This is a genomic window from Pseudomonas sp. MWU13-2517, from assembly GCF_023242545.1.
Taxonomy (GTDB): Bacteria; Pseudomonadota; Gammaproteobacteria; order Pseudomonadales; family Pseudomonadaceae; genus Aquipseudomonas.
Genome location: NZ_JALMFA010000005.1, coordinates 114,000 through 169,864 on the forward strand (window position 1 = coordinate 114,000; position 55,865 = coordinate 169,864).

52 protein-coding genes and 1 pseudogene (2 of these 53 cut by a window edge) are annotated in these 55,865 nt (G+C 60.5%); 32 read left to right on the forward strand and 21 right to left on the reverse strand.

All coding sequences use genetic code 11. The features are described 5' to 3' along the window. Positions 1-225 (reverse strand): annotated as a pseudogene (locus tag M5B97_RS09095) (LysR substrate-binding domain-containing protein); it reaches 669 nt to the left of the window's first position. A 104-nt stretch (positions 226-329) separates the two neighbouring features. Here M5B97_RS09095 and M5B97_RS09100 point away from each other — a divergent pair. After that, positions 330-1,529 carry an MFS transporter gene (locus M5B97_RS09100; protein WP_248731307.1) on the forward strand — a complete coding sequence of 400 codons (1,200 nt, stop codon included), beginning with the start codon at positions 330-332 and terminating at the stop codon, positions 1,527-1,529. Here the strand turns inward: M5B97_RS09100 and M5B97_RS09105 are convergent. The 3 genes from M5B97_RS09105 to M5B97_RS09115 all read right to left on the reverse strand — a co-directional run bounded on the left by M5B97_RS09105 (position 1,441) and on the right by M5B97_RS09115 (position 4,369). Further along, positions 1,441-2,883, reverse strand: a complete 1,443-nt coding sequence (locus M5B97_RS09105; RefSeq protein ID WP_248731308.1) for an NCS1 family nucleobase:cation symporter-1 — start codon at positions 2,881-2,883, stop codon at positions 1,441-1,443. The two genes, M5B97_RS09100 and M5B97_RS09105, sit on opposite strands and share 89 nt — an antisense overlap. 198 nt (positions 2,884-3,081) lie before the next feature. After that, the gene (locus M5B97_RS09110) at positions 3,082-3,480 is read right to left on the reverse strand and encodes a DUF2177 family protein (protein ID WP_123715514.1); all 399 of its coding nucleotides are present in this window, start codon (positions 3,478-3,480) and stop codon (positions 3,082-3,084) included. Positions 3,481-3,532: 52 nt separating this feature from the next. After that, the gene (locus tag M5B97_RS09115) at positions 3,533-4,369 is read right to left on the reverse strand and encodes a S1-like domain-containing RNA-binding protein (protein WP_123715513.1); all 837 of its coding nucleotides are present in this window, start codon (positions 4,367-4,369) and stop codon (positions 3,533-3,535) included. A 321-nt stretch (positions 4,370-4,690) separates the two neighbouring features. On the opposite strand from M5B97_RS09115, the gene M5B97_RS09120 reads away from it, so the two are divergent. The 3 genes from M5B97_RS09120 (at position 4,691) to M5B97_RS09130 (ending at position 6,723) form a co-directional block, all read left to right on the forward strand. Further along, positions 4,691-4,870 (forward strand): hypothetical protein, encoded by a 180-nt coding sequence (locus M5B97_RS09120; RefSeq protein ID WP_003193095.1) that lies wholly within the window; start codon positions 4,691-4,693, stop codon positions 4,868-4,870. Between the two features lie 198 nt (positions 4,871-5,068). Then, on the forward strand, positions 5,069-5,791 hold the full coding sequence (locus tag M5B97_RS09125; protein WP_123715512.1) for a TorF family putative porin: 723 nt from the start codon (positions 5,069-5,071) through the stop codon (positions 5,789-5,791). Between the two features lie 65 nt (positions 5,792-5,856). Next, positions 5,857-6,723, forward strand: coding sequence for a DUF6279 family lipoprotein (locus M5B97_RS09130; RefSeq protein ID WP_248731309.1), 867 nt, complete (start codon positions 5,857-5,859; stop codon positions 6,721-6,723). A gap of 18 nt (positions 6,724-6,741) precedes the next feature. Here the strand turns inward: M5B97_RS09130 and M5B97_RS09135 are convergent, their stop codons facing one another. After that, positions 6,742-7,143: a transcriptional regulator gene (locus M5B97_RS09135; protein ID WP_134656939.1), complete on the reverse strand. Its 402-nt coding sequence runs from the start codon at positions 7,141-7,143 to the stop codon at positions 6,742-6,744. 153 nt (positions 7,144-7,296) lie between these two features. On the opposite strand from M5B97_RS09135, the gene M5B97_RS09140 reads away from it, so the two are divergent. Then, a complete protein-coding gene (locus tag M5B97_RS09140) occupies positions 7,297-7,572 on the forward strand; it encodes a hypothetical protein (protein WP_123715510.1) in 276 nt (91 codons plus the stop codon). 49 nt (positions 7,573-7,621) lie between these two features. On the opposite strand, the gene M5B97_RS09145 is transcribed toward M5B97_RS09140, so the two are convergent. Beyond that, positions 7,622-8,968, reverse strand: a complete 1,347-nt coding sequence (locus M5B97_RS09145) for a DEAD/DEAH box helicase (RefSeq protein ID WP_248731310.1) — start codon at positions 8,966-8,968, stop codon at positions 7,622-7,624. Between the two features lie 193 nt (positions 8,969-9,161). Here M5B97_RS09145 and M5B97_RS09150 point away from each other — a divergent pair, with 193 nt between their 5' ends. After that, positions 9,162-10,460: a mechanosensitive ion channel family protein gene (locus M5B97_RS09150; protein ID WP_134656941.1), complete on the forward strand. Its 1,299-nt coding sequence runs from the start codon at positions 9,162-9,164 to the stop codon at positions 10,458-10,460. Between the two features lie 83 nt (positions 10,461-10,543). Beyond that, on the forward strand, positions 10,544-11,824 hold the full coding sequence (locus M5B97_RS09155; protein WP_248731311.1) for an OprD family porin: 1,281 nt from the start codon (positions 10,544-10,546) through the stop codon (positions 11,822-11,824). Here the strand turns inward: M5B97_RS09155 and M5B97_RS09160 are convergent. Beyond that, positions 11,821-13,401: an MFS transporter gene (locus tag M5B97_RS09160; protein WP_248731312.1), complete on the reverse strand. Its 1,581-nt coding sequence runs from the start codon at positions 13,399-13,401 to the stop codon at positions 11,821-11,823. The two genes, M5B97_RS09155 and M5B97_RS09160, sit on opposite strands and share 4 nt — an antisense overlap. 65 nt (positions 13,402-13,466) lie before the next feature. Then, positions 13,467-14,111, reverse strand: a complete 645-nt coding sequence (locus M5B97_RS09165) for a hydrolase (RefSeq protein ID WP_123715488.1) — start codon at positions 14,109-14,111, stop codon at positions 13,467-13,469. A 141-nt stretch (positions 14,112-14,252) separates the two neighbouring features. Here M5B97_RS09165 and M5B97_RS09170 point away from each other — a divergent pair, with 141 nt between their 5' ends. Then, the gene (locus tag M5B97_RS09170) at positions 14,253-15,158 is read left to right on the forward strand and encodes a LysR family transcriptional regulator (RefSeq protein ID WP_134656944.1); all 906 of its coding nucleotides are present in this window, start codon (positions 14,253-14,255) and stop codon (positions 15,156-15,158) included. Here the strand turns inward: M5B97_RS09170 and M5B97_RS09175 are convergent. The 3 genes from M5B97_RS09175 to M5B97_RS09185 form a co-directional block, all read right to left on the reverse strand. Beyond that, a complete protein-coding gene (locus M5B97_RS09175; protein WP_248731313.1) occupies positions 15,103-15,984 on the reverse strand; it encodes a carboxylate/amino acid/amine transporter in 882 nt (293 codons plus the stop codon). The two genes, M5B97_RS09170 and M5B97_RS09175, sit on opposite strands and share 56 nt — an antisense overlap. A 202-nt stretch (positions 15,985-16,186) precedes the next feature. After that, positions 16,187-16,786 (reverse strand): FMN-dependent NADH-azoreductase, encoded by a 600-nt coding sequence (locus tag M5B97_RS09180; protein ID WP_123715485.1) that lies wholly within the window; start codon positions 16,784-16,786, stop codon positions 16,187-16,189. A 151-nt stretch (positions 16,787-16,937) separates the two neighbouring features. After that, positions 16,938-17,252 carry a 3-phosphoglycerate kinase gene (locus M5B97_RS09185; protein ID WP_123715484.1) on the reverse strand — a complete coding sequence of 105 codons (315 nt, stop codon included), beginning with the start codon at positions 17,250-17,252 and terminating at the stop codon, positions 16,938-16,940. Between the two features lie 49 nt (positions 17,253-17,301). Between M5B97_RS09185 and M5B97_RS09190 the strand changes: the two genes are divergently transcribed. The 5 genes from M5B97_RS09190 to aqpZ all read left to right on the forward strand — a co-directional run bounded on the left by M5B97_RS09190 (position 17,302) and on the right by aqpZ (position 22,412). After that, positions 17,302-18,225, forward strand: coding sequence for a LysR family transcriptional regulator (locus M5B97_RS09190; protein WP_123715483.1), 924 nt, complete (start codon positions 17,302-17,304; stop codon positions 18,223-18,225). Positions 18,226-18,238: 13 nt separating this feature from the next. Continuing rightward, positions 18,239-19,042: an alpha/beta hydrolase gene (locus M5B97_RS09195; protein WP_248731314.1), complete on the forward strand. Its 804-nt coding sequence runs from the start codon at positions 18,239-18,241 to the stop codon at positions 19,040-19,042. Positions 19,043-19,045: 3 nt separating this feature from the next. Next, on the forward strand, positions 19,046-19,609 hold the full coding sequence (locus M5B97_RS09200; protein WP_060756131.1) for a peptidylprolyl isomerase: 564 nt from the start codon (positions 19,046-19,048) through the stop codon (positions 19,607-19,609). Between the two features lie 82 nt (positions 19,610-19,691). Next, a complete protein-coding gene (locus M5B97_RS09205; protein ID WP_248731315.1) occupies positions 19,692-21,524 on the forward strand; it encodes an ABC transporter ATP-binding protein in 1,833 nt (610 codons plus the stop codon). Positions 21,525-21,707: 183 nt separating this feature from the next. Next, positions 21,708-22,412 carry an aquaporin Z gene (aqpZ, locus tag M5B97_RS09210; protein WP_248731316.1) on the forward strand — a complete coding sequence of 235 codons (705 nt, stop codon included), beginning with the start codon at positions 21,708-21,710 and terminating at the stop codon, positions 22,410-22,412. 11 nt (positions 22,413-22,423) lie between these two features. Here aqpZ and M5B97_RS09215 read toward each other — a convergent pair whose 3' ends face one another. After that, on the reverse strand, positions 22,424-23,548 hold the full coding sequence (locus M5B97_RS09215; RefSeq protein ID WP_248731317.1) for a GNAT family N-acetyltransferase: 1,125 nt from the start codon (positions 23,546-23,548) through the stop codon (positions 22,424-22,426). A gap of 283 nt (positions 23,549-23,831) precedes the next feature. Between M5B97_RS09215 and M5B97_RS09220 the strand changes: the two genes are divergently transcribed. Beyond that, positions 23,832-25,154: a putative porin gene (locus tag M5B97_RS09220; protein ID WP_123715479.1), complete on the forward strand. Its 1,323-nt coding sequence runs from the start codon at positions 23,832-23,834 to the stop codon at positions 25,152-25,154. Between the two features lie 83 nt (positions 25,155-25,237). Here M5B97_RS09220 and M5B97_RS09225 read toward each other — a convergent pair whose 3' ends face one another. The 5 genes from M5B97_RS09225 to aceK all read right to left on the reverse strand — a co-directional run bounded on the left by M5B97_RS09225 (position 25,238) and on the right by aceK (position 33,385). After that, complete coding sequence (locus tag M5B97_RS09225) at positions 25,238-25,471, reverse strand: zf-HC2 domain-containing protein (RefSeq protein ID WP_123715478.1); 234 nt, start codon at positions 25,469-25,471, stop codon at positions 25,238-25,240. Beyond that, positions 25,465-26,079, reverse strand: coding sequence for an RNA polymerase sigma factor (locus tag M5B97_RS09230; protein WP_123715477.1), 615 nt, complete (start codon positions 26,077-26,079; stop codon positions 25,465-25,467). Before M5B97_RS09230 ends, M5B97_RS09225 begins: the two co-directional genes overlap by 7 nt. Before the next feature lie 15 nt (positions 26,080-26,094). Further along, positions 26,095-27,216 (reverse strand): beta-ketoacyl-ACP synthase III, encoded by a 1,122-nt coding sequence (locus M5B97_RS09235; protein WP_248731318.1) that lies wholly within the window; start codon positions 27,214-27,216, stop codon positions 26,095-26,097. A 331-nt stretch (positions 27,217-27,547) separates the two neighbouring features. Further along, positions 27,548-31,459 (reverse strand): ATP-dependent RNA helicase HrpA, encoded by a 3,912-nt coding sequence (gene hrpA, locus M5B97_RS09240; RefSeq protein WP_248731319.1) that lies wholly within the window; start codon positions 31,457-31,459, stop codon positions 27,548-27,550. Between the two features lie 216 nt (positions 31,460-31,675). Beyond that, positions 31,676-33,385 carry a bifunctional isocitrate dehydrogenase kinase/phosphatase gene (aceK, locus tag M5B97_RS09245; RefSeq protein WP_248731320.1) on the reverse strand — a complete coding sequence of 570 codons (1,710 nt, stop codon included), beginning with the start codon at positions 33,383-33,385 and terminating at the stop codon, positions 31,676-31,678. Between the two features lie 388 nt (positions 33,386-33,773). Between aceK and M5B97_RS09250 the strand changes: the two genes are divergently transcribed. After that, positions 33,774-35,399 carry a methyl-accepting chemotaxis protein gene (locus tag M5B97_RS09250; protein ID WP_248731321.1) on the forward strand — a complete coding sequence of 542 codons (1,626 nt, stop codon included), beginning with the start codon at positions 33,774-33,776 and terminating at the stop codon, positions 35,397-35,399. A 51-nt stretch (positions 35,400-35,450) separates the two neighbouring features. Then, positions 35,451-36,335, forward strand: a complete 885-nt coding sequence (locus M5B97_RS09255; protein WP_248731322.1) for a DMT family transporter — start codon at positions 35,451-35,453, stop codon at positions 36,333-36,335. A 46-nt stretch (positions 36,336-36,381) separates the two neighbouring features. Here the strand turns inward: M5B97_RS09255 and M5B97_RS09260 are convergent, their stop codons facing one another. Continuing rightward, a complete protein-coding gene (locus M5B97_RS09260; protein ID WP_248731323.1) occupies positions 36,382-37,242 on the reverse strand; it encodes a DMT family transporter in 861 nt (286 codons plus the stop codon). Between the two features lie 416 nt (positions 37,243-37,658). On the opposite strand from M5B97_RS09260, the gene M5B97_RS09265 reads away from it, so the two are divergent. Beyond that, the gene (locus tag M5B97_RS09265; RefSeq protein ID WP_248731324.1) at positions 37,659-38,450 is read left to right on the forward strand and encodes a CPBP family intramembrane glutamic endopeptidase; all 792 of its coding nucleotides are present in this window, start codon (positions 37,659-37,661) and stop codon (positions 38,448-38,450) included. A 73-nt stretch (positions 38,451-38,523) separates the two neighbouring features. Next, entirely contained in the window at positions 38,524-40,089 is a 1,566-nt protein-coding gene (locus M5B97_RS09270; RefSeq protein WP_123715471.1) for a PAS domain-containing methyl-accepting chemotaxis protein, read from the forward strand. A gap of 106 nt (positions 40,090-40,195) precedes the next feature. On the opposite strand, the gene M5B97_RS09275 is transcribed toward M5B97_RS09270, so the two are convergent. Then, positions 40,196-40,888: an alpha/beta family hydrolase gene (locus M5B97_RS09275; RefSeq protein ID WP_123715470.1), complete on the reverse strand. Its 693-nt coding sequence runs from the start codon at positions 40,886-40,888 to the stop codon at positions 40,196-40,198. A gap of 79 nt (positions 40,889-40,967) precedes the next feature. Here M5B97_RS09275 and ccoN (M5B97_RS09280) point away from each other — a divergent pair, with 79 nt between their 5' ends. From ccoN (M5B97_RS09280) to ccoP (M5B97_RS09315), 8 genes are all read left to right on the forward strand, one after another. Further along, entirely contained in the window at positions 40,968-42,401 is a 1,434-nt protein-coding gene (ccoN, locus tag M5B97_RS09280) for a cytochrome-c oxidase, cbb3-type subunit I (RefSeq protein ID WP_248731325.1), read from the forward strand. Between the two features lie 10 nt (positions 42,402-42,411). Further along, positions 42,412-43,020, forward strand: coding sequence for a cytochrome-c oxidase, cbb3-type subunit II (ccoO, locus tag M5B97_RS09285; protein WP_123715468.1), 609 nt, complete (start codon positions 42,412-42,414; stop codon positions 43,018-43,020). Positions 43,021-43,023: 3 nt separating this feature from the next. Continuing rightward, on the forward strand, positions 43,024-43,224 hold the full coding sequence (locus M5B97_RS09290; protein ID WP_071483007.1) for a cbb3-type cytochrome c oxidase subunit 3: 201 nt from the start codon (positions 43,024-43,026) through the stop codon (positions 43,222-43,224). Continuing rightward, positions 43,221-44,168, forward strand: a complete 948-nt coding sequence (gene ccoP, locus M5B97_RS09295; protein ID WP_123715467.1) for a cytochrome-c oxidase, cbb3-type subunit III — start codon at positions 43,221-43,223, stop codon at positions 44,166-44,168. Before M5B97_RS09290 ends, ccoP (M5B97_RS09295) begins: the two co-directional genes overlap by 4 nt. A 491-nt stretch (positions 44,169-44,659) precedes the next feature. Beyond that, a complete protein-coding gene (ccoN, locus tag M5B97_RS09300) occupies positions 44,660-46,102 on the forward strand; it encodes a cytochrome-c oxidase, cbb3-type subunit I (RefSeq protein WP_134656964.1) in 1,443 nt (480 codons plus the stop codon). Next, positions 46,102-46,710 carry a cytochrome-c oxidase, cbb3-type subunit II gene (gene ccoO / locus M5B97_RS09305; protein WP_003193167.1) on the forward strand — a complete coding sequence of 203 codons (609 nt, stop codon included), beginning with the start codon at positions 46,102-46,104 and terminating at the stop codon, positions 46,708-46,710. Before ccoN (M5B97_RS09300) ends, ccoO (M5B97_RS09305) begins: the two co-directional genes overlap by 1 nt. Positions 46,711-46,715: 5 nt before the next feature. Then, on the forward strand, positions 46,716-46,901 hold the full coding sequence (locus M5B97_RS09310) for a CcoQ/FixQ family Cbb3-type cytochrome c oxidase assembly chaperone (RefSeq protein ID WP_032831505.1): 186 nt from the start codon (positions 46,716-46,718) through the stop codon (positions 46,899-46,901). Next, positions 46,898-47,875: a cytochrome-c oxidase, cbb3-type subunit III gene (ccoP, locus tag M5B97_RS09315; RefSeq protein ID WP_248731326.1), complete on the forward strand. Its 978-nt coding sequence runs from the start codon at positions 46,898-46,900 to the stop codon at positions 47,873-47,875. Before M5B97_RS09310 ends, ccoP (M5B97_RS09315) begins: the two co-directional genes overlap by 4 nt. A 62-nt stretch (positions 47,876-47,937) precedes the next feature. Here the strand turns inward: ccoP (M5B97_RS09315) and M5B97_RS09320 are convergent, their stop codons facing one another. Both M5B97_RS09320 and M5B97_RS09325 read right to left on the reverse strand, forming a co-directional pair. Beyond that, positions 47,938-48,375 (reverse strand): hypothetical protein, encoded by a 438-nt coding sequence (locus M5B97_RS09320; RefSeq protein WP_248731327.1) that lies wholly within the window; start codon positions 48,373-48,375, stop codon positions 47,938-47,940. 159 nt (positions 48,376-48,534) lie between these two features. Further along, the gene (locus tag M5B97_RS09325; RefSeq protein WP_148046859.1) at positions 48,535-48,927 is read right to left on the reverse strand and encodes a hypothetical protein; all 393 of its coding nucleotides are present in this window, start codon (positions 48,925-48,927) and stop codon (positions 48,535-48,537) included. A 326-nt stretch (positions 48,928-49,253) separates the two neighbouring features. Here M5B97_RS09325 and ccoG point away from each other — a divergent pair, with 326 nt between their 5' ends. The 6 genes from ccoG to hemN form a co-directional block, all read left to right on the forward strand. Beyond that, positions 49,254-50,669: a cytochrome c oxidase accessory protein CcoG gene (ccoG, locus tag M5B97_RS09330; protein WP_248731328.1), complete on the forward strand. Its 1,416-nt coding sequence runs from the start codon at positions 49,254-49,256 to the stop codon at positions 50,667-50,669. A 31-nt stretch (positions 50,670-50,700) separates the two neighbouring features. Further along, positions 50,701-51,234, forward strand: coding sequence for a FixH family protein (locus M5B97_RS09335; protein WP_248731329.1), 534 nt, complete (start codon positions 50,701-50,703; stop codon positions 51,232-51,234). 25 nt (positions 51,235-51,259) lie between these two features. Beyond that, complete coding sequence (locus tag M5B97_RS09340; RefSeq protein WP_248731330.1) at positions 51,260-53,710, forward strand: heavy metal translocating P-type ATPase; 2,451 nt, start codon at positions 51,260-51,262, stop codon at positions 53,708-53,710. A 22-nt stretch (positions 53,711-53,732) separates the two neighbouring features. Beyond that, entirely contained in the window at positions 53,733-53,948 is a 216-nt protein-coding gene (ccoS, locus tag M5B97_RS09345) for a cbb3-type cytochrome oxidase assembly protein CcoS (protein ID WP_123715461.1), read from the forward strand. Continuing rightward, entirely contained in the window at positions 53,941-54,624 is a 684-nt protein-coding gene (locus M5B97_RS09350; RefSeq protein WP_248731392.1) for a sulfite exporter TauE/SafE family protein, read from the forward strand. Before ccoS ends, M5B97_RS09350 begins: the two co-directional genes overlap by 8 nt. 103 nt (positions 54,625-54,727) lie before the next feature. Beyond that, positions 54,728-55,865, forward strand: partial view of an oxygen-independent coproporphyrinogen III oxidase gene (gene hemN, locus M5B97_RS09355; RefSeq protein WP_134656970.1) — the 5' portion only. 245 nt of this gene lie beyond the right edge of the window; 1,138 of the gene's 1,383 nt are visible here — the first part of the coding sequence; it begins with the start codon at positions 54,728-54,730; its stop codon lies off the right edge, out of view.

Sequence of the window (55,865 nt, forward strand, 5' to 3'; positions counted from 1 at the left end):
GTGCAGCGCCAGCAGACGGGTGCTGTAGTCCAACAACACTTTGCCAGCAGGAGAAAGCTGCAGACGCTGGCGTTCGCGCACAAACAACTCAACCCCGAGCTGTTCTTCCATCTACTTGAGCCGTGTCGACAGGTTCGACGGCACACGGTGCAAGCGCTCGGCCGCACGGGTGATGGAGCCCTCCTCCGCCACAGCCTGGAAGATGCGCAATTGACTGAACTCCATACCTTTCTCCAAAACTGAACAAGTTGCTCAGTATTATTCATTTTTAATGAAAATAAACTCGCTTTAGCCTGAAGGTCAACCACTGCCTTGCAGGAAACCTGAACATGTCCCCCCTGATCCGCTTAGTTGCCAGCTTTATCGCGTTGATGATGGCCATGGGCATTGGCCGCTTCGCCCTTACCCCGCAGATGCCCCACCTGCTCAGTGAAGGGCAGATCGACCTGACCGGTGCGGGCCTGATCGCGGCTGCCAATTACCTGGGTTACTTCGTCGGTGCAGTGGATTCGATCTTCGCCCGTAGCCACCACCATGTGCGGGGGCGGATGTACGGCGGGCTGTGGCTTTGCGTGCTGCTGACCCTGGGATCGTATTGGGCCCAGGGTTTCTGGCCACATCTTTTGCTGCGCTTTGGCACCGGCGTTGCCAGCGCCTGGGCGCTGGTGATGATCACCAGCTTGAGCCAGCCACTGGCGATTGCCGCCGGGCGGGCACGCCTGGGTGCCTTGGTATTTGCCGGGCCGGGTTTGGGCATTCTGCTGACCGGGTTACTGGCCCTGGGCTCGAACTGGCTGGGACAAAGCTCCGCAACGCTGTGGCTGGTGTACGGCGTGGTGGCGCTGGTGATGCTGCTGGCGATCCTGCCGTTCCTGCCACAACCGACCGCTCCGGTTGCCCAGGTCCATCACGCGGGCAGCAACGGCAGCATCGCGCATCTGTGCTGGATTTATTTCCTGTATGGCCTGGGCTACATCATCCCGGCGACCTTTCTGTCGCAAATGGCCAGCGCGCAATTCAAGGGTGCCTGGCAAGCCGATCTGTTCTGGCCATGCTTCGGCCTGGCTGCCGCGCTGGGCGTGGTGATGGCAAGCCTGCGCCGCAAAGACCCGCACACCACCCGCCGCTGGCTGATGACCACTTTATGGCTACAAGCGGCCGGGGTGTTCGCTTGCCTGTTGGGCAATAGCTGGGGCCTGGCCCTGGGTGTGCTGTTGTGTGGCGCACCGTTCCTGGCCTGCATGCAGTTGGTGATGGCACGCCTGCGGGAAGTCGCCCCCCACGGCTACCAGCGCAGCACCGGGCTGTTGACCGCCAGCTTCGCCGTCGGGCAATTGAGCGGGCCACTGCTGGCGTCAGTGAGCAGCCACCTGAGCGGCGGCCTGCAACCGGCCTTGGTGATTGCCGGCGGCGGCCTGGTGTTGGCGGGCGCAATATTGGTCAACCGACAGCCAGCGGTGTCGGCGAGCGAACCTGCTCGCGGCGGGCCAGCACCAGGAAAAACAGCCCTCCCAGGAAACAGCCGGTAAACCAGGCAAAGTTGGCCATGCCCTGCAGCGCTGGCGTGAAGGTGATCGCGACACCCACCAGCGTCGCGGGCACCAGGGCCTTGACCGCCGTCCAATTCACGCCACCGTCGAAATAGTAGCGCCCGCTCGGGCTGTCATCGAACAGTGCATCCACGTCGATCTGCTGCTTTTTGACCAGGTAGAAGTCCACCAGCAGAATCCCGAACAACGGGCCAATGAACGCGGCAAGGATGTCCAGGGTGTAGTGGATCATCAGCGGGTTATTGAACAGGTTCCATGGAGTGATAAAGATCGAAGCCACGGCAGCGATCATCCCACCGGCCCGCCAGCTGATTTTGCTTGGCGCGACATTGGCGAAATCAAACGCAGGCGACACGAAGTTGGCCACGATATTGATGCCGATGGTCGCGGTGACGAAAGCAAAGGCCCCCAGCAACACAGCCATGCTGTTGTCGATGCGCGAGACGGTGGCGATCGGGTCGTGAAGCATCTCGCCAAATACCGGCAAAGTGCCCGAAACAATCACCACGGTGACCAGAGAAAATGCCAGGAAATTCACCGGCAACCCCCAGAAATTACCGCGGCGTACGTCGTGCATGCTGCGGCAATAGCGGCTGAAATCACCAAAATTCAGCGTAGGGCCGGAAAAGTACGACACCACCAGTGCCGTCGCCACGATCACCTGACCGAAGGCCTGCCAACCCGACAGGGATTTTTCTGCCAGGGTGAAACTGATATTCGCCCAGCCGGCTTTCCATACGATCCAACCGGCAAGCGCAAACATCACCGCATACACCACCGGCCCCGCCCAATCGATGAAACGGCGAATGGATTCCATGCCGGCCCAGAACACCGCCGCTTGCAACACCCACAAACTCAGGAAGCCCAACCACCCCAGGTAAGACAACCCGGCGAAATGCGGCTCGGCATAGACCGCCATCTGCGGGAAGAAACGCAGTACCACGATAATCAGCGCACTGGATGCCAGATACGTCTGAATCCCGTACCACGCAACGGCAATCAACCCACGAATCACCGCCGGAATATTCGCACCGAATACGCCAAACGCCAGTCGGCAGATCACTGGGTACGGCACGGCGGCTTGCTGGCTCGGCTTGGCGACCAGATTGGCGATCAACTGCACAATGCAGATACCGGCAAGCAGGGCGATCAACACCTGCCAACTCGCCAGGCCGAGGGCGAACAGGCTGGCGGCGAATACATAACCACCGACGCTGTGCACGTCGCTCATCCAAAAGGCGAAGATGTTGTACCAGGTCCACTTTTGCGGCAGTGGGCCCAGGTCCTGGTTGTACAGGCGCGGGCTGTAGCCTTTGGGTAATTGCTCGGTCATCGCTGGGCTCCTCGAGATACCGGCCTGCGCTGTCGTCGCAGTGTGCATACGCCAAGCGGCACGGTTTGTATACGAGGCATTCAGCAGAATGCGTGCCAATGGCACACAATCCCTCCGAACCGGCATTCCAAATGGACTACGGAGGCTTTACAAACAGGGAGGACGCTCAGCAACGGTGCATAAAAATCCTGTACACAATCAACGTTGCACCCGATGTGCACACAGATGGCCGGCGACGCAACAAACACCCGTGAGAAAGGCGCCCCACGCCATATCCATCACCGCCAAGCCGGCAGACCAGCCCTGCAGCGTGGCCCAATTGCTCAAGTCATACGTCCCGTAAGCCACCAGACCGAGCAACGCCCCCAGGCGTGCCGCGCGTTGCCAGTTGCCACTTGGCAGAACCACGAACACCACGCAACCAACGGCATACAGCAGATAGAACAACACGGCCGGCAACACGCGAGGTTGATCGAGCATCAACGAGCCGAGAAGGGATTTGTAGGTCGGGCCCATGAGGACGCCGAGCCAGAGACCGTCAAGCACCAAAAAGGCGAGCAAGGTGCCGAGGTAAGCGAAGAGTATTTTGCGGGTCATTTATGCAACCTCTGTGGGCGCCGGCAGGCGCCTACAGAAGAGCAGGCCGGGCTTAGCTTAGTTCAATGCGATCCGCGTGAATCACGATCTGCCCTTGTTTGTAGAGCGCACCGATAGCCTTCTTGAAGTTGCCTTTGCTGACGCCGAACAAGTTGCTGATCACCGCCGGGTCGCTTTTGTCGCTGACCGGCAAGGTGCCGTTGTTTTCGCGCAACTTGGCAAGGATCTTCGAGTTGAGGCTGGAGGCCGCTTCCTGGCCGACCGGCTGCAAGCTCAGGCTGATGTTGCCATCGGCACGGATCTCTTTGATAAAGCCTTTTTCCTGCTTGCCCGGGCGCAGAAACTTGAACACTTCGTTCTTATGGATCAGGCCCCAGTGCTTGTTGTTGATGATTGCCTTGAAGCCCATGTCGGTGGCTTCGGCCACCAGCAGATCGACTTCCTGGCCTACCTGGTAATTGACCGGGGTTTTGTCCAGGTAACGGTCCAGACGCGCGGTGGCGGTGATGCGCTTGGTATGTTTGTCGAGGTAGACATGCACCACGCAGTAATCACCGGCGCTCAACTGGCGCTTTTCTTCCGAATACGGCAGTAACAGATCCTTGGGTAAACCCCAGTCGAGGAATACACCAATGCTGTTGACTTCCACCACTTTCAAACTGGCAAATTCGCCCACTTGAACTTTCGGCTTTTCAGTAGTGGCGATAAGTTTGTCATCACTGTCCAGATAAATAAAAACGTTAAGCCAGTCTTCATCTTCGCTGGGAATATCTTTAGGGATATACCGGTTGGGCAAGAGGATTTCACCGTCCTGCGCACCATCCAGGTACAAACCGAAGTTAGTATGTTTAACCACTTGCAAACTGTTGTAGCGCCCGACTAAAGCCATGTCCAATACCCTCGTTACGTGGGCGGCATTCTACCCGAGTTGCGCTCACCACGCGCGTGCGCCTGAAAAATCCAGGGCTGGCGAGGGTTTGCGTCGGCAGCGCCCCGCTCGTCTGATCAATCGTGTCAAATTTTCCTGGGCATGAACCGTCGCATGCACCGTGGTTGCGAGTTAAAACAGTAAGTTAGGGGATTATTTCAAAGATAGACTTCGATTATTTACGGCGGCCTCAACTATTCTTTGGGAATATTTGCCAAGCAATTGTCAAGTATTTCCTGTACGATACCTGGCCATTTGATTTTCCAAAGGTTAGTGGCCGCCATGCGTGTAAAAGCATCCAACAGCAAAGCAAAGCCAGCTCCCGCCGTTGAAACCAGCGAATCTATCAACAGCCAGATTGCTGCGTTCCTCAAGTCCGGTGGCGAAATTCAGCAAATTGCCAAGGGCGTAAGCGGCCAGACTTTTGGCCCGTCCAAGCAAATCAGCCTGGGCAAAAAATAACACCCGCGTAACGCACCTGGTTCCTGAGCGTCTTGCCTTCAAGGCGCTAGGACTAGAGCCCGAAACACCCTCTCTTAATTCGTACCAATCGACGAACGGGGCTCACCGCCAGGCATTCGTCGGTATGCTTGCACACGTCTAGCGCGGGCATCTGCCCGACTTCCCCGTTACTGCTCCTCGCTTTTTATGAAGTGAAGCATGCTCAAACCCTGCATGTTACTGATCAGCGCCTTGGTCGCGAGCCCGCTGGCCGAAGCGCAGGTTTTCCAGCGCGAACTGGGCGACTTCGATCTGAAATTAGGCACGACACCCAGCCGCAGCATGGCTCAAGGGCTGGTAAAACCCACCTCGCCGGGCAGCGGCTCGTTCCACGGCGGCCTGGACCTGAGCCATGACAGCGGCCTGTATTTCGGCCAGTTCTCTCCCAATATGGGCTTGTCTTCGGCCAATAATCTCGAAATCGATTCCTACATGGGCTTCAAACGCCCCTTCGACCAGACCCTGGGCTACGAAGTCGGATTGATCCACTACAGCTACCCCAAACTCAGCCCACTTGATAGCCAGGAGTTCTACGGTGGCCTCAACCTGCTGGGCAACCGCTTCGGCGTCTCCTTCAGCAACGACCCGGATCGCCAGGACAGCACCTTGTTCGCCGACCTGGGTGGCACACAACCTTTTGGCGTCGGTGTGAGCATGAAGTACACCACGCACCAGCTTGGCAGCCCGGCCTCGGTGGACGGCGGCTCCATCAGCAGTTTCAGCGATTGGTCGGTGCAATTCTCGCGCGAATGGAAAGGCATCGATCTGGACCTGATCTACAGCAACTCCAGCCTCAGCGGCACCGACTGCTCGGCCTACTCAGGACACAATTCGCAATGCGACGGCCTGTTGACCTTGAAGGCGGCGCGGTCGTTTTATTGATGGGCTGAACTGTCGCACCCGGCATGGGTTCACATGCATGAACCCCTCTGCGCAAGGATCTGCCCATGCTGCATCGGCTCAAACTTCTGGTGATACTGCTGAGCCTGAGCCTGATACTGGCCGGCTGCAATCGCGTGGGCCTGGCCTACCGTAATCTCGACGTGATCATCCCGTGGACCCTCAGCGACTATCTGGATATGAATGCCGGGCAGAAGAGCTGGTTCAACGACACACTCAAGCAGCACCTGGCCTGGCACTGCACCACGCAATTGCCCGGTTACCTGGATTGGCTCGACCGCCTGCAACAAATGGTCGACGACAACCAGGTCACCGATGCCGCCTTGCAGACGCGCACCGCCGAAGCCAAGCAAGCCATTGCACAAGTCGCCCGCGAAATCACCCCGTCGGCCATTGAATTGCTGCAAGGGTTGGACGACCAACAGGTCAAGGAAATGAACGATGCGCTGGGCAAGGACCTGCGCAAGCGCCAGGAGGAATACCTCAAGCCATCGCTGGCCAAGCAGATTCAGGAACGCGCCGAGCGCATGAATAAACGCCTGGATGCATGGATGGGACCGTTGAGCGACAGCCAGAAAAACCGGGTCACGGCCTGGTCGATCAGCCTGGGTGAGCAAAACCAGGCATGGATAGGCAACCGTGCCCGTTGGCAGGCGCAATTTATCGACGCCGTGAAGCAGCGCCACAGCGCCGATTTCCCGCAGAAAATTCAGCAATTGCTGGTGGATCGAGAGAGCCTGTGGACGCCGGAGTACCGCGCTGCCTACGCCCAGACGGAAGCCGAGGCGCGCAGCCTGATCATCGATCTGATGGCGCAAAGCACGGTGCAACAGCGCCTGAAACTGACGCAGAAAATCGACGGTGTACGCAGCGACTTCAAGGCACTCAAGTGCCTCAAGGCCACTGCGAACTAGGGATGGAAGAGCCTTTCCCTATATTGCGCCACCGGCAATCGCGGCTTCGGCAGCCACGCGATCAAAGGTCGCCTCATCCAGCGCATCTTCCTGCTGGTCCATGACGTGACGCGGATGGTCATTGCCCGGAATGGAGCTGTCGATCAGCGAAAGCAAGCTCGCACCTCGTGGGGTCAAAATGAAATTCTCGCCATTTCCACCCTCTTCCTCGGGGCGCGACTCAATAAAGCCACGCTTGAACAGCAGCGCTTCATAATCTGCCGCAGTCTTTTTCAACGCATCCAGATTGCCGGTTGGCTCACCCGCCGTGGCCTTCTCGGCCGCTTCTTGTTCAGCGTATTTGCGCGGGGCAAAGCTGCCTTCGCCGTTCTGCACTTCATGCAGCAGACGTTCGATCAGATCCCAATTGTAAGTCGTCATCCTGATTCCTCCTGCAGGCTGGTGGAAAGTAGCCCGTCAAGGTTGGGACAGGCTGCGTCACTGGCCGTTCAGCCGGATAGACAGACGTCATTTCTCTGAACTTTCCAGACGTTCGCCGCCTCAACAGCACATACCCGCCAAGGAGGTCCGCCCATGAAAACCCTGATGAACCTGGCCATTGCGGCCACGTTGTTGAGCGCCCTGCCCGCCTGGGCCTGCACGCCCGACGAAGCCACGGCCAAGCGCGAGCAACTGGCCCAGGAAGTGACCAAACTGACTGAGCAGAACCCGACCAAGGCCAAGAAAATGAACGAAGAACTGCAGAAGATGGACTTGGACACCGAAAGCGCAGAGTTCCCCGACAAATGCCAGCTGATCGACGCGCGCCTCAAGGAACTCAAGGAAGCAGCGGCCAAAACCAAAAACTGATGCCGTAAAAAAACCGGACAATCGTCCGGTTTTTCATACCACTCAAGCCTTATTCGGCAGCCGGGGCTTCCGGCTTACGACGCTTGAGCGGCGCCATGCCGTCCTTGCTGACGAGCGATGGGGTATCGGTCTTCGGTCGGTTGGTGATCCTGCGCTTGGTCGGCGACTTGGCGCCGGTTTTCTTCTTGTCGCCCTTGGCATCGGTTTTTTTCTTCTTCACGCCAACAGCCTTGCCCGACGCCTTGACCTTCTTCGGACCGGTGTAGGTGCCTTTGACTTCCTTGATGGTGCGGCGCTCGAACGACTGCTTCAGGTAGCGTTCAATGCTCGACATCAGGTTCCAGTCGCCGTGGCAGATCAGCGAGATCGCCAGGCCATCGTTACCGGCACGTCCGGTGCGGCCGATACGGTGCACGTATTCGTCACCGCTGCGGGGCATGTCGAAGTTGATCACCAGGTCCAGGCCGTCCACGTCGAGGCCGCGGGCGGCAACGTCGGTGGCTACCAGGATCTTCACGCCGCCGGCCTTGAGGCGGTCGATGGCCAGCTTGCGGTCCTTCTGGTCTTTCTCGCCGTGCAGCACGAACGCCTTGTATTCCTGGGCCACCAGGCGGCCATAGATACGGTCGGCGGCAGCACGGGTGTTGGTGAACACGATGGCCTTCTGATAGGTCTCGTTGGCCAACAGCCAGTTGAGGATCTGTTCCTTGTGCACATTGTGGTCGGCGGTGACGATCTGCTGACGCGTGGTCGCGTTCAGGTCGCTGACGTTGTTGACCTGCAGGTGCTCAGGGTTGTTCAGCACCTTGGCGACCATGTCGCGCAGGGTCGAGCCACCGGTGGTGGCGGAGAACAGCATGGTCTGCTGGCGATTGACGCATTCGCCCACCAGGCGCTGTACGTCATCGGCAAAGCCCATGTCGAGCATACGGTCGGCTTCGTCGAGCACCAGCACTTCGACTTCCTTGAGATCGAGGTTGCCGGCGTTGAGTTGCTCGATCATGCGGCCTGGGGTGCCTATCAGAATGTCCGGCACCTTGCGCAACATGGCGGCCTGGACCTTGAAATCTTCGCCGCCGGTAATAATGCCGGCCTTGATGAAGGTGAATTGCGAGAAGCGCTCCACTTCTTTCAAGGTCTGCTGGGCCAACTCACGCGTCGGCAGCAGGATCAGGGTCTTGATACTGACGCGAACTTTGGCCGGGCCGATCAGGCGATTCAGAACCGGCAGGACGAAAGCGGCGGTCTTGCCACTACCGGTTTGAGCTGTCACCCGCAGGTCACGCCCTTCGAGCGCGAGCGGGATGGCCGCTGCTTGCACAGGCGTAGGCTCGACAAATTTAAGCTCGGCCACGGCTTTGAGCAGGCGTTCGTGCAGGGCGAATTGGGAAAACACGGGTGCTACCTCGAAGAAATACAAAATATCAGCTGCATAGGGTAACGGTTTCGGGCGTCCAAACCGAGTGTCTTTACGCGAATGGGGCTAATCAGCGGCTTTTTTGTTAGAGCTTTTGTCCGTAAAGCCAACTTTGTCGTACTTAAATGCTCTAATCGGCCCCGTCTTGCATATAGAGGAATCGGTTTCACCCATGGATATCAAACAGCTCTGGCTCAACGTCCAAGACCTCTGGGGCACCCTCGACGAACATCCGATGCTGCATGCCGGCCTCGGCCTGCTGGTGCTGCTGGTGGCGGCCTTGCTGGTCGGGCGGGTGGCGCGCTATCTCATCCTGCATGCGGTCAAACTGCTCGGCCGACAGCCGGCACTGCATTGGCTCAACGACTTTCGCCATAACAAAGTCTTCCACCGCCTGGCACAAATGACGCCGTCACTGGTGGTCCAGTTCGGCCTGTATTTGGTGCCGGACCTGAGCAAGACCGCCACCCTGTTTATCGGCAACGTGGCGCTGGCGTTCACCATCCTGTTCATGACGCTGGCCGTGAGCGCCCTGCTCAACGCCCTGCTGGACATCTACGCCCGCACCGAACATGCGCGCACCCGCTCGATCAAGGGTTATGTACAACTGGCGAAGATGGTGCTGTTCGTGTTTTCCGCGATCATCATCGTCGCCACGCTGATCGACCGTTCGCCGCTGTTGCTGCTGTCAGGCCTTGGCGCCATGTCGGCGGTGATTCTGTTGGTGTACAAGGACACCCTGCTGTCGTTCGTCGCCAGCGTACAGCTCACCAGCAACGACATGCTGCGGGTCGGCGACTGGATCGAAATGCCTCAGGTGGGCGCTGACGGTGATGTGGTGGATATCACCCTGCACACGGTCAAGGTACAGAACTTCGACAAGACCATCGTCTCCATCCCCACCTGGCGCTTGATGTCCGAGTCGTTCAAGAACTGGCGCGGCATGCAGGCCTCCGGTGGGCGCCGCATCAAGCGCAGCCTGTACATCGACGCCAGCGGCGTGCGCTTCCTGCGTGACGATGAAGAAGTACGCATGACCCAGGTGCATCTGCTCACCGACTACATCAGCCGCAAGCAGGCCGAACTCAAAGCCTGGAACGAAGCCCAGGGGCATAGCGCGCAACTGTCGGCCAACCGCCGCCGCATGACCAACCTCGGCACCTTCCGTGCCTACGCCCTGGCGTATCTGAAAAGCCACCCGGACATCCAGCCGAACATGACCTGCATGGTGCGCCAGATGCAAACCACCGCCCAGGGCGTGCCGCTGGAGATCTATTGCTTCACCCGCACCACGGCGTGGGCGGATTACGAGCGCATTCAGGGCGATATCTTCGATTACTTGCTGGCGGTATTGCCGGAGTTCGGCCTGAGCCTGTATCAGCAGCCGAGCGGTAATGACCTGCGCGCCGGGGTTTTACCTGCCGTGCTCGGCGCCAGCCATCTGCCGGCCGCGGAAAAAGCCGCGGTCTAGAGCGATTGAGCACACCCATCCAATCGCTGTGCTGAACATTTCGCGACGCTGTGCCTCATTGAAAATCCTTTGAGGCAACGCCGATGCGCGCTCCAACCCTGCTCTCGCTTTGGCTGGTCAGCACCTGTAATAGCGTGCTGGCGGCCGGTTTTCTCGACGACTCAAGCCTCGATGTGCTTAGCCGTAACTTCTACCTCGACAACAGACAACGCACCTCTGCAAGCAAGCCGCACAAGGAGGAATGGGCGCAAGGCTTTATCGCCAACTTCGCCTCGGATTTTACCCCAGGCACGATCGGCCTTGGTGTTGATGCCCATGCCTTTGTCGGTTTGAAACTCGACGGTGGCAAAGGTCATTCCGGCACCGGCCTGCTGCCGGTGGACAGCGACGGCCGCAGTGAACGAAACGACTCAAGCGCTGGCGGTGCCCTCAAGCTGCGCACCTCGAAAACGACCCTGTCGGTGGGTGAGATGACCGTCGAGACCCCGGTATTCGACACCTCCGACAAACGCCTGCAACCCGAATACGCCACCGGACTGCTGCTGGACAGCCACGAAATCGACGACCTGCACTGGCAAGCGGGCCACTTCACTGCGTTCAAGAATCAGGATGCGTCGACCAGCCACGGTGATTTCAATGGCTACGGCGCCAGCACCCGCAGCGGCGCCATCGACTTTCTCGGCGGGCAATTCTTCGAAGGCAAGCCGCTGGGTGGCGCGCTGTACGCGTCGCAATTGAGCGACACGTGGCGCCAGTACTACGCCAACCTGCATGGGGGCCCCGCTGACTGGTTGCTGGACGGCAATATCTACCGCACCGAGGACCAAGGCCGCGCCGTCGCGGGCGCCATCGCCAACACCGCCTACAGCCTCGCCGGCAAATACAGCTTTGCTGCGCAATCGGTGACTCTGGCGTATCAGAAGATCAACGGCAACACCCCCTTCGACTTTGTCGGCGGTGACTCCATCTACCTGGCCAACTCCATCAAATACGCCGACTTCAACGGCCCCGGCGAAAGGTCCTGGCAAGTGCGCTATGACCTGAATCTCGCCACCTTCGGCGTCCCCGGCTTGAAGTTCATGACCCGCTACGTCACCGGTCGAGGTATCGACGGCACCCATGCGCCCCAAGGCGGCGCCTACAACCCATTCGACGCCGGCAGCGGTGAATACCAACCCCAGCAAGGGCGTGGCGGCAAACACTGGGAGCGCGATATCGACCTGCATTACGTGGTGCAATCCGGCCCGGCCAAAGACTTGTCGGTGCAGCTGTCCCATGTCAGCCATCGCGCCAACGCCGCCCAGGCGGGGGATGATATCGACCGGGTATACGTCGTGATCGAATACCCGCTGAAACTGCGCTAACCCTGGAGGAAGTGACGAATACCAATCGCCACACCCGCGGTCTGATAACGCCGCGCCGTCGCTTCGATCTTCAACTCGGCGCGTGTCACGCGCTGGTGATGGCGCAAGTGGCCGACCCAGGATTCGTCGTAGAACACCTCACACCAGCGGCGCGGGTTTTCAGTGTCTTGCACCAGCCCCCAGGAAAACGAGCCATTGCGTTGGCGCATGCGGCGAACAGCATGCATGGCCTGGGTAAAGTCCTGGGAGTGCTGCGGGTCGATGTCGTACTCCAGCATGACCATCACCGGGCCGCGGTCAACGTCCTGCCCTTGTGCCAGCAACGGCTGCGGCCAATGCAAGGACGGTGCGAGGTCTTCGGCCTTGCGTTGCGGCAAGGCCACACGCCAGGTCAGCCATACACCCGCTACCAGCATCGAACCGGCAACGCTCAAGGCCAGGCTCATGGAGCTGTGGCTGGCCACCCACCCCCAAAGCAAGCCGCCAACGGCCATGGAGCCGAAGAACATCAAGATATACACCGCCAGCGCACGGGCCCGCACCCAAGCCGGTACCGAGGTCTGCGCCGCCACCTGGAAGCTGGACAGTACCGCGATCCACGCCGCGCCACTGATCAGCATCACCGGGATCAACACGTAGAACTCGCGCACCCAGGCCAGGGCAAACAGCACCAGCGCATAGACCACACTGGCAATCGCCACCAACTTGTCCACCGCCAGCATCTGGCGCAACCGTGGCAGCCCCATTGCCCCCAACACCGCGCCCACGCCGACACTGCCCAACAACACCCCAAACTGCGCCGCACTGCCGTGCAGTTCTGCGCGCACAATCAACGGCAGCAGCGACATCCCGGCACTGGCACCAAAAAAGAACGCCAGCGTACGCGTCAACACCCGTTGTAGCGGGCGCGAGCTACGTGCATAGCGCCAGCCCACCCGTATCGCACCGAACATCCGCTCCGCCGGCAGCACGGCTACCTGCACTTCGCGCCGCCACATCAGCAATGCCGAAATCACCGCCAGAAAAGACAACGCATTCACGGCAAACGTCGCCCACGGCCCCACCAGGCTCACCAGCACCCCGGCAATCGCCGGGCCCACCGCACGGGCCAGGTTGGTGCCGACGCTGCTCAGGGCGATGGCCGACGGCACCTCGTCAGCCGGCACCAGTTCAGGCGTCAGCGCCGACCACGCGGGCATCATCAACGCCGTGCCGACGCCCATGCCCAAGGTCAACAGCAATAACAGCGGCACAGTCATCAGGCCGACCAGGGTCAGCACCGCCAGTAGCAACGCCACCGCGGCCATCCAGGCTTGCACCATCAACAGGTATCGACGTTTGTCGACGATATCCGCCAGGGCACCGGCAGGCAGCGCCAACAGGAACATCGGCGCGGCGCTGGCCACTTGCACCAGGGCAACGGTCATCGGATTGGCCGACAACGAGGTCATCAACCAACCGGCGCCGACCTCGTGCATCCAAGTGCCGATGTTCGAAGCGATGCTGGCGAGCCATAGCCCGCGGAAGATCGAGTATTTCAACGGGCTCCACGGGGAGAGGACAGTGGTGGTTGTCATGGTGCTGGCCTGTTCGAAAAAATGGCAAAAAAGCCACAGCCCAAGGGCTGTGGCCTCCAACAGGGTTACTTGACCTGACGCTGTGGTGCGCCATGCACCATGGTGTAGGCGTAATCCACGCCCATGCCGTAGGCGCCGCTGTGGTCGCGAACCAGGTCCATCACTGCGTCGTAGGTTTCTTTGTGAGCCCAGTCACGCTGGTACTCAAGCAACACCTGTTGCCAGGTCACCGGCACCGCACCCGCCTGGATCATGCGCTGGATCGACATGTCGTGGGCTTCTTTGGTGGTACCACCCGAAGCATCCGTGACGATGTACACCTCGTAGCCTTCGGCCAGCGCTTCCAAGGCCGGGAAGTTCAGGCAGACCTCGGTCCACAGCGCGGCCATGATCAGTTTCTTGCGGCCGGTGGCTTTGACCGCGGCGACCAGCGCCTTGTCTTCCCAGGAGTTCATCGAAGTGCGCTCGATCGGCTGCTGGTCGGGGAACACGCTGAGCAGTTCCGGCCAGATGTAGCCGCTGAAGCTTTTGGTTTCCACGGAGGTAAAGATGGTCGGCACGTTGAAAATCTTGGCTGCCTTGGCCAGCGCAACGGTGTTGTTCTTCAGGGTCTGACGGTCGATGGACTGCACGCCGAAGGACATTTGTGGCTGATGGTCGATCAGGATCAGGGTGGAGTTGCTTGGGTTGAGCAGTTCGCGAATAGACATGGTGTTTTCCCTTTAGTGGCTTGACGTTGGTTTTCCGGTGCTTCCAGCGTTGCTGGCGGCTTGGAAGTAACTTTACGGGCTGGCCAATATCGGAACAATTACCTAAAATACGGATTCATTGATTCTAAAAAAGGGACAATCATGGATCGTATCGAATGCATGCGTGCGTTCGTCGTCACCGTCGGCGAAAACGGCTTCGCCGCGGCTGCCCGCGCCATGGACGTGCCCCGTTCAAAAGTGAGTAAACAGATCCAGGCGTTGGAAGACGCCATCGGTGTGCAGTTGCTGCAACGCACCACCCGTAGCCTGCATTTGACCGAAGCCGGCGCCGAGTACTTTGAGGCGGCTCGGGAAGTGATAGCCGCGCTGGACGAAGCCGAGCAGCGCGCCCGCGACGGGATTGGGGAGTTGCGCGGCGTATTGCGGGTGAATGCGCCGATGTCGTTCGGCCTGCATCGGCTGGGGCGGCTGATTCCGCTGTTCCATGAACAGCATCCGCACATCGAGTTGCAACTGGTACTCAGCGACCAACAGGTGGACCCGGTGCGCGGCGGCTTCGACGTGACCATCCGCATTGCCAGCCTGCCGGACTCCACCATGATCGCCCGCCAGTTGGCGCCCGCGCCACGCATCATGGTGGCTTCGCCGGCTTATCTCGAGCGTGCGGGCATCCCACAGGTCCCCCACGACCTGCGTCAGCATCAATGCCTGAACTATGGCTACCTGCAAAGCGGCGTGAGCCTGCAAATGAGCAACGGCAAAGACACCCAGCGCGTCAACGTCACCGGGCCGCTGCACGCCAACAACGGTGACCTGCTGGCCCAGGCGGCCGAAGCCGGAATGGGCATCGCGCTGCTGCCGGACTTCATCGTCGAAGACGCCCTGGCAAGCGGACGCCTGGTGCCGGTGCTCTGCGAATGGCACGCACCGGCGATCAGCGTGAATGCGGTTTACTCCTCGGCGCGCCGGGTACCGCAGAAGACGCGGGCCTTCATTGAGTTTTTGGTGAAGCAACTGGCGCAGCCGATCGCGCGCCCAGGCGACTGATCCACACCGCCCCCAGAATCACCAGGCCGCCCAGGGCCAAACGGCCTAGCGGTTCGTGCTGGTTCCAGATAAGCAGGTTCAGCAGCAGGCCCACCGGCACATGCAGGTTATTCACCACGGCAAGGGTGCCGCCATTGACCAGGCAAGCGCCCTTGTTCCACCAGTACATGCCCAGCGCGGTGCTGACCAACCCGAGGAACAACAGCACACCCCACTGCAGCGGAGCTTCCGGCAGGAAATTGGCCTTGCCGAACAGCAAGAACGCCGGCAACACCACCAGCAACGCGCCCAGGTAGAAATAACCGAAGCGCCGATAATGCGGTTGGTCGCTCGGGTAGCGCGCTATCAGATGCTTGTACATCACCTGCCCGGCGGCATAGGTGAAGTTGGCCAATTGGAGCAGCAAAAAGCCCATGAAGAAGTTCGGTGTGATCTGATCGAAACGGATCACCGCTGCGCCGCACACCGCCACCAATGCGGCAATCAGCGCCCAGGGGTTGAAGCGCCGGTTGAGGGCATCTTCGATCAGAGTCACGTGCAACGGCGTGAGAATGGTGAACAGCAACACTTCCGGCACCGTGAGCACACGAAAGCTCAGGTAGAGGCACACGTACGTCACGCCGAACTGCAATGCGCCGATCACCAGCATGCGGCGCATGAACGCAGGCTCCACCGAGCGCCAGCGCGTCAGCGGGATGAATACCAGCCCGGCCAACACCACGCGCACCAGCACGGCGAAGTAGCTGTCGACATGGCCGGCGAGGTATTCGCCGATCAAGCTGAAGGAAAAAGCCTGAATCAAAGTGACAACCAGTAGATAACCCATGCGCGCCTCGTTTCGAATGGGCGGGACATTAAAGGTTTTCGGCGCTTCATGAAACTCGGGGCAAAAAAAACCCGACCTCGCTATAGCGGCAGTCGGGCAGGAGCACTCAGGAGCACAAGTGCAAAGGGAGGTTCGATACGCGTACTTGAAGGGTTGGCGTGGGGTTATATAAACACCGCGCGATTATCTGACGATTAAAGGATCACGCGACCTGAGCCAATAACGCCTTGGCATGGTTGATGCCCTTTTCCTGGAAATCACCGCTCAGGTTCACCCCTTCAGCGTGAATGAACGTCACGTCGTGAATTCCGATGAAGGCCATGACCTGGCGCAAATACGGTTCCTGGTGATCAGACGTCGCGCCTGTATGAATGCCGCCCCGCGCCGTGAGCACGATGGCACGCTTGCCGGTCAACAAGCCCTGGGGCCCGGTGGCGGTGTATTTGAAGGTCACGCCGGCGCGCAACACATGATCCAGCCAGGCTTTGAGGGTGCTGGGGATGGCGAAGTTGTACATCGGCGCTGCCATCACCAGCACGTCGGCGGCGAGCAATTCGTCGGTCAATTCGTTGGAGCGATCCAGGGACGCCTGTTCGATGTCGCTGCGCTGTTCCACCGGTTTCATCCAGCCGCCGAGCAGGTTGGCGTCCAGGTGCGGAACAGGGTTGAGCGCTACGTCTCGCACGGTGATCTGATCCGCCGGGTGCGCGGCCCGCCATTGGCTGATGAACTGTTGAGTCAGCTGACGGGAAATCGAATCCTGCTGGCGAGCGCTGCTTTCGATGATCAGAACATTGGACATGGCTATGTAGGCTCCATCTGTACTTGCTGTAAGTCGATGGAGAGAAGATTAAACAACGCCTATTCGATAAAAAAGCGCAAAAAACTGCTATAACCCATCTATAAATTTGCTAATAAGCGGAGCATTGCGAAACGCCTGCTCCGCTGCCGCTTCATTTGGGAGCACAGGCCAGGGCGATGCGCATTTTGATAATGGCGCGGTTGAACTTGACCGTCGTGTTGGTGCTTTTACCCGCCGGCACCGTAACCGTGCGACGACGCGGGGACTCCGGGCCGTTGGTGAAGGTCACCGAACAGACAGCGTCATTCGTGCCGTAGTTATTCAACTGGATCGAACTGATGTCGCCGTCGACGTCGGATGCGGTGTAGTCAACGCTCACGCCGTCGATCTTTTTAGTCACGTCGATCGGGTAGGCAAACGCGCTCATCGGCAGCAGCGCCAGCAACACACAACAGAATTTTTTCATTCGGCAGTCTCCAATCAGGACCGCCAGCTTAGGACAAGAGGAGCTCATCTTGAAAGCGCCCCGCGTTACCCTCGATCAATGGCGCACGCTGCAAGCCGTGGTCGACCATGGTGGCTTCGCCCAGGCGGCCGAAGCGCTGCACCGCTCGCAATCCTCGGTGAGCTACACCGTGGCGCGCATGCAAGACCAGCTCGGGGTGCCCTTGTTGCGCATCGACGGACGCAAGGCAGTGCTCACCGATGCCGGTGAAGTGCTGCTGCGCCGCTCCCGGCAACTGGTCAAAAACGCCAGCCAGCTGGAGGACCTCGCCCACCATATGGAACAGGGTTGGGAAGCCGAAGTGCGGCTGGTGGTGGATGCCGCATACCCCAACGCGCGCCTGGTGCGCGCACTCACCGCGTTTATGCCGCAAAGCCGGGGCTGCCGCGTACGCCTGCGCGAAGAAGTGTTGTCGGGCGTGGAAGAGTTGTTGATCGATGGCATGGCTGACCTGGCCATCTGCGGGTTCATCATTCCAGGTTACCTGGGCACGGAAATGAGCGACGTGGAATTCGTCGCCGTGGCCCACCCGGACCACTCGCTGCATCGCTTGAACCGCGAGCTGAGCTTCCACGACCTGGAGAGCCAGATGCAGGTGGTGATTCGCGACTCCGGGCGTCAGCAGCCGCGGGACGTCGGCTGGCTCGGCGCCGAACAGCGCTGGACCGTCGGCAGCCTGTCCACCGCCGCCACGTTCGTCAGCAGCGGCCTGGGCTTCGCGTGGCTGCCCCGGCACCTGATCGAACGCGAACTCAGGGAGGGCCTGCTCAAGCAGCTACCCTTGGAAAAAGGCGGCAGCCGCAACCCGACGTTCTACCTGTATTCAAACAAGGACAAACCTCTGGGTCCAGCCACGCAGATCCTCGTCGAACTGCTGCGCACCTTTGATACAGCCCCACTGGACGCCCCTTTCGCTGCCCCGCGGCAAGCCTGAAACGGAGTTTTGCATGGCCTGGTTCGACCACGAAGGATGCAGCCTGCACTACGAGGAATATGGTCACGGTACGCCCCTGATCCTGATCCACGGCCTGGGCTCCAGCAGCCAGGATTGGGAATTGCAGATTCCGGTGCTGGCCAGGCACTACCGGTTGATCGTGGTGGATGTACGGGGTCATGGGCGCTCGGACAAACCCAGTGAACGCTACAGCATCTCAGGCTTCACCTTCGACCTGATCGCCCTGATCGAACACCTGGACCTGCCGCCCGCCCATGTGGTGGGCTTGTCCATGGGCGGCATGATCGCCTTCCAGCTGGCGGTGGACGAACCCGGCCTGGTCAAGAGCCTGTGCATCGTCAACAGCGCGCCCGAGGTCAAGGTGCGCAGTGCCGATGATTATTGGCAGTGGGCCAAGCGCTGGAGCCTGGCGCGCCTGCTCAGCCTCGCGACCATCGGCAAGGCCCTCGGCGACCGGCTGTTCCCCAAACCGCACCAGGCCGACTTGCGCCGCAAGATGGCCGAGCGCTGGGCAAAAAACGACAAACGTGCTTATCTCGCCAGTTTCGACGCGATTGTGGGCTGGGGCGTGCAGGAACAACTTTCCAGGATTACCTGTCCAACCCTGGTCATCAGCGCCGACCACGACTACACCTCCGTGGCGCAAAAAGAAAACTATGTAAAACTGCTGCCCGATGCGCGTCTGGTGGTGATCGAGGATTCCCGCCATGCCACGCCCTTGGATCAACCCGAAGTCTTTAACGCGACCTTGCTCGATTTTCTAAAGACAGTCGAAACCACTACCCAGGATCACTGACCCATGTTGAAAAAAATCGCCTTCTTTACCGGCTCCGTTCTGTTCGCTGCCAACCTGATGGCCGCTGAACCCGCCAAGGCGCCCCACGTGCTGATCGATACCACCAACGGCCAGATCGAGATCGAACTGGACCCGGTCAAGGCGCCGATCAGTACCAAGAACTTCCTGGCCTACGTCGATAAGGGGTTCTACACCAACACGATTTTCCACCGTGTGATCCCGGGCTTCATGGTGCAGGGCGGCGGGTTCACCGCGCAGATGTCGCAGAAGCCCACCGACGCGCCGATCAAGAACGAAGCCAGCAATGGCCTGCATAACGTACGCGGCACCTTGTCCATGGCACGTACCAACGACCCGAACTCGGCCACCAGCCAATTCTTCATCAACGTGGCCGACAATGCCTTCCTCGACCCGGGTCGTGACGCCGGCTACGCCGTGTTCGCCAAAGTCGTCAAAGGCATGGACGTGGTCGACATCATCGTCAACTCCCAGACCACCACCAAGCAAGGCATGCAGAACGTGCCAATCGACCCTGTTGTGATCAAGTCGGCCAAGCGTATCGACTAAGCTCAGCAGGCAGCTTCGCGCGTGGCCCACAAGGCCGCGCGCACATTTGAAAGGAGAGCCCGCACGGCGGGCGTCAAACTCAATGCTCTATCGTCGCTTTGAACAACTGATCGACATCTTCCGCGACGCACCCACCGCGGCCCCTCCCGATAAAGTCCTGCCCTTCTACCTCTACTACCTGCGCCAGGTGTGGCCGCACTTCGCGGCCTTGCTGGTGGTGGGCCTGATCGGTGCGCTGATCGAAGTGGCGCTGTTCAGCTACCTGAGTCGCATCATTGACCTGGCCCAAGGTACACCGCCCGCCGACTTCTTCCAGATTCACAGCACCGAGCTGATCTGGATGGCCGTGGTTGCCCTGCTGCTACGTCCGATCTTCGGCGCCCTGCATGATCTGCTGGTGCACCAGACCATCAGCCCGGGCATGACCAGCCTGATCCGCTGGCAGAACCATAGCTACGTGCTCAAGCAGAGCCTGAACTTCTTCCAGAACGATTTTGCGGGGCGCATCGCCCAGCGCATCATGCAAACCGGCAACTCCCTGCGCGACTCCGCCGTTGCGGCGGTGGATGCGATCTGGCACGTGGCGATCTATGCCATCAGTTCCCTGGTGTTGTTTGCCGAGGCCGACTGGCGCCTGATGATCCCGCTGGTGACCTGGATCGTCTGCTACAGCCTGGCACTGCGCTATTTCGTGCCACGGGTGAAGGAACGCTCGGTGATTTCCTCCGAGGCACGCTCCAAGCTGATGGGCCGTATCGTCGACGGCTACACCAACATCACCACCTTGAAGCTGTTTGCCCACACCCATTTCGAACAGGAATACGCCAAGGAAGCGATCATCGAGCAGACCGAGAAGACCCAGCTGGCCAGCCGCGTGGTGACCAGCATGGACGTGGTGATCACCACGATGAACGGCCTGCTGATCGTCACCACCACCGGCCTGGCCCTGTGGCTGTGGACCCAGTCACTGATTTCCGTGGGCGCAATTGCCTTGGCTACCGGCCTGGTAATTCGCATCGTCAACATGTCCGGCTGGATCATGTGGGTGGTCAATGGCATTTTCGAGAACATCGGCATGGTGCAGGACGGCCTGAAAACCATCGCCCAGCCGCTGGCGGTGACCGACCGCGACAACGCTGCGCGTCTGAATGTGCCCCACGGTGAAGTGCGCTTTGAGCAGGTGGATTTTCACTACGGCAAAAAGAGCGGGATCATTGGCGGCCTGGACCTGAATATCCAGGCCGGGGAAAAGATCGGCCTGATCGGCCCGTCGGGCGCCGGCAAGTCGACCCTGGTCAACTTGCTGCTGCGCCTTTACGACCTGCAAGGCGGGCGCATCCTGATCGACGGCCAGAACATCGCGGACGTGGCCCAGGAAACCCTGCGCGAACAGATCGGCATGATCACCCAGGACACCTCGCTGCTGCACCGCTCAATCCGCGATAACCTGCTGTACGGCAAGCCGGACGCCACCGATGAAGAGCTTTGGGCCGCCGTGCACAAAGCGCGCGCCGATGAGTTCATCCCCCTGCTGTCGGATGCCGAAGGCCGTACCGGGCTGGACGCCCATGTGGGTGAACGCGGTGTGAAACTCTCTGGCGGGCAGCGTCAACGCATTGCGATTGCTCGCGTGCTGCTTAAAGACGCGCCGATCCTGATCATGGATGAGGCGACCTCGGCACTCGACTCGGAAGTCGAAGCGGCGATCCAGGAAAGCCTGGAAACCCTGATGCAGGGCAAGACGGTGATTGCGATTGCACACCGACTGTCGACCATTGCTCGAATGGACAGGTTAGTGGTGCTGGAGAAAGGCCGGATTGCCGAAAGTGGCAGCCATGCCCAATTGCTGGCCCATGGTGGCTTGTATGCACGGTTGTGGCAGCACCAGACAGGAGGCTTTGTAGGCATCGACTGAACGCGGCAGGCCATTATTGCGCCGCGCAAATCCGAACAATTCTGACAGTTTTCTCTATCGCGCCGGTGACGGGCCACACTCCTGCTGTACTGCAAGCAGGAACCAGGAAGGCCCTGACGTAAGACTGCAAGGACGCATCACCGACCAGTTGACTAGATAGAGCAATCTACTAAGGAAGTGTTCATGTCTACTTTGTTCAAACGTTCCGTTACGGAAGGATTAGGTACGTTTTGGCTGGTGCTGGGTGGCTGCGGGAGTGCGGTGTTGGCCGCAGCGTTCCCCAACGTCGGGATCGGTCTGCTCGGTGTAGCCCTGGCATTCGGGTTGACCGTGCTGACCATGGCCTTTGCTATCGGTCATATCAGCGGTTGTCACCTCAACCCGGCGGTGTCGGTGGGGCTGGTCGTGGGCGGAAGGTTTCCGGCCAAGGAATTACCGGCATACATCGTGGCTCAGGTCATTGGCGGCATTGTCGCCGCGGCACTGTTGTACTTCATTGCCAGCGGCAAACCGGGCTTTGAACTGGCCGGCGGCCTGGCCTCCAATGGCTATGGCGAGCATTCACCGGGTGGTTACTCGATGGCGGCGGGTTTTGTCACCGAACTGGTGATGACGGCGATGTTCGTGCTGATCATCCTCGGCGCCACCGACCGCCGTGCCCCTGCGGGTCTGGCGCCGATTGCCATTGGCCTGGCCTTGACCCTGATCCACCTGATCTCGATTCCCATCACCAACACCTCGGTCAATCCGGCCCGCAGCACCGGCCCGGCATTGATCGTCGGTGGCTGGGCGGTCCAGCAGTTGTGGATGTTCTGGCTGGCGCCGATCCTCGGCGCAGTAGTCGGCGGTGTGGTTTATCGCTGGCTGGGTAAAGAAGAGACGGCCTGACGTAAAGAGGTTCAGCCCTGCCGATAAGGCAGGGCTGCCCTCGCCTCTTCGGCGTACGCCAGAATGCCCACGCGCTCACGCGCCAGAAAATCCTCCACGGCGTTCTTCAAACCCGGATGGCGCAGGTAGTGCCACGAATGGGTAATCACCGGCTCGAACCCGCGAATCAACTTGTGCTCGCCCTGGGCACCGGCGTCGAAACGCTGCAAGCCGTGAGCGATGGCGTAGTCCATGCCCTGATAGAAACACGTCTCGAAATGCAGGCGATCGAACTCCGCCAGGCAACCCCAATAGCGACCGTAGAAGCTGTCGCCGCCGACCAGGCTGAAAGCCATGGCCACCGGGCGTGTACCTTGCTTGGCCAGCACCACACGGATCGCCTCGGGCATGCGTTCGGCCAGCAAGCTGAAAAATGCACGGGTCAAATAGGGTGATTGGCGACGTACTGCGTAGGTATTGGCGTAGCAGGCGTAGACAAAATCCCACTGGGCCTCGCTCAGTTCATGGCCTTGCAGCCATTCGAAATCGATACCCTGCCCCGCCACTTGCTCACGCTCTTTGCGCATCTGTTTACGCTTGCGTGAACTCAGGGCATCGAGGAAGTCCTGAAAGTCGCGATAGCCACGATTCTGCCAATGGAATTGACAGCCCAGGCGCTGCAACCAACCCGCTTGCCGGGCCAATGCGTTGTCAGCCAACGGGTCGGTGAAATTGATATGCGCACTGGAAAGCCCCTCAACCTCCAGGTAGCCCGGCAAGCTTTTGAGCAATTCCAAACCGTCCTCGGCATTCGCTGCCAACAACCTTGGCCCGCTCACCGGGCTGAACGGTACCGCCGTCAACAGTTTGGGGTAGTAGTCGATACCGGCGCGCTCACAGGCATCCGCCCAACCATGATCGAACACGTACTCGCCGTAGGAGTGCCACTTGCGGTAACTGGGCAATGCCGCCACCAGGCGATCACCCTCCCAATGCAGCAAATGCTCAGGCTGCCAGCCCGACCGCGAGCCCAGGCTGGCGCTGTCCTCCAAGGCACTCAGGAATGCGTGCCGTACAAAGGGTTGAGCCTGCGGAACCAGGGCATCCCAAGCAGTCGGGGCAATTTCGGACAAAGTCTCCAGGCGTTGCAGCGGCATCGGCGTCCTCACGGGTGCTTGGCATAACAGCCTGGCGAGTATCGCCTATCACGGCCCAGGGCACACCTCAAAACTGGCCGGACAAAGCTCGAAACAATTAGTTCCATTCTTAAATAATTTGTCATTTAGATGAAATCACTTCGCCACTACCGCGTCATAAACGATCGCAATACTGACGCCTGTTTTTAGAGCGCCCGGTTCTATAGGGCGGCTATTTTCCGTCCGTCATCGGTCGGTTGTGTCCTGGATGGTTTGCCATCCCTCCTCACTTTCGGAGATTGATATGCGTCTTGCTTCCACTAAAACTGCGGCGGTCCTGTGCGGCGGCCTGCTGATGGCCCTGAGCATTCCAGCCAGCGCTGCAGTCGACGCTAAACTGCTCGACATGCTCAAGGCCAACGGCCAGATCACTGCTGCGCAGTACACCGAACTGCAAGCGGAATTGGCCAAAGACCAGAAAGAAAAGCAGATCGCACAGCAAGCTCAACAAGAGACCAACGAGCAGATCGCGGCCACCGCGAAAAAAACCAACGATCTGAGCGTCTTCGACCAGAAGCTGGCCTGGGCTGCGCGCACCCAACTCAAGGGTGACGTGCGCTTCCGTCAGGAAACCGTGAAGATCCAGGGTGAATCCAACAACGGCGGCCGTGACAAAGACCGCCAGCGCATCCGCGCGCGCCTGGGTGCCTACACCGAAATCAACTCCCAAGTGGACACCGGCATCCGCATCGCCACCGGCAGCAACGACGATGCCCGCTCCACCAACCAGGACCAGGACAACTACTTCGACAAGAAGTCGATCTGGCTGGACCTCGGCTACATCGACTACCACCCGGACCAGATCAAGAACCTGCACGTGATCGGCGGCAAGATGCTCCAGCCATGGGTAAACATGGGCGATGTGATCTGGGATAGCGACATCAACCCGGAAGGTCTGGCACTGACCTACAAATACCCGCTGGGGAGCAGCGCCGAACTGTTTGGCAGCATCGGTAACTACAACCTCAAGGACAACGTAGATGGCGACGGCGTGCAGTTCCGCCATGACCTGCGCCTGACGTCAGGTCAGTTGGGTACGCGTTTCTCGGTCACCGACAACCTGAAAATGACCCTGGGCGGCAGCGTCTACGCCTACCAGAACGATAAGGACAGCCGCTGCACCACAACCACCACGCCTTGCGCACTGGCGGTCAACGGCAACTCGGCCGACAACCAATTCCGCCTGTATGAAGGCTTTGCCCAGGCCGATATCGGCGGCCTGGCCGTGCCGCTGGCGTTTTATGGCCAGTACGTGAAAAACAACGATGCCGTGACCGACCAGGACACCGCATGGTTGCTGGGCGCCAAGTCCAAGGTGTTCGGTTTCAACCTGGACTACAACTACCGCGATACCCAACGTGATGCTGTCGTTGGCGCCTTCACCGACTCGGACTTTGCCAACGGCACCACCGGCTCGCGTGGGCACAAGTTCAAGGTCAGCTACGATATCGACAAGAACTTCGCCCTCGGCGCCACGTACTTCCTGACCAAGGCCGACTACGCCAGCCGCACCCAGCGTGATGCCAACACCAACACCTTGCAGCTGGATGCTGAAGCGAAGTTCTAGGGGGGCAGCGGCAAGCTTCGAGCGGCAAGCTTCAAGCAAGAGCACGTGACTTGCAGCTTCAAGCTTGCCGCTTGAAGCTGCTTCTATCCACCTTTCAGCCGTTCGGCAGCCAGCCGTTCAGCCAACGCATCAGCATCTTTTACCGGTTCTTCGGGCATGATCTTCAACGTCGCCTGCATCAAGCGCATCTGACGGATAAAGCGTCGGCAGTTGGGGCAGAACATCAAGTGATGACGCACCATCAGGCGCTCGCGAAAGGTCAGTTGCCCGTCGAGGTAGTCACTGGACCGCGCCACTTGTTCTTTACAGGTCAACATTCGCCGGTTTCCTCAAAATGCTCCACCGTGGCGAAGACTTTAAGCCGTGCCCGATGCAACAGCACACGGACATTGGAGAGCGTGAGGGACAGAAGATTACAAATCTCCTCCAGCTCCAGGCCCTGGCGTTCGCGCAGCATCAGCACGCTGTTTTGCAACTCCGACAAACTCAGAATCGTATGCTCCAGGCATTTGCGCAGTTCATCCTCGGTCAGCAAGGCTTCCGGGGTGTCTTGATGCCAGGCGTAAGGAGCGACGGCCCAATGGCCGTCGTCGGGTACGAAACGATCATCACCGATGGTGCCGTGGGGTGAAGGCAGATCGTCGAGCAAGACTTCACGGCGGTTCTGTTTGTAGCGGCCTTTGGCCGCGTTGGCAGTGATGGTCAGCAGCCAGGTCTTGAGGCTGGAACGCCCTTCGAACTTGGCCAGGTTGCGCACCACCGACAACCAGGCGTCCTGTACCACTTCATCGGCGTGGCGCTGGCCGACGATGGCGTAGGCCACCGCCCGCATTGCGCTCTGGTAGGTGGTGACCAATTCCTTGTAGGCCCGCTGCTCACCCTTGAGCAGTCGTTCAAGCAGGTGCGCGTCGTCCGCTGCGGCCATGCAAAACCTCGATGTTTATCGCTTGCGCAGGATCACGCTGCCGATGGAGTACCCAGCGCCAAACGAGCTGAGCACCGCCACGGAACCCTTGGCCAGGTCGTCTTGGTAAGTATGAAACGCGATCACCGAACCCGCCGAACTGGTGTTGGCGTAGGTGTCGAGAATGACCGGGGCTTCTTCCACCGTGGCTTCGCGGCCCAACAGTTTCTTCACGATCAGGTGGTTCATGCTCAGGTTGGCCTGATGCAACCAGAAGCGCTTCACGTCTGTGACGTTCAGCTGGTTTTCCGCCAAGTGTGCACTGATCAATTCGGCAACCATCGGGCAGACATCGCGGAACACCTTGCGACCTTCCTGCACGAATAGCTTATCGGGTGCGCCGATGCCCTCTTCCGCCGTGCGGTTGAGAAAGCCGAAGTTGTTGCGGATGTTGTTGGAAAATTTGGTCAGCAGCTTGGTGCTCACCACATCGAACTGATGCTTGGAGGTCGCCAGGTCAGCGCGCTCAAGGACCACCGCAGTGGCCGCATCACCAAAAATGAAATGGCTGTCACGGTCGCGGAAGTTCAGGTGGCCGGTGCAGACTTCCGGGTTGACCATCAGGATCGCCCGCGCCTGGCCCAATTGGATGCTGTTGGCGGCGTTCTGGATACCGAAGGTGGCCGAGGAACACGCCACGTTCATGTCGAAACCGAACCCCTCGATGCCCAGTGCGGCCTGGACCTCAATGGCAATGGCGGGGTACGCGCGTTGCAGATTGGAGCAGGCAACGATCACCCCGTCGATGTCCGCGGCAGTCTTGCCTGCGCGCTGGAGGGCCTGTTCGGCGGCACCCACGGCCATCTGGCACAGCACCGACCACTCGTCATTGCTGCGCTCAGGCAGGCGTGGGGCCATGCGCTGTGGATCAAGGATACCGTCCTTGTCCATCACGAAGCGGCTCTTGATGCCCGACGCCTTTTCAATGAAAGCCGCGCTCGACTCGGTCAGCGCCTGCACATCGCCGCGCTCGATAGCAGCGGCATTGTCGCTGTTGAACTGTTGCACGTAAGCATTGAAAGACTGCACCAGCTCTTCGTTGGAGATGCTGTTGGCCGGGGTGTACAGGCCAGTGCCGCTGATGACGACGTTATGCACGGTCGTTCCTCTAAATCTGTCAGGCAGAAGATATTGGTACCGTCGTACCAAACTATAAGTAGTCCGATTCCGCGCGGCGGACATCAAACTGGCAACGCTTTATTCCATCGTGCCGTGGCTGTACATCAGCTCATCACGACGACTCCGGCATTTATAACGACGAAGTTTGCCACAAACCCCAGGATTTGGCGCCACATCCCGGACCAACACCTTGTTAATGCGGGAGATGGCCCGCTGCCGATAGCGGTATTCCGGGTGCAGATCCATTGGCCGGCACGTCGCTATCGGGAACCCGCCACCTCCCCTATTTGAACCGACCCGGTTTTCGAGATCAGGGCTCTACCAGGCTCCACTGTTTGCTCAGGCGCTTGTCGGAAATGGGCACCTTGGTACCCAACTGCTGGGCAAACAACGACACCCTGTATTCCTCCAACCACCAGCGATAGAGCTCCAGCTGCGGGTCGCGCTTACCTTCCTGGGCATGTTTGTTCAGGCGGTTCTGGTACTGCAGCCAAAGGCCGCTCAGCTCGGCGCTCCACACACGGTCTTTTTGCACCTGGCTCGGCAATTTCTCCAGGCGCAGCTCGATGGCCTTGAGAAAACGCGGCAACTCCTTGAACCACTGCGCCGGGGTTTCCCGGACAAAACCGGGATACACCAGATGGCTCAGTTGCTGCTTGATATCGTTCAGGGCCACGGCCTGGGCCAGGTCGATCTTGCCTTTGAAGCGCTTCTGCAACCCATGCCAGAGCTTCAGCACCTCCAGGGTCAGGCGCGCCAGGCGCTCGGCATGTTCGGTCCAATGACCGCGCTTGCGCTCGGCCAGGGCGGCCAGGCCCGCGCCATCACGAGGCAGGCTGGCTTCGCCTTCCAGCACGCAGGTATCGAGGCTGGCCAGCAGAATGTCTTCCACCAATCCGTCAACGCGCCCCAGTTCGCGGTACATCAAGCCCAGCTCGGTCAACCCGGGCAGCTTACCGCGCAGGAATTTCGCCGGCTCCGCCAATTGCTGCATCAGCAGGCGCTGCAAAGCACGACGGTGCTGGAACTCGGCCTCGGCGACGGTGGAGAAACGTCCTTCCTTGACCGTGCCATTTTCCTCCACCAACGCCGGGTAAACCGTCATCGACAAGCCGGCGATGTTTTGCTGGGTTTTCTCGGCCACCGCCGCAAACGCCTTGGCTTGCACCGGTTGCTGGCTTTTCGCTGTTTGCGGCACCGCCAATGCGGCCTGGCTGGCTTGCGCAAAGCGTGCGGTCAGCTCTGCGAGGTCGCGGCCTTCACCCAGGAACTTGCCCTCGCCATCGACCACTTCGAGGTTCATCTTCAAGTGGTTTTCCACTTGCTGCGACGCTTCCGCCCAGGCTTCATCGCTGACCCGTGCGCCGGTCATGCGCAGTAATTCGCGCCCCAGCGCCTGGGGCAGCGAACCCTGGCCAAATTCGATGCGCTGCAGCGCGGCCTTGACGAAATCCGGCACCGGAACAAAGTTCTTGCGCAGTGCCTTGCGCAAATTACGCACCAGCGCAATGCTTTTGGCTTCGATCACCCCCGGCACCAGCCACTCCAGGCGCTCCGGGGGCAAGGCCGGCAGCAGCGGTGCCGGCACACGCAGGGTCACACCGTCACGCGGGTGGTTGGGTTCGAAGTGGTAACTCAGGGTCAGGGCCAGGTCGCCCAGGTGCAGGGTGTCCGGGTAATGCGCGGCGGTGACTTCACTGGCCTCGCGCGCCAGCACGTCTTCTTCGCGCATGATCAGCAGCTGCGGGTTTTTCTGGCTGTTGACCTTGTACCAGCTGTCGAAGGTCGCAGTCTGGTGGATCTCCGCCGGCAGGCGCGCGTCGTAGAAGGCGTAGAGGGTTTCCTCGTCGGCCAGGATGTCGCGACGGCGGGCCTTGGCTTCCAGTTCGTCGAGCTGCTCCAGCAACTGTTGGTTGGCCGTCAGGCACCTGGCGCGCGACTGAATCTCGCCACGCACCAGACCTTCGCGGATAAACAGCTCGCGCGACACCACGGGATCGATCGGGCCGTAATGCACCGGCCGGCGCCCGACCACAATCAGCCCGAACAGGGTGATCTGCTCAAATGCCACCACCTGGCCACGCTTCTTCTCCCAATGGGGTTCGAAGTGGTTTTTCTTGATCAAATGCCCGGCCAGCGGTTCGATCCAATCGGCATCGATCTTCGCCACCATGCGCGCATACAACTTGGTGGTTTCCACCAGTTCGGCCGTCATCAGCCATTGCGGGCGCTTTTTGCCGATGCCCGAGGACGGGTGAATCCAGAAACGCCGCTGACGCGCGCCCAGGTAGTCGCCGTCCTCGGTCTTCTGGCCAATCTGGCTGAGCAGGCCGGACAGCACCGCTTTGTGCAGCTTCGGGTAGTCCGCCGGATCCTGGTTGATGGCCAACTGCATGTCGCGGCAGATCAGGCTCAACTGGCGATGGGAGTCACGCCACTCCCGCAAGCGCAGGTAATTGAGGAAGTTCTTGCGACACCAGTTGCGCAACGGGCCGGCGGTCAGCGCCTGGCGTTGTTCTTCAAAGCCGCGCCACAGATTGACCAACCCGGCGAAGTCCGAATCGGCATCCTTCCACTGTGCGTGGGCCTGGTCGGCGGCCTGTTGACGCTCCGGCGGGCGCTCGCGCGGGTCCTGGATCGACATCGCGCTGGCAACGATCAGCACTTCCTGCAAGCTGCCGAGCTTGGCGGCTTCCAGCAGCATGCGTCCCATACGCGGGTCTACCGGCAGGCGCGCCAACTGGCGACCCAGCGGTGTGAGCTGGCTGTTGCGGTCAACCGCCGAAAGCTCTTGCAGCAGATTGAAACCGTCGCTGATGGCCTTGCCATCCGGCGGTTCGATAAACGGAAAGTCGGTGATTTCACCCAGGCGCAGGTGCAGCATCTGCAGGATCACGGCAGCCAGGTTGGTGCGCAGGATTTCCGGGTCGGTAAATTCCGGACGACCGATAAAGTCTTCTTCACTGTACAAGCGTACGCAAATGCCCGGCTCGACCCGGCCGCAGCGGCCTTTACGCTGGTTGGCGCTGGCCTGGGAAATCGCCTCGATCGGCAGGCGCTGCACCTTGGCGCGGTAGCTGTAACGGCTGATGCGCGCGGTGCCGCTGTCGATAACGTAACGAATGCCCGGCACCGTCAGCGAGGTTTCCGCGACGTTGGTCGCCAGTACCACACGCCGACCTGGGTGCGACTGGAAAATCCGTTGCTGCTCGGCCGGCGACAGACGCGCATACAACGGCAGTATTTCGGTGTGTTTGAGCTGTGCCTTGCGCAGCATCTCGGCGGCATCGCGAATCTCGCGCTCGCCCGGCAGAAACACCAGTACATCGCCTGGGCTGCGCCGCTCACTGCGTTCATAGGCCGCGATTTCATCGAGGGTGGCGAGGATCGCCTGATCGACGGTCAAGTCATCCTCGACGCGATTGCCCTCCTCGTCCTGTTCCAGGGTCAGCGGGCGGTACCAGGTTTCCACCGGAAAAGTGCGACCCGACACCTCGACAATCGGCGCATCGTCGAAGTGCTTGGAAAAGCGCTCCAGGTCGATGGTCGCCGACGTGATGATCACCTTCAGGTCGGGACGACGCGGCAACAGTGTTTTCAAGTAGCCGAGCAGGAAGTCGATGTTCAGGCTGCGCTCGTGGGCTTCGTCGACGATGATCGTGTCATAGCGTTCGAGGTAGCGGTCGTTCTGGGTTTCCGCCAGCAGGATACCGTCGGTCATCAGCTTGATCAGGGTGTTGGAGTCGCTCTGGTCTTCAAAGCGCACCTGATAACCCACCAACGCTCCCAACGGCGTAGCCAGCTCCTCGGCGACGCGGGTGGCCACGCTGCGCGCGGCGATCCGGCGCGGCTGGGTATGCCCGATCAGGCCATACTGGCCGCGACCGATTTCCAGGCAGATCTTCGGTAACTGGGTGGTTTTACCCGAACCGGTTTCACCGGCAATGATCAGCACCTGATGCTTGTTCAACGCCGCTTTGATTTCATCGCGCTTGGCCGCAATCGGCAGGCTGTCGTCATAGCGAATCACCGGCAGGCTGGCCCGCCGCGCCGTGACCTGGGCACAAGACGCCTGCATCCGCGCAACCCACTGCGCCAGCTTTTCCTCGTCGGGCTTCTTGCGCAACTCAAGCAACTGCCGCCGCAAGCGGTGGCGGTCGGCGAGCATGGCGTGGTCGAGGGTCTTGAGCAGTTGATCGATAGTGGGCGCTTGGTCAGTCATCAGGTGCGTTGGGGTCGTCTGTTTATGCGTGGGGGCGGATTGTGGCAGAAAAGCAGTGGTGAGCGGCAAGCTTCAAGCGGCAAGTAAAAGCGGATCTGCTTCTACTTGAGGCTTGAAGCTTATGGCTGCAGGTCGCAAGAAAGCAGCGGCGAGCGGCGAGCCTCAAGCCGCAAGTCAGGGCCGATCCGCTTTTACTTGCCGCTTGAAGCTTGAAGCTTAGGGCTGCTCCTTCCTCCTATAAGGAAATACATCGATGACCTTGCCCGCGCGAATGGCTTCCTGCAGGCCCTTCCAGTAATCGGCGTCGTACAACTCGCCGTGCAGCTCATCGAACAGCCTGCGCTGGGCGGCGTCGGCAAACAGGAACGGCGGAAATTCTTCGGGGAATACATCCAGCGGGCCGATGGAATACCACGGCTCCGAGGCCATTTCATCCTCGGGGGTGCGCGGCGGCGGGATGTGGCGGAAATTGGCCTCCGTGAGAAAGCAGATTTCGTCATAGTCATAGAACACCACGCGACCGTGGCGGGTGACGCCAAAGTTCTTCAGCAACATGTCGCCGGGGAAGATATTGGCCGCCGCCAGTTGTTTGATCGCCAGGCCGTAGTCTTCCAGCGCTTCGCGCACCTGCGCAGGGTTGGCGTTGTCGAGGTAGAGGTTGAGTGGGGTCATGCGCCGTTCAGTCCAGCAGTGGCGGATGAGCACGGTGTCGCCTTCCACTTCGACGGTGCCCGCAGCGACTTCCAGCAGCTCGGCCAGGCACGCGGGCTCGAACTTGCTCAGGGGAAAACGGAAATCGGCAAACTCCTGGGTGTCGGCCATGCGCCCTACCCGGTCGACGCTTTTGACCAGGCGGTATTTCTCGATCACCGTGGCGCGGTTGACGTTTTTCGAGGGCGAAAAACGGTCCTTGATGATCTTGAACACGGTGTTGAAGCCCGGCAGGGTAAACACGCTCATGACCATGCCGCGCACGCCGGGCGCCATGATGAACCGGTCGTCGGTGGTCGCCAGGTGATTGATCAGGGCACGATAGAACTCCGACTTGCCGTGTTTGTAGAAGCCAATGGAGGTGTACAGCTCGGCGATGTGTTTGCCGGGCAGGATGCGCTTGAGAAAGCCGATGAACTCCGCCGGTACCGGCACATCGACCATGAAGTAGGAACGGGTGAACGAGAAGATGATCGACACCTCGGCTTCGTCGGTGATCAGCGCATCGATCCGGATGCCGCGCCCTTCGCGGTGCAATAACGGAATCACCAGCGGCCACTGTTCGTCGCGCGTGTAGAGACGGCCGACCAGATAGGCGCCTTTATTACGGTAGAGCACCGAGGAAAACAGCTCGACGCTCAAGTCCGGGTCTTTGCACACCCAGTCCGGCAGGTTTTCGCGCAGTTGGGCTTCCAGGCGGCGCAGGTCGGCGGGCAGGTCGGCGTAAGGTTCGCTGAAGCTGTAGTCGGCAAAGATCTGCGCAAGCATCTCTGCGATTTTGCCTGCCGGCGTGTACAACCGCGTTTGCGCCGATCGCGCCCGGCGCAAGCTTGGACGCGTGGTGTGGATGAACATGCAGCCGTCGCTGATCAGGTCATGGCTGAACAGGCCGCAGAAGATCGAGTTGTACCAGGTCTCCGACAGTTCATCATCGAAGCGCAGGTCGATCAGGCCGATGTAGGCACTCTTGACCAGGGGCCACAGGTCCACCTCCAGCAGTTGCGCCGCCTCGAAACCGGCCCGCAGGCGCGCGGTGACTTCGCCCACTTTTTCCTCATACAGGTTGATACGCGCCGCCGACGCCGCCTGCCCTTGCTGCCACTGAGCCTTTTCGAAACGCTCGCGGGCGCCATCGGTGATACGACGGAAGTGCTCACGGTAATCGTCAAAGCCGTCGAGGATCATCTGGGCGATTGCGAGGGCGTGCTGCGACATGCGGGAAACCTCGAACGGACGTCTGGGAGCCCTGAGCTTAGCCAGTGAACAGAGGCAGGAGAAGCACGATTTTCCCGCCCAGCCGTGCAGCTTTATTCAATTTGTACATTTGTTTTCAATTTTTATAACTCGACCATGCAGTCAATAAATGCCCCTGGCGCAGTGCGTACTCCGCGCTATAGGCCAGCAACGGCGGCGCCTGGCGTTTATGCGCGGCAAAAACACGCCGCACCGCAAGTGAAAGCCTTTGTACCAAGCGGGTACAACGTAAGGGAAACCCTTATTACGACATTGATGGCACTTTGATATACAGCGCTCCCTTCTCCCACCCTAACAAGGTCAGAAGACCGATCCGGGAACAGGTTCTAATCGCCCAAGGAGCATTAAGATGTCATTGAGGAATATGCGGATCGGTCTACGTGCCAGTCTGAGTTTTGGGGTGTTGGCCGGCTTGCTGGTGATTGTCGGGATGTTCGCACTGGGCCAGATGGCCACATTGCGGCAAAACGCGCAGGTCATCGAAGCGTCGTGGATGCCAAGCATCGAGAACATCCATGACAGCGCGTCTCTAATCGCCAGTATCCGCCTGGAGGCCCTACGCCTTGCGACCACCGACGAATCACGCATCCGTGACAACAGCAAAGCCCTGATCACGCGCCAGCGCAGCGAGCTGCAAACCCTGCTGGACCATCACAAGAGCCTGCTCAGCGGCGATGAAGAGCGCGACATGCTCAAGCGGCTCGAAGATAACGTGAATGTTTATCTGGCCCTGGTCGGCCAGATCGTTGCCCTGGTGGACAAGGATCAGCAACAGGATGCCATCGACCTGCTCAACAGCCGCCTCGCACCGCAAGGTGTGATCCTCAACAAGAGCCTGGAAGACCTGATCACCTTCAACCAAAGCGGCGTGGAAACCGCAGTGGACGTCTCCGCGCAGACCTATTTCACCGCGCAGTGGATTGTCGGCCTGATCATCGTGTCAGCGTTGATCATCACCTTAGTGCTGGCGTGGCTGCTGACCCGCAGCATCACCGCCCCGCTCGACCAGGCGCTGGCCGTGGCGCGCAATATCGCCGGCGGCAACTTGAGTCAACCGATCACCGTCAGCGGCAGGGACGAGCCCGCCCAATTGCTCGAGGCGCTGGCCACCATGCAGGCGCAGTTGCAGGGCACCATCCGTGGCATCAGCGAATCGGCACGACAACTGGCATCGGCCGCCGAAGAGATGAGCTCGGTGATGGAACAAAGCACGCGTGGCCTGCAGGCGCAGAACGACGAGATCGAACAGGCCGCCACCGCGGTAACGCAAATGAGCGCAGCCGTGGACGAAGTGGCAGGCAACGCGGTGTCCAGCGCCGAGGCGTCCAAGGCGTCGGACGAAGACAGCAAGCACGGTCATTACCAGATCAGCGAAACCATCAGCTCGATCCAGAACCTGGTCGACGAAGTGCTCGGTGCCTCGAACAATGCCGAGAGCCTCGCGGTACAGGCTCAAGACATCAGCAAGGTGCTGGAAGTGATCCGTGGCATCGCCGCACAGACCAACCTGCTGGCACTCAATGCCGCCATTGAAGCGGCACGTGCCGGCGAGGCCGGGCGCGGATTTGCGGTAGTGGCTGATGAAGTCCGCTCCCTGGCGCAGCGCACCCAGGATTCCACCGAAGAAATCGAGCAGATGATCATCGGCATCCAGCAAGGCACCCAGGGTACCGTCGACGCCCTGAACAGCAGCGCCGAACACGCGAGCCAGACCCTGCAACGGGCCAACAGCGCCGGCAGCGCACTGGAGAAAATCACTGCCGCCATCTCACAGATCAGTCAGCGTAACCTGGTGATCGCCAGTGCCGCCGAGCAGCAAGCGCTGGTGGCACGCGATGTGGACCGCAGCCTGGTCAATATCCGCGACCTGTCTACCCAAACCGCCGCCGGCGCCACTCAGACCTCGGCGGCCAGCCAGGAGCTGTCACGCCTGGCAGTGGACCTCAACGGTTTGGTCACGCGGTTTGTCGTGTAATTCGCCACGGTCTCATGCAACACTCGCCGCCTTTTGACGTAGGAGTGTTCCGTGAGACCTGTCGACACCCTGTACCTGCTGGGGCTGGCCGCCATCTGGGGGGCCAGCTTCCTGTTCATGCGCATCATCGCGCCGGAGATCGGTACTGTGCCGACCGCGTTCTTTCGCGTGTCGATCGCCGCCGCGGGCTTGCTGGTGATCTTGTCGATGATGCGCGTGAGCTGGGACTTCCAGGGCAAGTTCAAGACCGTCCTGCTGCTGGGTGTGATCAACTCCGGGATACCCGCGACGATGTACTCGGTGGCGGCCCAGGTATTGCCGGCGGGCTATTCGGCGATCTTCAATGCCACCACGCCGCTGATGGGCGTGCTGATCGGCGGGCTGTTCTTCAGCGAACGGCTGACACCGTCAAAAATCGCCGGTGTCAGCCTGGGTCTGCTAGGCGTGGGCGTGCTGACACGCGCCGGGCCGGTAGCGTTTGACCTGGAATTATTGATGGGGGCGTTGGCCTGTCTGCTTGCGACCACCTGCTATGGCTTTGCCGGTTTCCTGGCGCGACGCTGGCTGGATCAGCGTGGCGGGCTGGACAGTCGACTCGCAGCATTGGGCAGCATGCTCGGGGCCACGCTGTTTCTGCTGCCGTTGTTCGCCTACAGCGCAATCAGCCATCCACCGGCAAGTTGGGGCGGCTGGCAGGTCTGGTTGTCGTTACTCGGGTTGGGGCTGGTGTGTACGGCATTTGCCTACATCCTGTACTTCCGCCTGCTGTCGTCCATCGGGCCGGTGAAGTCGATGACCGTGACCTTCATGATTCCCCCGTTCGGAGTGTTGTGGGGAGCATTGCTGCTGGATGAGCCGCTGTCGATGGCGCATCTGTATGGCGGGATATTGATCGCCGGGGCGTTGTGGCTGGTACTGCGGCCGAAAAAACCGTGAACGAATCATGCTGTGAGCGGGCTTGCCCGCTCACTGCAGACCCGCATCAGTTCTTGCGGAAGACGAAGACCAGACCGACGATGATCAAGCCCATGCCCAACACGCTCAACAACGCGAGCGTGTTGCCGAAGATCAGGTAGTCCATGACCGCCGTCACCGCCGGCACCAGGTAAAACAGACTGGTGACATTCACCAGGTTGCCCCGGGCGATCAGGCGATACAGCAACAGCGTCGCCAACAACGACACCACCAACCCCATCCACAGCACCGGCAAGTAAAAGCCGGCCTCGTGTTCATAGTGGAATGGCTGGAACGGTACAAACGCCGCGCACAGCAACAAGCCCGCCAGGTACTGCACCGGCAACGTGCCCAGAGGGTTGTCGGTGATGCGCTTTTGCATGATCGAGCCAAACGTCATGCTCGCCAGCGCCAGCAGCCCGAACAGCATCCCCGCCAGCGACATGCCGGACAAGCCAATACCTTGGTAGACCACCATGATCAGCCCCGCCAACCCCAGGCCCAGGCCGAACATCCGGCTGAATGAACGTTGACGTTCTATCAGCACCACGGTGAGGATCGGCTGCACCCCCATGAGGGTTGCCATCACGCCCGGGGTGACTTTGAGGTCCAGCGCCAGCAGATAGAAAATCTGGTACGCGCCCAGCAGCACCAGCCCGGTTGCCACCGCGTACCACAGCGGCTTGCCGGGACGCGGCAGTTTCAGTTTGAGAACAGGGATCAGCAGTATCAGCCCCAGCAGGGCAATGGCAAAACGGATCAACAGAAAGGCAAAGGGCGATGAATGGGCCAAGCCCAACTTGGAGAAAATCGCTCCGCTGCTCCACAGCAGCACAAACAGGCTCGTCGAGGCCGCCGCGGCCACGGATTGTTTCGAAAGAACAGACATGATTACCACCTGTAATCAGGCAAAAAAGCCGACTCAGCAAAGGCTGAAGTTCATTGGTTTTTTTCAGGCGGGCAGAGGGGAACAGCGATCGGCTGATCAGCCCGCGATGCCAACACCCGGCGGTGATACGACTGCGTACACCGGCGTGCTGCTGACAGGTGGAGGGTAATGACTGATCTGCACAGGCTGTTTGTTCCCGCACGGCACGACCACAGCGTTGACCGCTGAATCGACTACCGCTGTGCGTGGGGAAGCTGGCATGTGCTGATCTTTTGAAGGGATAAAGACGCACCGACTATAACCAGCCGCAAACACATTTTGCAATCACCTCGTCGGCGCTTTTGTGTGGAGGAGTTTTCATGCCTGCCAAGACTGGCGACCGTTATAATGCGCCCGGTTTTTTTCAAGGATTTCCCATGATCACTCTGCCCTGGCTGTACCTGGCGCTTCTTTCCATCGGCTACGTACTGGCCCTGGCCTACGGGCAACTGGGCCTGCTGGCGGTCGTCTCGGTCGCCCTGCTGCTGATCGCCGGATACGCCGTGCGCCAGCAACGCACCCCTTGGGCACGCTACCTCGGCCACGGTCTGTTCATAGTGCTGGCCCTGGGCCTGGCCATGCATTGGCTGCCGGGTTTCTACAATGGACGCGGCATCGCCCCGCAGCGGTTCACCGCCGATGCAGTCCCCTTCTCGATGTACCTGAACCAGGACAAACCCCTGATCGGCTTCTGGCTATTGCTGGCCTGCCCATGGATCGTGGCGCGGCGTTCGCTGCGCCTGTCGATCTGCGTCACCGCCCTGGCCCTGGTCCTGACCGCGGTCGCCGCGCTGGGTGGAGCCGCGTTGCTGGGGATCATCAGTTGGGCGCCGAAGTGGCCTGAACAGGCGTGGCTGTGGGTACTCAACAACCTGCTGCTGGTGACCCTGGTGGAGGAAGCGCTGTTCCGGGGCTACATCCAGAGTGGCCTGAGCCGACGCTTCAAGCACCTGCCCTACGGCGAAAATCTCGCGCTGTTGCTGGCCTCGCTATTGTTCGGCCTGGTGCACCTGGGCGCGGACTGGCAGTGGGTGCTGTTGGCGTCCATCGCCGGCGCCGGTTATGGCCTGGCCTATCGATTTGGTGGCTTGGGCGCCGCAATCGGCACGCATTTTGGCTTGAATCTGCTTCACTTCGGGTTGTTTACCTATCCGATGCTGGCGGGCTGATTGTTGCAAAAATAAGTTAAATAAAAGCCTGCGGCGGTCGATAACCCCTGAAAGCCTTGCGGATTGAACAATCATGCGTAATAACCAACCCGTTACACAGCGCGAACGTACCTTCCCCGCTCAGCAACGGTTGATCTCCACCACAGATGCCAAAGGAGTCATCACCTACTGCAACGACGCTTTCGTCGAAATCAGTGGGTTCTCCCGCGACGAACTGCTCCGCGCCCCGCACAACCTGGTGCGTCACCCGGATGTTCCGGCTGCGGTGTTCGGGCATATGTGGTCAACGCTCAAACAAGGCTTGCCATGGATGGGCATTGTCAAGAACCGCTGCAAGACCGGCGACCATTACTGGGTTAACGCCTATGTAACGCCGATCTTCGATGGCAACCAGGTAATCGGCTACGAATCGGTGCGCGTCAAACCCACCGCCGAGCAGATCCGCCGGGCCGAAGCGCTCTACCAACGCATCAACCAGGGCAAGTCCGCCGTGCCTCAGCGGGACAAATGGCTGCCGGTGCTACAGGACTGGCTGCCATTTATCCTGATCAGCCAGTTGAGCTTCATGATCGGTGCGTCGCTCAACTCCCACTGGGGCTTTGCCCTGGCGGCAGGGCTGTCGGTGCCACTCGGCCTGCTGGGCCTGAGCTGGCAACAGCGCGGCCTCAAGCGCCTGATGCGCCTGGCCGAGCAGACCACGTCCGACCCGTTGATCGCGCAGATGTACACCGACAGCCGCGGCTCACAGGCGCGGTTGGAGATGTCGATCCTCAGCCAGGAAGCACGCCTGAAGACCTGCCTCACACGCCTGCAGGACACCGCCGAACACCTCAACGCCCAGGCCGCCCAGTCCAATACGCTGGCGCATAACAGCTCCAGCGGCCTGGAACGCCAACGCGTGGAAACCGAGCAGGTAGCCACCGCCGTCAACCAGATGGCGGCGACCACCCAGGAAGTGGCCAGCCATGTACAGCGCACTGCCGACGCCACCCAGGAAGCCAATCGCCTGACCGGCCGTGGTCGCGACATCGCCGGGGAAACCCGCGAGGCGATTCAGCGCCTGTCCGTCGCGGTGGGTGAAACCGGCGTGACCGTCACCCAACTGGCCAAGGACAGCGATGAGATCGGCGGCGTGGTCGATGTGATCAAAGGCATCGCCGACCAGACCAACCTGCTGGCACTCAACGCCGCCATCGAAGCGGCCCGTGCCGGCGAGATGGGCCGTGGTTTTGCGGTAGTGGCCGACGAAGTACGCCAGTTGGCCCAACGTACCGCAGAGTCCACCGGGCAGATCCACACCTTGATCGCCAAGTTGCAGCAGACCGCCAGCGCCGCGGTACAAACCATGGACGCCGGGCATCGCCAGGCCGAAGAGGGTGTTGCACGGGTGATGGAGGCGGATCAGGCGCTGGTAGGTATCAGCGAAGCGGTGGCCCATATCACCGACATGACGACCCAGATCGCTGCCGCCACCGAGGAGCAAAGCTCGGTGGCCGAAGAGATCAGCCGCAACATCAGCACCATTGCGCTGTTGGCGGACCAGACCTCGGAGCAGGCGCTGAACTCGGCGCAGTTGAGTGAAGAGCTGACCCATACCGCCAATACCCAGTATTCGCTGGTAGAGCGCTTTAACCGGTAGATCGCTATCACTGTAGGAGCGAGCTTGCTCGCGAAAAACTCAAGATCGCCGCTGAGTATCAGATACCAGCGTTATCGTTGACGACTTTTCGCGAGCAAGCTCGGTCCTACAGACCGTCGAGAAACCTGGCGACTTGCACCGCCGCAGCCTCCAGATGCTGCGCATGAGTGAACCCGGAAGCCTTCAACGGCTTCAAATCATGATCCCCCGCCACCAGCCACATCACCTCGATGCTCGGCGATAACGCATACCCCTCGACCGCATCCCGATTGCCCAGCGCATCGCGCTCGCCCTGCACAATCAAGGTCGCGGTCTGCAACCCCGCCAGGTGCTCGACCCGTGGTTTTTCCGGCTTGCCCACCGCATAGAACGGATAACCCAGGCACACCAGCCCGTCTGCCTGCAACTCATCGGCCAACAAACTGGCCATGCGTCCGCCCATGGACTTGCCTCCAATCGCCAGTTTCCCAGCGACATGGCGTCGCACCTCGACATACACCTCACGCCACGCCTGCAGCAGTTTCGGTGCCGGGTTCGGTGGGCGCTTGCCGCCGTCCACCCGGCGCTGGGCCATGTAGGGAAACTCAAAGCGCAACACGTTCACGCCATGCCCGGCAAGGCGTGCAGCCATGTCGCTCATGAACGACGAGTCCATCGGTGCACCGGCGCCGTGGGCCAGGATCAGGGTCACAGGCTCACGCGCGGTAGCCCCTTTCGCGGCATCCCACAACCAGCCGCGCTCCTGTACGCAGTGCGCCCATTGATCCCCGTCAATACTGGCCTTGTGCTCTTTGCCCATGCTTGCCTCGCTTTTTAGTCTGCCTATAACTCCAGCCCAAGTGCCGCATTGGCTTGGGTTGAACCGTGGATGGGGAACCATGAACACTACTTTAAGTACCGCCTATAACTACAAGGTGGTCCGCCAATTCGCCATTATGACGGTGGTGTGGGGCATCGTCGGCATGGGGCTCGGGGTTTTTCTCGCCGCCCAATTGGTCTGGCCTGCACTCAACTTCGATTTGCCCTGGACCAGCTTCGGTCGCTTGCGCCCACTGCACACCAACGCGGTGATCTTCGCCTTCGGCGGCTGCGCACTGTTCGCCAGCTCCTTTTACTCGGTACAACGCACCTGCCAGACGCAGCTGTTCGCACCGAAAATCGCCGCATTCTGCTTCTGGGGCTGGCAACTGGTAATTGTGCTGGCAGCCATCAGCCTGCCGCTGGGCTACACCACCTCCAAGGAATACGCCGAGCTGGAATGGCCGATCGCCATTTTGATTGCCATCGTCTGGGTCGCCTACGGCATCGTGTTCTTCGGCACGGTGATGAAGCGCAAGACCAAGCACATCTACGTCGGCAACTGGTTCTTCGGCGCTTTCATCATCACCGTGGCCATCCTGCACATCGTCAACCATGCCTCGCTGCCGGTGAGCTGGACCAAGTCCTACTCGGCTTACGGCGGCGCGACAGATGCCATGGTGCAATGGTGGTACGGGCACAACGCGGTGGGCTTTTTCCTGACCGCGGGTTTCCTCGGGATGATGTACTACTTCGTCCCCAAGCAGGCCGAACGCCCGGTGTACTCCTATCGCTTGTCCATCGTGCACTTCTGGGCACTGATCACCCTGTATATCTGGGCCGGCCCTCACCACCTGCACTACACCGCGCTGCCGGACTGGGCGCAGTCCCTGGGCATGGTGATGTCGCTGGTGCTGCTGGCACCGAGCTGGGGCGGCATGATCAACGGCATGATGACCCTCTCGGGTGCCTGGCATAAGTTGCGCAGCGACCCGATTCTGCGCTTCCTGGTGGTCTCCCTGGCGTTCTACGGCATGTCGACCTTCGAAGGTCCGATGATGGCCATCAAGACCGTCAACGCCCTCTCCCACTACACCGACTGGACCATCGGCCACGTACACGCCGGCGCCCTCGGTTGGGTGGCAATGATCTCCATCGGCGCGTTGTACCACATGATCCCGAAAGTCTTCGGCCGCGAGCAGATGTACAGCCTCGGCCTGATCAATGCGCACTTCTGGCTGGCCACCATCGGCACCGTGCTCTACATCGCCTCGATGTGGGTCAACGGCATCGCCCAGGGCCTGATGTGGCGTGCAGTCAACGAAGACGGCACCTTGACCTACTCCTTCGTCGAGACCCTGGTCGCCAGCCACCCTGGCTTCATCGTGCGGCTGGTAGGCGGTGCGGTGTTCCTCAGCGGCATGTTGCTGATGGCTTACAACACATGGCGCACCGTGCGTTCGGCGCCCGCTGTCGAAGCCGCCGAACCTGCCACCGCCGCGCAGATGGCCTGAGGAGTCAGTGATGAAACACGAAACGATTGAAAAGAACGTCGGCCTGCTGATGCTGCTGATGGTGTTCGCCGTGAGCATCGGCGGCCTGACCCAGATCGTCCCGCTGTTCTTCCAGGACGTGACCAACAAGCCGGTCGAAGGCATGAAGCCCTATACCGCGCTGCAACTGGAAGGCCGCGACATCTACATTCGCGAAGGCTGCGTACAGTGCCACTCGCAGATGATCCGCCCGTTCCGCGCCGAGACCGAGCGCTACGGTCACTACTCGGTGGCCGGTGAGAGCGTGTGGGACCATCCGTTCCTGTGGGGCTCCAAACGCACCGGGCCGGACCTGGCCCGCGTCGGTGCGCGCTACTCGGACGACTGGCACCGCGCGCATTTGTACAACCCGCGCAACGTGGTGCCGGAGTCGAAAATGCCGGCCTATCCGTGGCTGGTCACCGCCCCCGTGGACAGCAGCCACACCGAAACCAAGTTGAAAGTGATGCGCACCCTCGGCGTGCCATACACCGACGACGACATCAGTGGCGCCGTCGCGAGCCTCAAGGGCAGGACCGAGATGGACGCGCTGGTTTCGTACCTGCAGGTGCTCGGCACTGCCATCAAGAGCAAGAGGTGAGCCATGGGATTTGAATTCGATGCGGGCACCATCCGCGGCCTCGGCACACTGGTGGTCGCCATCGCCTTTATCGGCTTGTCGCTGTGGGTGTTCAACAACCGGCGCAATGCGGAATTCGAGCAGGCACGCCTGCTGCCGTTCGCCGATGAACCTTCTCCATCCGACGCTCAAGAAGAGCCTGCAACAAGGAGCACTCGGCCATGACCACCTTTTGGAGTACATGGATCTGCGTACTGACCCTCGGCAGCCTGATCGGCCTGACCTGGCTGTTGATCGGCACCCGCAAGGGCGAGACCAAGGGCAGTGTCGACCAGACGATGGGCCACGCCTTCGATGGCATCGAGGAATACGACAACCCGCTGCCCCAGTGGTGGTTCATGCTGTTCGCCGGCACCCTGGTGTTTGCCGTCGGCTACCTGATCCTCTACCCGGGCCTGGGCAACTGGAAAGGCGTTTTGCCAGGCTATGAAGACGGCTGGACGTCAGCCAAGGAATGGGACAAGGAGATAGCCAAGGCTGACACCAAGTTCGGGCCGATCTTCGCCAAATTCGCGGCGATGCCCGTGGAAGAGGTCGCCAAAGACCCGCAAGCGCTGAAAATGGGCGGCCGCCTGTTCGCATCCAACTGCGCGGTGTGCCACGGCTCGGATGCCAAGGGCGCCTATGGCTTCCCGAACCTGGCGGACAACATCTGGCGCTGGGGCGGTTCAGCCGAGGCGATCAAGACCACGATCTTGAACGGTCGCCACGCGGCGATGCCGGCCTGGGGTGAGATATTGGGCGAAGACGGTGTGAAAAACGTCGCCGCCTATGTGCGTCACGACCTGGCCAAGCTGCCATTGCCGGCCGACAGCACTGCCGACCTGGCCGCCGGCCAAGCGGCATTCAACACCACGTGCGTGGCTTGCCACGGCCCGCAAGGCCACGGCATGGAAGCCATGGGCGCGCCGAACCTGACCGAGCCCGCCGGGTTTATCTACGGCACCAGCCTGGCGCAACTGCAGCAGACCATCCGCCACGGCCGCCAAGGCCAGATGCCGGCACAGGACGTATTGCAAGGTAATGACAAGGTGCATCTGCTGGCAGCCTATGTGTATAGCTTGTCTCACACTACTGATGGCGCAACGCCAAACGGCCAAACGGAGTAACCCCTGACTGCCGCCCCGGCCTGGGGCGGCAGCTTTACCTGTGGCGAGGGAGCTTGCTCCCGTGCGTCAGCGAAGCGGGAGCCGGCTTTTTTGGAGCTGCTTCGCAGCCCAGCGGGAGCAAGCTCCCTCGCCACAACAACAACAATTTCCCTCGTCACAGGTTCATCGTCATTCTTGACCGAGCCACGCGACCAAGTGTCACACCCTTCCACACACCAACTTTCCCCTCCTGCCATTCGGGTCTACGCTTGCTTGCACAGCGGACTGATCCTGGCGTACGCAACGGGTACCGTCGCGACCCTGAAATTTTCTTGTCCACTCGATCAGCTTTCCAATTCGGATTTTGTCCTTACGCAAAACATGGAAAGGGCGCAGAATCTGGCGTGGAACGCATTGATACAGGTCAGTCATTGCGTTGCAATGACCCCTCGCTTTCTACATACTTGCGGCCGATTTTACCTATAAAAAAACCTAAACCGTGGAACCTTAGAATGAGCACAGCAATCAGTCCGACTGCTTATAACTATAAGGTAGTCCGCCAGTTCGCCATCATGACGGTGGTCTGGGGGATCCTTGGCATGGGGCTCGGGGTGTTCATCGCCTCGCAACTGGTTTGGCCGCAATTGAATTTCGGCTTGCCATGGACGACCTTCGGCCGTCTGCGCCCGCTGCACACCAACCTGGTGATTTTCGCCTTCGGCGGATGTGCATTGTTTGCCACCTCCTACTATGTCGTGCAGCGAACCTGCCAGACGCGACTGATCTCCGACGGCCTCGCCGCGTTCACCTTCTGGGGCTGGCAAGCCGTGATCCTCGGCGCCATCATCACCCTGCCCCTGGGCTACACCACCACCAAGGAATACGCCGAGCTGGAATGGCCGATCGCCATTTTGCTCGCGATTGTGTGGGTGACCTACGCCGTGGTGTTTTTCGGCACCATCGTCAAGCGCAAGACCAAGCACATCTACGTGGGTAACTGGTTTTACGGCGCGTTCATCCTGGTGACGGCGATGCTGCACATCGTCAACCACGCGTCCTTGCCGGTGAGCTGGTTCAAATCCTATTCGGCCTATGCCGGGGCGACGGACGCGATGATCCAGTGGTGGTACGGCCACAATGCCGTGGGCTTCTTCCTCACCACCGGCTTCCTGGGGATGATGTACTACTTCGTGCCCAAGCAGGCTGAACGGCCGATCTACTCCTATCGCCTGTCCATCGTGCACTTCTGGGCACTGATCACCCTGTACATCTGGGCCGGCCCGCACCACCTGCACTACACCGCGCTGCCGGACTGGGCGCAGTCGCTGGGTATGGCGATGTCGATCATCCTGCTGGCCCCCAGCTGGGGCGGCATGATCAACGGCATGATGACCCTGTCGGGCGCCTGGCATAAATTGCGCACCGACCCGATTCTGCGCTTCCTGGTGGTCTCCCTGGCGTTCTACGGCATGTCGACCTTCGAAGGTCCGATGATGGCCATCAAGACCGTCAACTCGCTGTCCCACTACACCGACTGGACCATCGGCCACGTACACGCCGGCGCCCTGGGCTGGGTAGCGATGATCTCCATCGGCGCGCTTTACCACATGATCCCCAAACTGTTCGGCCGTGCGCAGATGCACAGCGTCGGGCTGATCAATGCGCACTTCTGGCTGGCCACCATCGGCACCGTGCTCTACATCGCCTCGATGTGGGTCAACGGTATTACCCAGGGCTTGATGTGGCGTGCGATCAACGATGACGGCACCCTCACCTACTCCTTCGTCGAAGCGCTGCAAGCCAGCCATCCGGGCTACATCGTCCGCGCCCTGGGCGGAGCGTTCTTTGCCAGCGGCATGTTCCTCATGGCCTACAACGTCTGGCGCACCGTGCGTGCCGCCGACCCTGCAGAAGCCGAAGCCGCCGCCAAGATCGCCGTTGTGGGAGCCCACTGATGAAGCATGAAGTAGTCGAGAAGAATATCGGCCTGCTGGCCTTCTTCATGGTCATCGCCGTGAGCATCGGCGGCCTGACCCAGATCGTTCCGCTGTTCTTCCAGGACGTGACCAACAAGCCGGTCGAAGGCATGAAGCCGCGCACCGCCCTTGAACTGGAAGGCCGCGACGTCTACATCGCCAACGGTTGTGTCGGCTGCCACTCGCAGATGATCCGTCCGTTCCGTGCCGAAACCGAACGCTACGGCCATTACTCGGTCGCCGGCGAAAGCGTATGGGACCACCCGTTCCTGTGGGGTTCCAAGCGTACCGGCCCGGACCTGGCCCGTGTCGGCGGTCGTTACTCCGATGACTGGCAGCGCGCGCATTTGTACAACCCGCGCAACGTGGTGCCTGAGTCGAAAATGCCGGCGTATCCGTTCCTCGTGGAAAACAAGCTCGACGGCAAGGACACCGCGAAGAAGATGGAAGTCTTGCGCACCCTGGGCGTGCCCTACACCGACGAAGACATCGCCGGTGCCGCCGCCGCCGTGAAAGGCAAGACCGAAATGGACGCATTGGTGGCCTACCTGCAGGGCCTTGGCACCATCATCAAAAGCAAACGGTGATCTTCATGGATATCGGGATGATTCGTGGCCTGGGCACCGTTGTGGTGATGGTGGCCTTTGTCGGCCTGGCGTTGTGGGTGTTCAGCCCCAAGCGCAAGTCGGAGTTTGAAGACGCGACCTTGCTGCCCTTTGCGGATGATCCCGAAGCCATCAAGCACGTCGAGCAAGCTTCTAGGAGTAACAAAGAATGACTACGTTCTGGAGTCTGTACGTCACAGTCCTCAGTCTGGGTACCATCTTCGCCCTGACCTGGCTGCTGCTGTCCACCCGCCGGGGCCAGCGCGCCGAGCAGACCGACGAGACCGTCGGCCACTCGTTCGACGGCATCGAGGAATATGACAACCCGCTGCCGAAATGGTGGTTCATGTTGTTTGTCGGCACCATCATCTTCGCCCTCGGCTACCTCGCGCTCTACCCTGGCCTGGGCAATTGGAAGGGCCTGCTGCCGGGCTACAACTACCTCGACACTGACAAGCAAACCCCGTTCGCCAACGGCCAGACCGGCTGGACCGGCGTGCACGAATGGGAAAAGGAAATGGCCAAGTCGGACGCCAAGTTCGGGCCGATCTTCGCCAAGTTCGCCGCGATGCCGATTGAAGAAGTGGCCAAGGACCCGCAGGCCTTGAAGATGGGGGGCCGACTGTTTGCCTCCAACTGCTCGGTGTGCCACGGTTCCGACGCCAAGGGCGCCTACGGGTTTCCCAACCTGACCGACGCCGACTGGCGCTGGGGGGGCGAACCGGCCACCATCAAGGAAACCATCATGAAAGGCCGCCATGCGGTGATGCCGGCCTGGGCCGAAGTCATCGGCGAACAAGGCGTGGCCGACGTGGCAGGCTTTGTGGTGACCAACCTCGACGGCCGCAAATTGCCGGAAGGTGCCAAGGCCGACGTGGCCAACGGCGCGAAACTTTTCGCTGCCAACTGCGTGGCCTGCCATGGTCCTGCCGGCAAAGGCACCCCAGCGATGGGCGCACCCGACCTGACTCACCCGGGCGCATTCATCTACGGTTCCAGCTTCGCCCAACTGCAGCAGACCATCCGTTATGGCCGCCAGGGCCAGATGCCAGCGCAGGAGTTGCTGCAAGGCAATGACAAGGTGCACTTGTTGGCGGCGTATGTTTACAGCTTGTCCCATGGGGATAAAGAGGCAGGCGCGGAATAAGCCTGCCGTATGAAAAAGCCCCACGCAGTCACGCTGCGCGGGGCTTTTATACGGCACCTTGGTCAAGCAGGCACGATGTAGTTTCCCTGCCCCGGAGTGTTGGGCCCCGGATACGGGCGCGGCAAAGGTACAGTCGGACCGTGTGCTTGCTTAAGCACAATGTTGAGGTTTTCCCAGTCGTACTTATCATCCAACCGCCGATACGGATCTCGATCAGCCAATACCCTGAGAACGTCGTGGTTCAGGAAGTCTCGGGCGATTTGCTGGAGTGCAGGCGGAACGTCTCGGCGGCCGGCCCGTGGGTAGGCGATGTGCTTCAGCGACTCCAGGGTGATATACCCTTTGTCGCCAGGGTCTTCCAAGGCCGAAAAATGCTTGATCATCGCCTCGATGAGTTTTCTGTCCGCCAGGCTGGGCCGGTAAAACCCAAACCCAGGGCCGACAGGCGCAGGCAGTCGAACACCTACATGTGGATTCAAACCACTGTTTCCAATTTGCATCGCATCTTCTCCTTGATGGAACACCCGTCACTTGGCGGGCGTCCCAATGAGTGCCATGTCACGACACTCAGTTCCTGATAAACAAACAACGAAACATACTTGGCCGATTACATTACAAGCACATTCAAATAGATAATTAACGCCTTTCCCAACGCAACGTTATTTCGGATTCGGCAAACTATAAATCTCCAGCACCGTCAGCAGGTTTTTCACTTCGTACTTATCATTCGGCCCGTCATTCCACCCTTGATCGGCCAGCGCCCTGAGCTCATCACGCTGCAGAAAATCCCGCACCACGTTCCGCAGGGCGAAATCGCGCGTGCGCCGCCCAGCCGCTGGGTAGGCAAAATCCATCAGGGAGTCGAGCGTGATCAGCCCTCTTTGATTGCGATCCTCCAACGCGCCAAAGTTGAAGAGCATCTCCTGGATCAAATGCACATCGCTGGTGCTCGGACGGTATGGGCGGTTCACCCAATCCGGCATGATGTCCACCGACCGTTGGCCGGGTTGGTTACGCATCGGTGCAGGTACAACAGGTCTTTCAATTCGCATGTCGTCTTCCTTGAGTAATAGCACCCTCCTTGGGGAGGGAACCTCAGTGAGTACCGCACCGTAGCCACCGGTTCCCTCTGGCAAAACAGCGAAACACAATCCAACGCGAGGAGACGAATGACCGCTAAAACGCAAAAACCGTCCATACTTCAAAAGTCAATTGACCCAGGTCACGTACACCATCAATTGATTTCCCCCAACGCGACCAAAGGTCGCACCCTTTGCACAGGACCACAGGCGTATCATTACGCCACTGCAAAAGCCTATTCTTGACCCCGGTTGGCACGTACTGGCCGAGGCAATCTCTACCGCCGTGGGATGCAATGATGAGCAACCAGATACCGGTACACGACGTTACCCCGCCTGCCAAAAACGCCAGCAACACTGTCGATCTCTACGCCTCGCGAGAGAAAATCTATACCCGCGCCTTCACAGGGCTGTTTCGCAATTTGCGCATGCTCGGCGGTGCCGGTCTGTTCCTGCTGTATTTCGGCACGGTGTGGTTGAACTGGGGCGGGCATCAGGCGGTGTGGTGGAACTTGCCGGAGCGCAAGTTCTTCATTTTCGGCGCAACGTTCTGGCCCCAGGATTTCATCCTGCTCTCGGGCATCTTGATCGTGGCGGCGTTCGGCCTGTTTTTTATCACGGTGTACGCCGGTCGCGTGTGGTGCGGTTATACCTGCCCGCAAAGTGTGTGGACCTGGATCTTCATGTGGTGCGAAAAGGTCACCGAAGGCGACCGCAACCAACGCATCAAACTCGATAAAGCGCCCATGGGCGCCAACAAATTCCTGCGTAAATTCAGCAAGCACAGCCTGTGGCTGTTGATCGGTTTCGTTACCGGCATGACGTTTGTCGGCTACTTCTCGCCGATACGCGAATTGGTGTTCGACTTCTTCACCGGCCAGGCCGATGGCTGGTCGTATTTCTGGGTGGGTTTCTTCACCCTCGCCACCTATGGCAATGCCGGCTGGCTGCGCGAACAGGTGTGCATCTACATGTGTCCGTACGCTCGCTTCCAGAGCGTGATGTTCGACAAAGACACCCTGATCGTCTCCTACGACCCACGCCGTGGCGAAGTCCGTGGACCGCGTAAAAAAGGCACCGACTACCAGGCTCAGGGCCTGGGCGATTGCATCGACTGCACGATGTGCGTGCAGGTGTGCCCTACCGGGATCGATATCCGCGACGGCCTGCAGATCGAATGCATTGGCTGCGCCGCCTGTATCGACGCCTGCGACAACATCATGGACAAGATGGAATACCCACGTGGCCTGATCAGCTACACCACCGAGCACAACCTGTCCGGGCAGAAGACTCACAAGCTGCGCCCACGGTTGATCGGCTACGCGCTGGTGCTGCTGGCGATGATCAGCCTGCTGGTCACGGCCTTTTTCATGCGCTCGCTGGTGGGCTTCGATGTCAGCAAAGACCGCGTGCTCTATCGCGAAAATGCCGAAGGTCGCATCGAAAACGTCTACAGCCTGAAGATCATGAACAAGGACCAGCGCGACCACACTTATGTGCTCGACGCAGCCGGCCTGCCGGACCTCAAGCTGCAGGGCCGCCGCGAGATCAAAGTCGCCGCCGGGGATATCTTCAGCATGCCGGTGGAACTGTCCAGCGCCCCCGAGCAACTGCCCTCGAGCACCAACGAGGTGACATTCATCCTCAAGGATGCCGACGACGACAGCGTTCACGTTGAAGCCAAGAGCCGATTCATTGGCCCCCAGGTCCGATAAACAAAAAAAACCGTTAAAAGAGAGCGCCACAATGCCCGCAGCAACTGCCGCAAGCCCTTGGTACAAGCACCTCTGGCCCTGGATCATCATTGGCATCCTGGCCTGCTCGGTGACCTTGACCCTGTCCATGGTGACTATCGCGGTGAACAACCCCGACAACCTGGTCAACGACAACTATTACGAGGCCGGCAAAGGCATCAACCGTTCGCTGGATCGTGAACAACTGGCCCAGACCCTGCAACTGCGCGCATCGGTGCACCTGGACGAGTTGACCGGCGAAGTCGACCTGCGCCTGACCGGCAACAGCAACCCGAACACCCTGGAACTGAACCTGATTTCGCCGACCCAGCCTGAGAAGGATCGCAAGATCATCCTGACCCGTAGCGACAGCGAACCCGGCCGCTACATCGGCCAGGTGACGGACAAGGTCGACGGCCGGCGCTTCGTGGAATTGCTCGGCGTAGAAGGCGACAAGACCTGGCGCATGTTCGAAGAAGAGCAGGTCAGCCACGACAAGGACTTGCTGCTGGGTGACGAGCCGCTGCAAGGTGCTGAAGACCAGTGACACCTTGATGTCAGCGGAACCCGCCATGACCAGCCCCATCCCCTGCTACCACTGCGCCCTGCCCGTCCCGGCCGGCAGCCGGTTTACCGCCAGAATCCTCGGTGAACGCCGGGAACTGTGCTGCCCGGGCTGCCAGGCGGTGGCCGAAGCCATCGTCGCCGGTGGGCTGGAAAGCTACTACCAACACCGCAGCGAGGCCTCGGCCAACCCCGAGGCGCTGCCGGTGCAATTAGTCGACGAATTGGCACTGTATGACCGCGCCGACGTGCAAAAACCCTTTGTACGCCACGAGGGCGAACTGGCGGAAGCCACCTTGTTGATGGAAGGCATCAGTTGCGCCGCGTGTGGCTGGCTGATCGAAAAACACCTGCGCAGCCTGCCCGCCGTGGCCGAGGCGCGGCTGAACCTGTCCAACCATCGCTTGCAGGTACGCTGGGCCGATGCGCAGTTGCCGTTGAGTCAGTTGCTCAGTGAGCTGCGCCATATCGGCTATGCCGCCCACCCCTACCAGGCGGACCGCGCGGCCGAACAATTGGCCAGCGAGAACCGCCTGGCCCTGCGCCAGTTGGGCGTAGCCGGCTTGCTATGGTTCCAGGCGATGATGGCAACCATGGCGACCTGGCCGGAATTCAATATCGACTTGAGCCCGGAACTGCATGTGATCCTGCGCTGGGTGGCGATGTTTCTCACAACCCCTATCGTCTTCTACAGCTGCGCGCCGTTTTTCAAGGGCGCCCTGCGCGATTTGCGTACACGTCACCTGACCATGGATGTGTCGGTGTCCCTGGCGATTGGCGGTGCCTACCTGGCGGGCATCTGGACGGCGATTACCGGTACCGGCGAACTGTATTTCGATGCGGTAGGCATGTTCGCGCTGTTCCTGTTGGCCGGTCGGTACCTGGAGCGCCGCGCTCGCGAGCGTACCGCCGCCGCCACCGCGCAGTTGGTCAACCTGTTGCCCGCCTCGTGCCTGCGCTTGAAAAACGACGGTCAGAGCGAGCGTATCCTGCTCAGCGAGTTGGCACTGGGTGACCGGGTACTTGTGCGGCCAGGCGCCGTACTGCCTGCAGACGGAGTGATTCTCGACGGTCAATCCAGCATCGATGAGTCGTTGCTGACCGGCGAATACCTGCCGCAATCGCGCTTTACCGGCGACACCGTCACCGCCGGCACGCTTAACGTCGAAGGTGCACTGACCGTCGAGGTGCGCGCCTTGGGCCACGAGACCCGTCTGTCCGCCATCGTGCGCCTGCTGGAACGCGCCCAGGCCGAGAAACCCCGCCTGGCGCAAATCGCCGACCGCGCGGCGCAGTGGTTCCTGTTGTGCTCGCTGATCGCCGCCCTGCTGATCGGCCTGGTCTGGTGGCAACTGGAGCCCACCCGGGCGTTCTGGATCGTCCTGGCGATGTTGGTGGCGACCTGCCCGTGCGCGCTGTCCCTGGCTACCCCGACCGCCCTCACCGCCGCCACCGGCACCCTGCACAAACTCGGGCTGTTGCTGACCCGCGGCCATGTACTGGAAGGTTTGAACCAGATTGACACGGTGATTTTCGACAAGACCGGCACCCTCACGGAAGGCCGCCTGGCATTACGTGCCATTCGCCCTCTGGGCACGCTGAACAGCGATGACTGCCTGAGCCTCGCCGCCGCCCTGGAAAACCGCTCCGAACATCCCATAGCCCGTGCCTTCGGGCGCGCGCCGCAGGCCGCTGAAGAAGTGCTCAGCGCGCCAGGACTCGGGCTGGAGGGCCGCGTGGGGGAACGCCGGTTGCGCATCGGCCACCCCGCCTTTGTCTGCGAGCTGAGTGGCTGCCTGCCGCCCGATTCGCCGGATGAAGCCGGGCAATGGCTGCTGCTGGGCGACAGCCACGGCGCCCTTGCCTGGTTTGTGCTGGATGACCGCTTGCGCAGCGATGCGCCGTCACTGCTGGCTGCGTGCAAGGCCCGTGGCTGGCGCACGCTGTTGCTGTCCGGCGACAGTTCGCCAATGGTCGCCAGCGTCGCCGCTGACCTGGGCATCGACGAAGCCCACGGCGGCCTGCGCCCGGATGACAAGCTGCTGGTGCTGCAACGCTTGCACCAGGAAGGCCGTAAAGTGCTGATGCTGGGCGATGGCGTCAACGATGTGCCGGTGCTTGCCGCCGCCGATATCAGCGTGGCCATGGGTTCGGCCACGGACCTGGCGAAAACCAGCGCCGACGCGGTGCTGCTGTCCAATCGTCTTGACGCTCTGGTGCAAGCCTTTACCCTGGCGCGGCGCACCCGTCGGGTAATCATTGAGAACCTGCTGTGGGCCGGGCTGTACAATGGCCTTATGCTGCCGTTTGCCGCCCTGGGTTGGATCACCCCGATCTGGGCCGCGATCGGCATGTCCCTCAGTTCGTTGACCGTGGTGCTCAATGCTCTGCGCCTGACTCGCCTGCCGAGTGCGCAGTCCGCCGGCGCCCCTTTGGTAACCCGCCCGCTGCCGGTTTGAGGCGTGCGGGCATGGAGTGCAGATGCCAGCTCTATACGTGATGATCCCGGCGGCGCTGCTATTAGTGGGCGTAGCCATTTACATCTTCTTCTGGGCCGTGGACAGCGGCCAGTACGAAGACCTCGACGGCCCGGCCCACAGCGTGCTGTTTGACGATCAGGACCCGAATCACCTGGCCGCCGTCGACGAAGCGAACGGCCCGGAACAACCGCCCAAAGCCCCACCCCATGATGCTTGAACTGGCCCCCCTGGCGGTCTCGGCGCTGATCCTCGGCGTGCTCGGCGGCGGCCATTGCCTGGGCATGTGCGGCGGGCTGATGGGCGCACTGACCCTGGCGATCCCCAAGGAGCAATGCGGCCGCAGGTTCCGCCTGCTGCTGGCCTACAACCTGGGGCGCATCCTCAGCTACGCAACGGCCGGACTGTTGATCGGCCTCGCCGGCTGGGCGGTGGCCAACAGCCCGGCGGCGATGTTCATGCGCGTTCTCGCCGGGCTGCTGCTGATCAGCATGGGCCTGTACCTGGCCGGCTGGTGGAGCGGCCTGACCCGTATCGAAAGCCTCGGTCGCGGCCTGTGGCGCTACATCCAGCCCGTCGCCACCCGTTTGCTGCCGGTCTCCAGCCTGCCCCGCGCGTTGCTGCTGGGCGCACTCTGGGGCTGGTTGCCCTGTGGGTTGGTCTACAGCACCCTGCTGTGGGCGGCGAGCCAGGGTAATGCGCTGGACAGTGCGCTGCTGATGCTGGCGTTTGGCCTGGGCACCTGGCCGGTACTGCTGGCGACCGGCCTGGCAGCCGAACGCGTCACCGCCTTGCTGCGCAAACGCAGCGTGCGCGTGGCCGGCGGCGTATGGGTGATGGTGTTTGGCATCTGGACGTTACCCGGCCCGCATCAGCACTGGCTAATGGGTCATTAAAAGGCCATGTGGCATAGCGCCGCTCCCTGTTGATGCAAATCAAGATGCCACCAGCGGCGCGCCCCTAGACTCGGCCCACTAGCCTATCCGGGGGACCGCCCGCATGCTCGACGCCATTCGTTGGGACACAGATCTGATTCACCGCTACGACTTGGCGGGGCCACGCTACACGTCCTATCCCACCGCCGTGCAATTCGACAGCCAGGTCGGCACCTTCGACCTGCTGCACGCCCTGCGCGACAGCCGCAAAGCCGTGCGCCCTTTGTCGCTGTATGTGCACGTGCCGTTCTGCGCGAACATTTGCTATTACTGCGCGTGTAACAAGGTGATCACCAAGGACCGCGGCCGCGCCCAAGCCTACCTGCAACGCCTGGAGCAGGAAATCCAACTGGTGGCCTGTCACCTTGATCCGAAGCAGCCGGTGGAACAGTTGCACCTCGGCGGTGGCACCCCGACCTTTCTCAGCCACGACGAACTGCGCCAGGTGATGACACACCTGCGCCAGCACTTCAATTTGCTCGGCGACGACTCGGGCGACTACGGCATCGAGATCGACCCCCGCGAAGCCGATTGGGCCACCATGGGCCTGTTGCGTGAACTGGGTTTCAACCGCGTGAGCATCGGCCTGCAAGACCTCGACCCCGAGGTGCAACGGGCGGTCAACCGCCTGCAAAGCCTGGAAGAAACCCGCGCGGTGATCGACGCAGCGCGCACCTTGCAGTTTCGCTCAATCAACATCGATTTGATCTACGGCTTGCCCAAGCAAACGCCGTTGAACTTCGCGCGCACAGTGGAAGAAGTGATCAGCCTGCAACCGGATCGCCTGTCGGTATTCAACTATGCGCACCTGCCAGAGCGCTTCATGCCGCAGCGGCGAATCCACACCGAGGATCTGCCGTCCCCGGCGGCAAAACTGCTGATGCTGCAAACCACCATCGAGCAGTTGACCCAAGCCGGCTACCGTTACATCGGCATGGACCACTTCGCCCTGCCGGATGACGAATTGGCTATCGCTCAGGAAGAAGGCACGTTGCAGCGCAATTTCCAGGGCTATACCACCCACGGCCATTGCGACTTGATCGGGCTGGGTGTCTCGGCGATCAGCCAGATCGGCGACCTGTATTGCCAGAACAGCAGCGATCTCAACCAGTACCAGAACGCTCTGGCCGGTGCGCAATTGGCTACCAGCCGTGGCTTGGTGTGCACAACGGACGATCGGTTACGGCGGGAGGTGATTCAGC

Bases quoted from the DNA above. Each gene is read 5' to 3' on its own strand.
- M5B97_RS09170 (WP_134656944.1), top strand. From the start codon at position 14,253: ATGGATCGTATCGAATGCATGCGTGCGTTCGTCGTCACCGTCGGCGAA.
- M5B97_RS09200 (WP_060756131.1), top strand. From the start codon at position 19,046: ATGTTGAAAAAAATCGCCTTCTTTACCGGCTCCGTTCTGTTCGCTGCC.
- M5B97_RS09185 (WP_123715484.1), bottom strand. From the start codon at position 17,252: ATGAAAAAATTCTGTTGTGTGTTGCTGGCGCTGCTGCCGATGAGCGCG.
- ccoO (WP_123715468.1), top strand. From the start codon at position 42,412: ATGAAACACGAAACGATTGAAAAGAACGTCGGCCTGCTGATGCTGCTG.
- M5B97_RS09310 (WP_032831505.1), top strand. From the start codon at position 46,716: ATGGATATCGGGATGATTCGTGGCCTGGGCACCGTTGTGGTGATGGTG.
- M5B97_RS09165 (WP_123715488.1), bottom strand. From the start codon at position 14,111: ATGTCTATTCGCGAACTGCTCAACCCAAGCAACTCCACCCTGATCCTG.
- M5B97_RS09325 (WP_148046859.1), bottom strand. From the start codon at position 48,927: ATGCGAATTGAAAGACCTGTTGTACCTGCACCGATGCGTAACCAACCC.
- ccoN (WP_248731325.1), top strand. From the start codon at position 40,968: ATGAACACTACTTTAAGTACCGCCTATAACTACAAGGTGGTCCGCCAA.
- M5B97_RS09180 (WP_123715485.1), bottom strand. From the start codon at position 16,786: ATGTCCAATGTTCTGATCATCGAAAGCAGCGCTCGCCAGCAGGATTCG.
- M5B97_RS09130 (WP_248731309.1), top strand. From the start codon at position 5,857: ATGCTGCATCGGCTCAAACTTCTGGTGATACTGCTGAGCCTGAGCCTG.
- M5B97_RS09275 (WP_123715470.1), bottom strand. From the start codon at position 40,888: ATGGGCAAAGAGCACAAGGCCAGTATTGACGGGGATCAATGGGCGCAC.
- M5B97_RS09290 (WP_071483007.1), top strand. From the start codon at position 43,024: ATGGGATTTGAATTCGATGCGGGCACCATCCGCGGCCTCGGCACACTG.
- M5B97_RS09120 (WP_003193095.1), top strand. From the start codon at position 4,691: ATGCGTGTAAAAGCATCCAACAGCAAAGCAAAGCCAGCTCCCGCCGTT.
- M5B97_RS09160 (WP_248731312.1), bottom strand. From the start codon at position 13,401: ATGACAACCACCACTGTCCTCTCCCCGTGGAGCCCGTTGAAATACTCG.
- M5B97_RS09220 (WP_123715479.1), top strand. From the start codon at position 23,832: ATGCGTCTTGCTTCCACTAAAACTGCGGCGGTCCTGTGCGGCGGCCTG.
- aceK (WP_248731320.1), bottom strand. From the start codon at position 33,385: ATGTCGCAGCACGCCCTCGCAATCGCCCAGATGATCCTCGACGGCTTT.
- M5B97_RS09195 (WP_248731314.1), top strand. From the start codon at position 18,239: ATGGCCTGGTTCGACCACGAAGGATGCAGCCTGCACTACGAGGAATAT.
- M5B97_RS09100 (WP_248731307.1), top strand. From the start codon at position 330: ATGTCCCCCCTGATCCGCTTAGTTGCCAGCTTTATCGCGTTGATGATG.
- ccoN (WP_134656964.1), top strand. From the start codon at position 44,660: ATGAGCACAGCAATCAGTCCGACTGCTTATAACTATAAGGTAGTCCGC.
- ccoP (WP_123715467.1), top strand. From the start codon at position 43,221: ATGACCACCTTTTGGAGTACATGGATCTGCGTACTGACCCTCGGCAGC.
- M5B97_RS09250 (WP_248731321.1), top strand. From the start codon at position 33,774: ATGTCATTGAGGAATATGCGGATCGGTCTACGTGCCAGTCTGAGTTTT.
- M5B97_RS09320 (WP_248731327.1), bottom strand. From the start codon at position 48,375: ATGCAAATTGGAAACAGTGGTTTGAATCCACATGTAGGTGTTCGACTG.
- ccoP (WP_248731326.1), top strand. From the start codon at position 46,898: ATGACTACGTTCTGGAGTCTGTACGTCACAGTCCTCAGTCTGGGTACC.
- ccoO (WP_003193167.1), top strand. From the start codon at position 46,102: ATGAAGCATGAAGTAGTCGAGAAGAATATCGGCCTGCTGGCCTTCTTC.
- M5B97_RS09205 (WP_248731315.1), top strand. From the start codon at position 19,692: ATGCTCTATCGTCGCTTTGAACAACTGATCGACATCTTCCGCGACGCA.
- M5B97_RS09270 (WP_123715471.1), top strand. From the start codon at position 38,524: ATGCGTAATAACCAACCCGTTACACAGCGCGAACGTACCTTCCCCGCT.
- M5B97_RS09155 (WP_248731311.1), top strand. From the start codon at position 10,544: ATGCGCGCTCCAACCCTGCTCTCGCTTTGGCTGGTCAGCACCTGTAAT.
- ccoG (WP_248731328.1), top strand. From the start codon at position 49,254: ATGAGCAACCAGATACCGGTACACGACGTTACCCCGCCTGCCAAAAAC.
- M5B97_RS09140 (WP_123715510.1), top strand. From the start codon at position 7,297: ATGAAAACCCTGATGAACCTGGCCATTGCGGCCACGTTGTTGAGCGCC.
- M5B97_RS09110 (WP_123715514.1), bottom strand. From the start codon at position 3,480: ATGACCCGCAAAATACTCTTCGCTTACCTCGGCACCTTGCTCGCCTTT.
- ccoS (WP_123715461.1), top strand. From the start codon at position 53,733: ATGCCAGCTCTATACGTGATGATCCCGGCGGCGCTGCTATTAGTGGGC.
- M5B97_RS09115 (WP_123715513.1), bottom strand. From the start codon at position 4,369: ATGGCTTTAGTCGGGCGCTACAACAGTTTGCAAGTGGTTAAACATACT.
- M5B97_RS09135 (WP_134656939.1), bottom strand. From the start codon at position 7,143: ATGACGACTTACAATTGGGATCTGATCGAACGTCTGCTGCATGAAGTG.
- hrpA (WP_248731319.1), bottom strand. From the start codon at position 31,459: ATGACTGACCAAGCGCCCACTATCGATCAACTGCTCAAGACCCTCGAC.
- M5B97_RS09225 (WP_123715478.1), bottom strand. From the start codon at position 25,471: ATGTTGACCTGTAAAGAACAAGTGGCGCGGTCCAGTGACTACCTCGAC.
- M5B97_RS09335 (WP_248731329.1), top strand. From the start codon at position 50,701: ATGCCCGCAGCAACTGCCGCAAGCCCTTGGTACAAGCACCTCTGGCCC.
- M5B97_RS09265 (WP_248731324.1), top strand. From the start codon at position 37,659: ATGATCACTCTGCCCTGGCTGTACCTGGCGCTTCTTTCCATCGGCTAC.
- M5B97_RS09340 (WP_248731330.1), top strand. From the start codon at position 51,260: ATGACCAGCCCCATCCCCTGCTACCACTGCGCCCTGCCCGTCCCGGCC.
- M5B97_RS09105 (WP_248731308.1), bottom strand. From the start codon at position 2,883: ATGACCGAGCAATTACCCAAAGGCTACAGCCCGCGCCTGTACAACCAG.
- aqpZ (WP_248731316.1), top strand. From the start codon at position 21,708: ATGTCTACTTTGTTCAAACGTTCCGTTACGGAAGGATTAGGTACGTTT.
- M5B97_RS09150 (WP_134656941.1), top strand. From the start codon at position 9,162: ATGGATATCAAACAGCTCTGGCTCAACGTCCAAGACCTCTGGGGCACC.
- M5B97_RS09215 (WP_248731317.1), bottom strand. From the start codon at position 23,548: ATGCCGCTGCAACGCCTGGAGACTTTGTCCGAAATTGCCCCGACTGCT.
- M5B97_RS09175 (WP_248731313.1), bottom strand. From the start codon at position 15,984: ATGGGTTATCTACTGGTTGTCACTTTGATTCAGGCTTTTTCCTTCAGC.
- M5B97_RS09260 (WP_248731323.1), bottom strand. From the start codon at position 37,242: ATGTCTGTTCTTTCGAAACAATCCGTGGCCGCGGCGGCCTCGACGAGC.
- M5B97_RS09125 (WP_123715512.1), top strand. From the start codon at position 5,069: ATGCTCAAACCCTGCATGTTACTGATCAGCGCCTTGGTCGCGAGCCCG.
- M5B97_RS09350 (WP_248731392.1), top strand. From the start codon at position 53,941: ATGCTTGAACTGGCCCCCCTGGCGGTCTCGGCGCTGATCCTCGGCGTG.
- M5B97_RS09230 (WP_123715477.1), bottom strand. From the start codon at position 26,079: ATGGCCGCAGCGGACGACGCGCACCTGCTTGAACGACTGCTCAAGGGT.